Source organism: Ruegeria sp. AG7 (assembly GCF_056541545.1).
Genome location: NZ_JBQFYP010000008.1, coordinates 1 through 56,124 on the forward strand (window position 1 = coordinate 1; position 56,124 = coordinate 56,124).

Consider the following 56,124-nt stretch of genomic DNA (forward strand, 5'->3'; position numbering starts at 1 on the left):
TTTGATGTTCCGGATTTCTTATTCATCTTCGCTCCATAATGGCTTCGATGAACCAGAAATCCTCCGTTGCTCAAACCCCTAAATCTGTCCGGTAGGCGCTGACGTCAGACAGTGTAGCTGATACCCAGCCAACAAAGACAGTCTCTAGTATAACTCCTTTCATCACTAAACTTTATCAGCTTGTTTCGCGATATCCGGTTGGAATTCAAAGCAGTTGTTTGGCTGTTGTGACGCAGGCTAGACAGCCCTCACAACGCCCGCACCCTAGGTCGCCGATACACCCCCGCAGGCCCCACAACCAACTCATGCAGAGCCCAGACCAGCGCATCGACGCGGTCGGGCGAGCCCTGCCCTTCAAACCCGCGCGCGGTCATCTGGCACATCTGCTCCTCCAACGCGTCCAACCCGGCCACATGGCGCACCCGCCCCTGTTCGTACAGCGCCGCCACAGGCTCGGCCCGCGCGACCTTGCCGCGTGACGCCCGCACCGCGCGATATGGGACCAGAGGGTCTACCTGCCGCACGACCTCTTCCACCAGTTGCCCGCCCTGATTGACCTCGGCCACCAGCCGTTCGGCCCCGAACTCATCCATCGCGTCAATCGCCGCCTGCGCCCAGCCTGCCGGGCCAACGCCCTGCACCGTCCGGTCAGCCAGAACATAGGCGCGCCAGTCCTCGGGCGGACCTTGCACTTGCGCGCCAACCACCACGATCCCGCAGGCATCCGCGCCTGACCCGGATGTAACCGCCGGATCCAGCGCCACCACAATGCGATCCAATTCGGGCACCTGCGCACAGCGCGCCGCCTCCAGCATCGAACCCGTCCACAGCGCTCCTTCCGCGTCTGACAGCAGCACCCCGTCCAGCTCCTGCCGCCCCAGCCGCGTACCCGCATAGCGCGCGCGCACTTCTTCCAGAAACGACGCCGCCAGATTGGCCCGGTTCGCTTCGGTCGGCGCATGGGTCTGCACGGTGGATGGCGACGCCAGCAACTCCTTCAAAACCTTCACATTGCGCGGCGTTGTGGTCACGCAGACCCGAGGCCGCTCGCCCAAGCGCAGCGCAAATTGCAGCATGTCCCAGGTCTCACCCGCCTTCTTCCACTTGGCCAGCTCATCCACCCAGGCCGCATCAAATTGCGGCCCGCGCAGCCCTTCGGGATCATGTGCTGAAAACGCCTGTGCCTCGGCCCCGTTGGGCCAGATCAGCTTGCGTTCGGATGCCTTCCACGTGGGCCGCCGATCCGGGGGCGAGCATTGCAATATCCCGCTGTCGCCAAAGATCATCACATCGCGCACCTGATCGAATGTTTCACCCACCAGCGCCACGCGGCACGCCTCGCCCTTGTCCAGCGGTTTCGGCCCCTCGACCATCGATCGCACCCATTCGGCCCCGGCCCGCGTTTTGCCCGCCCCGCGCCCGCCCATGATCACCCAGGACCGCCATTCGCCCTCGGGCGGCAATTGATGCGGCAGCGCCCAGAATTCAAACAGGAAAGGGAGGGCACACAGCCCCCCCTCCCCGATCTCACTCAGAAATCTCTCCCGCACCGCAGCATCGGCGGAGGCGAGCCAGCCTGCACCCGATCTCAAATCGGGCCCGCTCAAGGTCGAGCGCATAGCCCCCTTGGGCAATTCCGGCTTGTCTGTAATGTTGTTCGACAAAGCTTGTCTCCACTTTCTGGCAACTTCGGATCAGCCCCTCCAGCTGACCGAGTTGCTTGGCTGAACCAGCAAGATCTGCATCCTCCCCGGCACCGATCTGTTTGCGCAGGTCTTCTGCCGCTTGCCGCAGATCGCGAATGGACCTTTCCAGGGACTGCAACAGTTCAGCCGTCTGGGAAATCCGCTCTTCCGGGGTAATCAAAGTCATGTTTGCCTGTGACCTCATGCGTGAGTGTTCTCCGCACGAGAGAAACGAAAGAACGGCCACCGGGTAACCCCGAGGCCGTTCGCCCACTTCTTCTAGCATGACACAACATATACGGGATAAAGCGCGTAAAGTCAAGGGTTTACGCAACAGGCGCGCAACAGGGATCGTACGGTGTGGGTTAACGGACAGTGAATTTCCGGCTGTGGTAACCCTCGGCCAAAACGCCGCCCCGCCCTTTGGCCTTCCAAGCCCTGACCGCCTAACCTACCAAAGGGATTAACACAGGGTTACCCCTGAGCCACTTTCAGCGTGTACAAATTGCACACTCCCCACCTGGACGCGTGTACAAACCTGACATTTTCCGAAATCGCGCTCAAAATCGCCCGCATCACCCGATTTCTGCGCGTCAGGGTCCTGCGCCCAACCTGCCCGCGGCAAAACCAGTCCTTGACATTCCCTCCCGAAACCCTCATGTGCCCTTAATCACGGCGCCACCGCGTGAGCATCGTCGGGCTTCAGGCCCCACAGCGCCAGCACATTACTCCCGGTTCCCCTTCACGCAGGGTTCTTTACGCGATGGCCGGATGGCGCTGGATTCGCTCGCGCATCCCGAGGTCTCGCACAACCCTGCCGGTCACATGAACGTGGCCAGTCACCACCTGCTCGTGGGGTTTAACCTGCGGGCCGTAAAGGATAATTTTTTGTTCGACTTCGATATGCTCGGCCTCGCGCCGACACTGAACGACGCGTTGAAACGCGCCAATTTCACTCAACCCACCCCGATTCAGAACCAGGCCATTCCGCTGGCCCTGAACGGGCATGACATCCTCGGGCTGGCCCAAACCGGCACCGGCAAGACACTGGCCTTTGGCCTGCCCCTGATCGACCACCTGCTGGCGCAGTCCGGCAAGCCCGATCCCAAAACAGCCAAATCACTGATCCTCGCCCCCACCCGCGAGCTGGTGAACCAGATCGCCGATAGTTTGCGCACCCTCACCAAAGGAACAAAGCTGCGGGTCGCTACAGTTGTTGGTGGCCAGTCGATCAACAAACAAGTGATGTTCCTCGCACGCGGCACCGATATTCTGGTCGCCACCCCGGGCCGCCTGATTGACCTGATGGAACGGGGCGCTGTTGACCTTGGTTCGGTGCGCCATCTGGTATTGGACGAAGCAGATCAGATGCTTGACCTGGGCTTCATTCACGCTCTGCGTCGCATCGCGCCTGCGCTGGGCACGCCCCGCCAGACCATGCTGTTCTCGGCCACAATGCCGAAACAGATGGAGGAGCTCAGCCGTGCCTATCTGAACAATCCGCAGCGGGTGCAGGTTTCGCCCCCGGGCAAGGCCGCTGACAAGATCACCCAGTCCCTTCACTTTGTTTCGAAACCCGGAAAACCGTCTAAGTTGCGCGAAATCCTGTCGCAGGACGCGGATGCACTGACGCTGGTCTTCACCCGCACAAAACACGGCGCTGAACGGCTGATGAAAGGGCTGGTCGCCGATGGCTTCAACGCAGTATCCATTCACGGGAACAAAAGCCAGGGCCAGCGTGACCGGGCCATTAATGCCTTCCGCGCTGGAGAGGTGAACATACTGGTGGCCACCGACGTTGCCGCGCGTGGCATCGACATCCCCGGTGTCGCCTATGTCATCAACTTCGACCTGCCCGACGTACCCGACAATTACGTCCACCGTATCGGGCGCACCGCCCGTGCCGGGCGCGAGGGGGAAGCGATCGCTTTCTGTGCACCGGAAGAAGTCGACCTGCTGCGTCAAATCCAGAAGCTGATGAAAATTGAAATCCCTGTCACAAGCGGCACCATGCCGGAAGGGGTCGAGGTTCAGCAACCTGCACGTCGACAAAACAACCGCCGTCGCGGGTTCAAGCCCAAACCGGCTAACGGTGATGGGAAACCTTCCAGCAGCAGACGGCGCCGTCCCAACAAAAGACGTTCAGCCGCCTAAGGACTGAACAGGCTGCCAAAGAAAACGCCGACGCCAGTTTTCATACCGGCGTCGGCGTTTTCGTTGGCAAATCCAGCAATCCGCCGGGCTTAATTCCCCGAGCTTTGCTGTTCCTCAATTTCGCGCCATTTGGCAACATTGCGATTATGCTCCTGCAGGGTTTCTGCAAACGCATGACCGCCCGAGCCGTCGGCGACGAAGAACACATAGTTGGTGTCATCCGGCGCGACCGCAGCTTCAAGGCTCGCCAGACCCGGATTTGCGATCGGCGTCGGGGGCAGCCCGTCAATCTGATAGGTGTTCCACGGTGTCGGACGGTTCAGTTCGCTGCGCCGCAACCCGCGACCCAATGTGCCCTGCCCCTTTGTCACGCCATAGATGACGGTCGGATCTGTTTGCAGGCGCATCCCCTGTTTCAGGCGGTTCACGAACACACTGGCGACCTGGCCACGTTCCTCCGGAACACCGGTTTCCTTTTCGATGATAGACGCAAGGATCAGCATCTCTTCCGGAGTGTCCAGTGGCAACCCGCCTTGGCGGCTTTCCCAAACCGCGTTGATCCGCAGTTGTTGCTTGTCCTGCATGGCCTGCAAAATCGCATTGCGATCCTGTCCGGCCACAACATCGTAACTGTCCGGGGCCAACATGCCCTCAGCCGGGATCTCGGTCACTTCACCTGACAGCGCTTCGAATGATTTCAGAGCTTCAACCACCTGCCACGAGGTCACACCTTCGGCCAGCGAGACGCGATAGCGCGTGTCAGCTTCGTTGCGCTTCTCGGTATAGGCATCAGGCGTTTCTTCCTCTGCCGCATCAAATGAAGCAATCTCGACAAAATCCAATGTTGCCGGGTTCAATTCACGCACGCGGGTTTGGGTGCGTGTCACACCGATACGGTATTCGATTTCCGACCCACAAGTACTGGCGCCGCTGCTGGTGATCTCTTCGATGATCTGCGCCATAGACGCACCTTCGCGCACCAGAAAGCTGCCCGCTTTCAACCGCTGCGCCTGATCGGTATAGTCAGCGGCCATCCGAAACAGAATTGAACTGCGAATGGCACCCTGATCTTCCAGATCGCGACTGACACGTGTCATGTTCGAACCGCTTTTGACCTGAAGGCAAATCGCAGTTTCAAGCGGGCCTTCGGCCTTGTACTGCGACTGTCCCCACAGGATCAGACCGCCCACCAGAAACAGGCCGACCACCAGGATGGTCAGCGCATTCGAAGCGATGGCCCGCCACATTTAACTGACCTTTCCGAAAATCACGCTGGCATTGGTTCCACCGAACCCGAACGAATTCGACAGCGCCACGTTAATCTCACGCTCGCGTTTGGCGTTGGGGGCAAGATCAATCGGGGTTTCAACTGCCGGGTTGTCCAGGTTGATTGTTGGCGGTGCAACCTGATCGCGGATCGCCAGGATTGAGAATATCGCCTCAATCGCACCCGCAGCACCCAGCAAGTGACCGGTTGCCGACTTGGTCGAGCTCATCGTCGCATTCCCGGCATGCTCGCCCAACAGGCGCTCAACCGCGCCCAGTTCGATCGTGTCCGCCATGGTCGAGGTGCCATGCGCGTTGATGTAATCCAGGTCTTTTGGCTCCAGCCCGGCGCTGCGCAACGCCGCCCTCATGGAACGTTCGGCCCCGTCGCCATCCTCGGACGGGGCGGTGATGTGATAGGCGTCGCCCGACATACCATAGCCCAGAACTTCGGCGTATATCTTGGCACCGCGCGCCTTGGCGTGCTCGTAATCTTCCAGAACCACGATGCCAGCGCCCTCGCCCATAACGAAACCGTCACGGTCCACGTCATAGGGTCGGCTGGCAGCCTTGGGATTATCTGCGTATTTGGTCGACAGCGCCTTGCATGCGTTGAACCCGGCGATACCGATCTCGCAGATGCAGCCCTCGCCGCCACCTGCCACCATGACATCCGCGTCACCCGCCCGGATGATGCGGCTGGCGTCGCCGATTGCGTGCGCCCCGGTTGAACATGCCGTCACGACCGAGTGGTTCGGCCCTTTGAACCCGTGGCGGATTGATACCTGACCCGAGGCCAGGTTGATCAGTGCGCCCGGAATGAAGAACGGAGATACCCGACGCGGACCCTTGTCGCGGATCAGGTTCGCGGTATTGGCAATCGATCCCAGACCACCAATGCCCGAGCCGATCAGAACACCAGTACGCAGGCGCGATTCTTCGTCTTCCGGCAACCAGCCTGCATCCTTACAGGCCATTTCGGCGGCTGCGATGGAATACAGAATAAAGTCTTCGATCTTGCGCTGCTCTTTCAGCGGCATCCAGTCATCGGGATTGAAGGTCCCGTTGGTTCCGTCGCCGCGCGGCACCTCGCAGGCGTAGGTCGTTGTGACCCCGCTTGCCTCTGCATCGAAATGCGTGATTGGGCCTGCGCCGGACTCTCCGTCCAGCAGCCGCGACCAGGTTTCCTCGACCCCGCTGGCCAAAGGAGTGACCAATCCAAGACCGGTTACAACGACTCTGCGCATGAAGTGCCTCTTGCCTGCTTCCTGTTATGAGAACCGCTCATACCCCGGCCCGGGGTGCGGGGGCAAGAGCAACGGTTCTTTCCGCCCCGGCGTTCTGCCGCCGAATGCCCAAGGAAACCGGAAATTCGGCGCTTGTCAAAACCGCCCTTTCGCGCGTTCAGCCGAAAGGGCGGAGTTGCTTACTGAAACTGCGCGACTGGCTCGTGGGCCGATTTGGCAGTTTCAAGTGCTTTGGCCAAGTCCAGTGTCTTGCGGAACAACGCGCGCCCGACAATCGCGCCCGAGATATTGGGGATGTATGCCAGCCGCGAGATATCGTCTGCCGTGCGCACGACACCGCTGGCAATCACCGGGGTACGCGAATGGTTTGCCAATCGCGAGATCAGACCCAGCTTTGCCTCGACATCTTCGATGTCGCTGTCGATATCGGTTACCACGATGGCGGCAAAAGGCGCATCACCGAACGCGTCAATAAAGGCTTCGGGCGTGAACGCACTTTGGCTGCGCCAGCCGTCAGTCATGACAAAGCCTTGCCAGACATCAACCGACAGCACGATCTGATCCGGGTGCAGCTTGGCCAGATCCTTGACCAGGTTCGGTTCACGCGCAGCAAGCGTACCAACCACGATGCGACCCGCGCCCTTGTCGATCCAGCGCTCAATCTGCTCGCGCGAGCGCATGCCACCCGCCAACTGCACCGGAATCTCGGCCTTGCGAATGATATCTTCGACCAGCTGCGCGTTGGTATCCTTGCCCTCGATCGCGTCGAAATCCGTCAGGTGCATCCATTCGGCACCCGCCTCTGCCCAGCTCCGTGCGGTTTCTACCGGATTCACGTGCCAGATCATCGCTTCTTCCAGACGACCCTTGTCCAGCGAGACGCACCGGCCGTTCTGCAGTTCCATCGTGGGGTAAATCCTCATGAGCTTGGTCCTCCGCTCAATCGCTCTGAAAATCCCCGGCAGCATACATCCAGAAAGCCCGCCCGAAATCTCCGGGATCGGCACAGTTTGGCCATTTTGCGGCATACTGATTAAGTGGCGAATCTATGCGCGGGCTGGCGGTCCGTTGCGTCGTAACAAATGCACCGGGGTTTCATTATACACCCCTTCCCGCATCAGAACATAGCCTAGCTTCTTGGCGAGTTTCTGCGAAGACATGTTCGTCGCGTTTATCATCGCGACCAACGGTCCGGGAATCACCCGATCAAACCAGTCATGCGCAGCCTTGGCTGCCTCGTATCCCAATCCCTGCCCCTGTGCTTCGGGGACCAGCACCCACCCCGCCTCGGGGAAGCCGTCGAAATCGTCGCCCATGCATCGGTTGCTATAGAAGAATCCGGCCTGCCCTATCAGCTTGCGATTCGATTGTTGCATCACGCCCCACTGGCCAAAACCGGCCATCTGCCAATGCCCGGCATTACGCAGGAACGAATCCCACGCTTCGCCACGCGACCGGGGAGAGCCGCCGATATGCCGGACGACACAAGGGTCACGCCAAATTTCCGCAAACCGGTCAAAGTCTTCCGGGCGCATGGCGCACAGCGTCAAACGCGCGGTATTTATCATCGGAGTGGATCTTATCATGCCCTGTCCACTTTGAGTTTTGCCTCAGTGGAAACAGTGCGCAGGCCACAACAGCCACGCAAGTCCGAAATTCGGGCAGGCATAAAAAAACGGCGCCCCCGTTGCCCGGAAGCGCCGATTTTGATCAGAAAGAAACGCTTAGGACGCTTCGCTGATGAACTTGACGGCGTCGCCAAAGGTCTGGATGGTCTCGGCTGCGTCATCGGGGATCTCGATGCCGAACTCTTCTTCGAAGGCCATGACCAGCTCAACTGTGTCCAGGCTATCTGCGCCCAGATCGTCGATGAAGGACGCGTTTTCCACGACTTTATCTTCTTCAACACCCAGGTGCTCAACAACGATCTTCTTAACGCGATCTGCGACGTCGCTCATGTCAATTCCTCATTCCTTTACAGGGCGGTCCGCCCGATTCTGCCCTTGCCCGCACGGGTTGGCTTTGGTTTGCCCGTTTTGGGCGGTTTCGGTCCCGGCGAACCGGGAAATAGAAGGCCGACCTGAGCGACCGGCCCCGCATAGATGCGCCGCCTATAGCATAGTCGACGCAAGAGGCAAACGCTTTCGCACTCGCCCCTGTCGCGCTCACAACATGGCCATACCACCGTTCACATGCAAGGTGCTTCCGGTAACATAGCCCGCTTCGGGGCTGGAAAGATACAGAACGGCAGCTGCAATTTCCTCGGGATCGCCCATGCGACCGGTCGGAACCTTGAGCAACAGACCCTTTTTCTGTTCCTCGGTCAGTTTCTCGGTCATTGCAGTTGTGATAAATCCAGGTGCCACGGAATTCACAGTAATTCCGCGTGTCGCAACTTCGTGGGCCAAAGCCTTGGAAAACCCGATCATACCGGCCTTGGACGCGGCATAGTTCGCCTGCCCCGGATTGCCGATTGCGGCCACCACGGACGAGATATTGACGATACGGCCCCAGCGCGCCTTCATCATGCCCCGGATCACCCCTTTGCACAGTTTCATGGTCGAGGTCATGTTCACGTCAATGACGCTTTGCCATTCTTCGTCGGACATGCGCATGAACAGGTTGTCGCGCGTGATTCCGGCGTTGTTTACAAGAATGTCCACCGATCCCATCGCCTCGGCCGCTTGCTTAGGCAACGCTTCAACGGCTTCCGGGTCACTTAAGTTGCAAGGCAGAACATGCGCGCGTTCGCCCAGTTCGTCGGCCAGAGCCTGAAGCGGTTCAACGCGTGTACCGGACAAACCAACCGTTGCACCTGCGCCATGCAACGCACGTGCGATGTCACCTCCGATACCGCCCGAAGCACCGGTGATCAGCGCATTCTTACCTGTTAAATCAAACATTCGGTTTCCCTCTTGCTGCGTCGCTTACAACGCGGATTGAGCTTACGATTCGACCTGAATGGTCTTCTGAACGTCTTCCGGTGTGCCCACGGCCTTGCCCGCGATTTCGCGATCGATCTTGCGGATCATACCGGACAGCGCTTTGCCAGCGCCGATTTCCCATGTTTCGGTCACGCCTTGTGCCGCCATATATTGCACGCTTTCCCGCCAGCGAACCGAACCTGTCACCTGCTCGACCAGCAATTGACGGATCAGATCCGGATCGCTGACAGCCTCGGCGCGCACATTAGCCACCAAAGGTATGACAGGGGCCTTAATTTCGACGGCAGCAAGCGCTTCTGCCATTACATCTGCAGCAGGTTTCATCAGCGCGCAGTGAAATGGAGCACTTACAGGCAACATAACAGCACGTTTTGCGCCTTTTTCCTTGGCGATCTCGGCTGCGCGTTCGACAGCCGCTTTTGAACCCGACACGACGACCTGCGTGGGATCGTTGTCATTTGCGGCCTGACAGACCTCGCCCTGTGCGGCTTTTTCCGCCACAGCGCGCACGGCCTCCAGATCCAGCCCCAGAATGGCGGCCATGGCCCCCTCGCCCACGGGTACGGCGCTTTGCATGGCCTGACCACGGGTGCGCAACAGACGCGCTGTATCTGCAACAGACAAGGCACCCGCCGCGGCCAGGGCCGAGTATTCACCCAGCGAATGCCCCGCCACAAAAGCCGCCTTGCTGACTGATACGCCTTCGGCTTCCAAAGCGCGCATGGCTGCCATCGATGTTGCCATCAACGCGGGTTGGGCATTCTGGGTCAGTGTCAGGTCAGCAATATCGCCGTCCCAGATCAGGCTGCTCAACTTCTCGCCCAACGCGTCGTCCACCTCATCGAAGATGGCCTGAGCTGCCGGGTAGGCCTCAGCCAGAGCTTTGCCCATACCTATGGTCTGGGCGCCTTGCCCCGGGAAAACGAACGCGAGTGTCATTGCAACCTCATGGATGGTGTCAGGTTGCGGCGGGGTGTAAACTGACTGACCGTCTGGCACAAGTATTGCCTGCTTTCTGCATTCTGGCACCTTTTGTGTGCACCCGCGCTCACTTGTGTCTGTTTCATCCGGCTTTACCTTGGGCACACCCTAGAATCCCGGAGCGCCCGACATATGCGATCGACCAATTCCTTTTCAAGCTACGGCAGCATCGCAAAGACGTTTCACTGGCTGACCGCGTTGCTGATCTTCACAGCTTTGCCCCTCGGCTGGGTCGCAGACAATCTGGCGCATGCGGTATTACACTCGGCAACTGCCCCTACCGAGGTGGAAATTGCCCGCGCCGCGCGCGTGTTCTCGTTGCACAAGACCGTCGGGGTCACCGTGTTCTTCGTGGCATTGGCCCGCATTCTTTGGGCGTTCACGCAAACCAAGCCCGGCCTTCTGAATGCTGACAACAAGCCCGAAGCCTTCGCCGCTGAAACCGTCCACTGGCTGCTTTACGGATCGCTGGTCCTTGTGCCGCTGACCGGTTGGATTCACCACGCCGCGACCGAAGGCTTTGCCCCAATCCTTTGGCCCTTCGGCCAAAACCTGCCTTTTGTACCGAAATCCACCGCCGTGGCCGAGGTTACAGGGGTTCTGCATTGGCTTTTCATGTGGGTTCTGGTTGTTTCCCTTGTCCTGCACATTGCAGGTGCGCTGAAACATCACGTCATCGACAAGGACGGCACATTGCGTCGGATGTTACCGGGTCTGTCAGATGCGCCGGAACCACCACATCAAACCCATTCACTGATTCCAGCCGTCGCTGCACTGGCGGTCTGGGGTGTCGTCGTCACCGGAGGCTGGGCAACCGGGAAGCTGGCCCCTAACATAGGGGAAGCCCCGGATGTCCAATTGGCTGAGGTTCAATCGGAATGGCAAGTTCAGAGCGGCACGCTGTCGATTACAATTTCGCAATTGAACAGCCCCGTGACAGGTTCGTTTTCTGACTGGACTGCCGCAATTACCTTTGACGAGCCCACAGACCCGGGCCTGGCGGGATCTGTCGATGTCACGATATCCATTGGCTCGCTTCGTCTTGGAGCCGTATCCGATCAGGCCATGGAGCCAGATTTCTTCGACAACGCCCGGTTCCCCACTGCTCAGTTCAAGGCCGATCTTTATAAAACCGAAAGTGGTTATGAGGCGCGCGGCCCGCTTACTATTCGCGACAAGTCGATCGATGTCGTTTTGCTTTTCTCGCTGGACCTGCAGGGCGACACTGCTACCATGGCGGGCACAATCGAGCTTAACCGGTTGGCGTTTGATGTAGGCACATCGCAGCCTACCGAAGACTCGCTGGGCTTTACCGTCGCAGTATCCGTAGAACTCACTGCGATACGCGGTCAGTAAGGCAAAAAAAACGCCGGTGATTAAATCAACGGCGTTTTTCTGTTCGTGATTCTGCGATTACTCGGCTTTTTGTGCCTCGACCGAAATCTGGATTTGCACTTCGTCGCTGACAAACGGTGCAAACTGACCCAGGTCGAATTCACTGCGGACCAGCGTTGTCGTGGCATTGAAACCAGCCCAGGGCTGGTTCGCCATCGGGTGGGTGTCAGCCTTGTTGAGCTTTGCGTCCAGAACAACTGATTTGGTCACACCGTTCATCGTCAGATCGCCAGTGATGTTCGCGGTGTTGTCACCGGTCACTTCGATTCCTGTCGATGTAAAGGTGATCAAATCTCCTTCGGCCGCGCCAAAGAAATCCTCGGTCATGAAGTGATCTTCACGGGGTTTCCAGCCGGTAAACATCTCCAATACGGGCATCGACACGCTCACGCTCGAAGCGGCGGGGTTTTCCTGATCAAACATGATCTCGCCTTCAAAGCCGGAAAACATGCCAGTCGTGGTTGAGAACCCAAGATGGTCATAGCTGAAAATGACCTGGCTGTGGCTGGGGTCCAACACGTATTTCTCGGCGCTGGCGAATGCCGTCGTCGCTGACACGGCCAATGCAGCAGCAAGAAAGGTGGATTTCATATCAATCTCCGCGGTTTTGTGATTGCAATCCGTCAGGATTGCTTGAACGCAAAATGTGCTGCCCAGGGGCAGCACACAACTATTTTTGATTCACAACTTCTGTTCGTTTTTGAACAGAATAAAACTCAGCCGAAAATTGTTACGCTCTTGCTTAGTTGACCTTTCAGCGCCCGGCTGACATCCGCCGATTCAAGTGGCAGCTTCATCAAAAGGCTGCCGTCCACGTCAAACAGATGAACTTCGTTTTCTTCGAAACGCGCCCCACCCAGCGAGTCATAGCTGCGGCGCAGGACAGTCTGAGGGCGCCCGTCTTCGTTTTTCTGCAACACCCGGACTTCGCGACGGATCGGGTCGAAATAGGCGTCAGGACGCGGGTCAAGAACCTCGATCGTCAGAAGGGCGACGCCAACGACCAGAAACAGCATGGACGCCGCCATCTTGATCGGCCAAACATCTGCGCCAACGACCGATCCGGGCATCAACCACATTGAAAACGCGGAAACGATCAGGAACGCCCCGACCATCCGCGCCAGGACCAGGCGGGCCTTCCAGTTCGGCGCAAACGTGATCATTACCGGCACTGAATTTTCAAATCGCGAGCCGGCAACGTTTTCCTGATATGCGTTTGTGTTAGTAGCGGTCATAACACGTCACCCTTTTAAGGTTACTTTCGAAATTCTGTTGATCCGGTTGATGTCCGGTATGCAAAACAACTTTGAGCCGAAAAGCGTCAGCAATTGGGCGGCCTAAAGGAATTTGGGCGGCGTCTCAGAGGCATATGTGGCAGGGCTTGCCCTTGCGGCTCAGACGTGTATACGGGGCCATCCTTCGCAGTCGTATGAATCGCGCAGCCTCTCGTGGCAGGGTCGCGAAGGAACGTTTGGCCCCGCCTATGAAATGCGCCTTGATATAAACAGGAGTGCACATGCCACTGTATGAGCATGTAATGATCGCGCGTCAGGATCTGTCCAACGCGCAGGCGGAAAGCCTCGTCGAACATTTCGGCACCGTTCTGGCTGACAACGGCGGCAAGCTGGTTGATAGCGAGTACTGGGGCGTCAAGACGATGGCCTACAAGATCAACAAAAACCGCAAAGGCCACTATGCCTTTCTGAAAACCGATGCCCCCTCGGGCGCGGTGCAGGAAATGGAACGCCTGATGCGTCTGCATGAAGATGTCATGCGCGTTCTGACCATCAAGGTCGACGGCCACGAAGATGGTCCGTCGGTTCAGATGCAGAAGCGTGACGAACGTGGCGAACGCCGCGAGCGCCGTTGATCAACGCCTGAGAAAAGGACTCTAAACCATGGCCGCAAAACCATTTTTCCGCCGCCGCAAGGTCTGCCCGTTCTCGGGTGAGAACGCGCCGAAGATCGACTACAAAGACACCCGTCTGCTGCAGCGCTACATCTCTGAGCGTGGCAAGATCGTTCCTTCGCGCATCACCGCCGTTTCGGCGAAGAAGCAGCGTGAACTGGCCCGTGCTATCAAGCGCGCCCGCTTCCTCGCCCTGCTGCCCTACGCTGTGAAGTAAGGAGAGACTGACATGCAAGTTATCCTGCTGGAACGCGTTGCGAAACTGGGTCAGATGGGCGACGTCGTTGACGTCAAGCCCGGCTACGCCCGCAACTTCCTGCTGCCCCAAGGCAAAGCCCTGAGCGCGTCCGACGCCAACATCGCGTCGTTCGAAGCCCAGAAAGCGCAGCTTGAGGCCCGCAACCTGGAAACCAAGAAAGAAGCTGAAGCACTGGCTGAAAAGCTGGACGGTCAGCAGTTCATCGTGATTCGCTCGGCATCGGATGCCGGCGCTCTGTACGGTTCGGTCACCCCGCGTGACGCCGCTGACGCCGCAACCGACGCAGGTTTCACCGTCGACAAGAAACAGATTGTCCTGATCGCCCCGATCAAGGAACTGGGTCTGCACACTGTCGCAGTCAAACTGCACCCCGAGGTTGAAGTCGAAATCAAAATGAACGTGGCCCGTTCGGCAGAAGAAGCCGAACTGCAGGCTTCGGGCAAATCGATTCAGGAACTGGCTGCTGAAGAAGAAGCCGCTGCTGAATTCGAGATCGCCGAACTGTTCGAGGACATCGGCTCGGCCGCTTCGGACGACGACATGGTTGCCGACGCAGCACCGGTTGAAGAAGACGAAGCCAAAGCCTGATCCGGCTGCTTGTAAGCATTCCAAAGGCCGCGCCAAAGCGCGGCCTTTTCTTTTTTCCCTATGTGTTCACAAGTCGTACCGGCAAGTTTCAGCCCATTTTCCGGGGTAAGCTTGAAGGCTTATTGTCGATCCGTATCATTGCCGCCGAAATCCAGAGGACCGAAAAATGCTTGTTTATCTGCGCCAAAGTTTCCTGGCACTGTTTCTATTTGTGTCGTTGGTTGCCTGCGGGGCAGACCAAGTCTCCAAGGCGGGTACGCCACGTTTTGACCCGCCGCTTCACCCAAATGAAACGCCCGAGCTGAGAGCTTCGATCAACAGATGGGCGGATCATTATCAGGTTCCGCGAGAGCTGGTTCACAAGCTGGCCATACGTGAAAGCACGCACCGACCATGGGCCGTCAACCAGCCCTATTACGGCCTTCTACAGGTTCTACCCGCCACTGCGCGCTCGATGGGTTACACCGGTAAAGCCGAAGGTTTGCTGGACGCAGACACCAACCTAGAGTTTGCGGGAAAGTACCTGCGCGGTGCCTGGCTGCTGTCCGACGGGGATCAACGCAGGGCGATTTTCCTGTACGCCAAAGGTTACTATCCAGAGGCAAAAGCCAAGGGGATGCTGGTCGAAACCGGATTGAGACCTGCGCCCTGACGTCCATTGGCGTCAGAAATTGGCCGGAGTTGGCACTTGAAACTGAATAGTGACAAAAATGTTCTATTGGTTGTCGCAATATGCGGTATTGCACAGACAATTAAGACCTCTCCTTGTCATGTTTAGAAAAGTATGATGTTCTGACGTGGTGAGGTAAACGGGTTCCACTCTGTGTAATACGCATGCTCGACGACACCATCGGGCGGCAAGATGGGCCACAGCTGGTAGGCGCCACATGGAAATTGTCGATCTGAGCACTCTGCCGGATTCTGAAGTTCGATATACCGAGTTTCTAAGGCAAATCTGTGAGAAGCATGACATGGATCATGCGGCCTACGCTGGTATGAATCCCGCGGCAGGAACAGTGGCTGGCTTTGTCACCTATGACGACGCCTGGACCGAGCACTACCAGAAACAGGGTCTGATCATGATCGACCCGACCATCCACATGGCCCGCCGCAGTATTGCGCCGGTGGATTGGAGCCGTCTTGAACGGAGTCCGGATTTTCAGCGTGTGTTCCGGGATGCTCATGATTTCGGCCTGCCCAGTCAGGGTGTTACGATCCCGGTACGTGGCCCTTACGGCGATATTGGCCTGCTGAGCGCAACCCGAAATTGCAGCAAGGAAGAGTGGCGTAAGCTCTATACAAACTTTATCGGCGATTTGCAGGCCATGGCCGTACACATCCACGACAATGTCGTGTCGTCGGATCAGCTGACCAACGCACTATATCATCCGACATTGTCCTCTCGCGAAGCGGAAATCCTGCAATGGGTCGCCGCAGGTAAGTCGCAGCAGGATATCGGCGATATTTTGTCTATTTCGCACCGAACCGTAGAAGTACACTTGCGTTCGAGCCGGGAAAAGCTTAGTGCGCTGACCACCCCTCAGGCTGTAGGGCGGGCGATAGCGATCGGGCTTATTACCCCGGGATAAACAAAAAAATCCCCAAATTTCGTCAAAATACGGGAATCCCCCAATAGAAAAATCTTTCGAGAGCGGTAACGTCAGTATTACCGAACAACCACTCGAAGGGGGAAGAAATGATCATCGTGGTAGATGGCCTGAACAGACATATGTTCAGCGAAGTTCTTGACGAAATGTTCGAGTTGAGAGCACGTGTTTTTGGCGGACGTCTTGGATGGGACGTAAAGATCGAAGACGGCAAGGAAATTGATGAATTCGATCATCTGGACCCGGCATATGTAATCGGACTCGACGACGGGGGGAATGTCGTCGCAGCCGTGCGTGCCCTACAGACCACAGGACCTCATATGTTGTCGGATGTGTTTTCGGCAATCCTTTGCGGGGAAGCACCACTTCGCAGCGCAACAATGTGGGAATCGACACGCTTCTGCGTGGACACGCAGCGCCTAACGCGTGGCAAGGAAAAGAACTCTGTCTCTTATGCTACCTGCGAGCTGATGATTGGTTCTCTGGAATATGCCAAGAACTCAGGCATTCAGGATATCATCACCGTAATCGATCCGGTCATGGACCGGGTTCTGAAACGGTCGAACTGCGCGCCATATGACTATGTCGGCGAAACGGTTCCCATGGGGAAAGTCTCGGCACTGGCCGCCCTGTTGGATTGTACCGATGAACGCATCTCGGGCCTGCGCGAATTTTCAGGCATCCATGAGAACGTCTTTATGGACGACGAAGAGGCACTGGCACTGTTTGCAGCCAAGAAGGCCGCAACCCAGAATCCGGCCAATCAGGATCACAAGCCACTGACTGATCTTGAGAAGTATTTTGTGGAACAGATGAGCGCCGCGAGGAACGAAGCTGAACGTCAGGACGTTCTGAAGCTGATCGAAGCGCTCTCGGATACGTTCACACCAGAGCAGAAGATCGCTTTGTTAGAAACCCCCCGTGCTTTTGCTCATGAGGCCTGACCCCCTCACCTCATAGATACAAAAGCCACCCATGCGGAGCCGTCTGTTTACAGGCGGCTCCGTTTTTTCCCCTCTCTGAACAAAGAGGGAAGGAAGAGGATTATTCCTCTTCCAATGCCTCAATGGCTTTTTGCAGGTCGTCCTTGCTGACTTCCTTTTCGCTGACCTGGGCCAGCTCGAACACATAGTCGACAACCTTGTCTTCGAAGATCGGCGCGCGAAGTTGCTGCTGCATCTGAGCGTTCTGCTGTACGAACTCGAAGAACTGGCGTTCCTGACCCGGGTACTGACGCGCCTGATTCATGATCGCCTGGGTCATCTCGGCGTCGGTGACTTCCATCTCTGCCTTTTGGCCCAGTTCAGCCAGCAACAGACCCAGACGCACGCGGCGTTCGGCCAGCTTGTTGTGCTCATCGGTGGGTTCGATCTCACCGTGGTCATGACCGGTTACCTCGGGGTTTTCCTCGTGCCACAGCTGATGTGCAATCTGCTTGGCTTCGGCTTCAACCAGCGACGGCGGCAGGTCGAAGGACACTTTCTCATCCAGCGCGTCCAGCAGGGCCCGCTTCATGACAGCGCGCGATGCACCCGCGTATTCTGCTTCCAGACGTTCCGAGATCTGAGTTTTTAGGGCGGCCAGATCCTCGGCGCCGAACTTCATCGCCAGCTCATCGTTGATCTCAGCTGCAACCGGCTCTTTCACTTCCTTGATCGTGCAGGTGAAGACCGCGTCTTTTCCGGCCAGGTGTTCGGCACCATATTCTTCCGGGAAAGTCACGTTGACGTCTTTTTCTTCCTCGGCCTTCACACCGACCAGTTGGTCTTCAAAACCGGGGATGAAGCTGTTCGAGCCCAGAACCAGCGGGTAATCTTCCGCCGATCCACCTTCGAATTCTTCACCATCAACCTTGCCGACGAAATCGAACACGATCTGGTCGCCTTCCTTGGCTTTCGAACCCTTGCGGCGGGCTTTGAAGTCCTGAGCGGTTTCAGCCAGGTTGTTCAGCGCTTCCTCGACGGCGGCGTCATCCGCCTTGACGATCAGCTTGTCCAGCGCGACCGATTTCAGATCGACCTCAGGGATCGCGGGCAGCGCTTCGTAGGACATCGCGACCTCGATATCATCGCCTTCTTTCCAGTCCTCGTTGGTCATCTTGACTTCGGGCTGCAGCGCGGGGCGGTCGCCGCTGTCCTCAAAATGCTTGTTCATCGCACCGTCGATGGATTCCTGCATCGCCTCGCCCAGCAGGCGCTGGCCAAACTGCTTTTTCAGCAGCGCCATCGGCACCTTGCCTTTGCGGAAGCCTTTCATTTCGATTTCCGGCTGTGCTTCGGTCAGCTTTTCATTGACCTTGTCGTCCAGTTCGGCTGCGGTCACAACGATGTTGTAGCCGCGTTTCAGACCTTCGTTCAGCGTCTCGGTAACCTGCATTTTGGTAGTCCCCATAGGATTCGGGGCGCGCAAAACGGGCGCGCCGGGCAAATTTGACGCCTTCTATTTGCCCTGCCGCCAACGTGCAAGGGGCAAAGGCTGAATCAACCTGGTTTTGGCAAAAAAGAACGCCCCGGTTTTCGGGGCGTTCGTGTTGGGTCGCTGGAAGGCAATTAAAACTTCCAGCGCGCGCCCAGAACCCATGCTTCGTTGGCGTCAAAGGATGAACCATCATCGAAGTCGTGGTTGCGATACTTCAGGTATACATCGGTATTGATCGCTTCGACCTTCTGCACGACAGCGATACCCCATGCCTTGGTGTCGGACCCGTTGGTCTCGAAATCCGCGCCGTCAAAATAGTCGATGCCGACACCTGTCTTACCCCAGGAAACCCAGTTCCCTTCGTACGAGACCTTGCCGTACCAGTAATTCGGGTCCGTCTGGCCAGCCCGGTCATCGTCACGCGTGCCGCCGGCAATCGTGAAACCCAGACCGCTGGGCAACAACACCGAGGCCGAACCGATGGTATCTTTGCGATCCCCTGAATTGTCATCCCGGTCCCGCACCGAATACGCGACAGCTGCCGCAAACTCTACTCCGCCTGCAAAGGTGTTTTCATAGAACACACCGACGTCATAGTAGTCATCATCGTCACTGCTGGACAGGATGTTCTGACCATATGCAAATGCGGCCGAGAACCCGTTAACCGTTGGTGTGTCATACCGCACACGCCCGCGACGTGAGCCGTCAAAGTTGCTGGAACTGTCACCAACCGTAATACCGCTCAACACACCGTTTGTGCCACGATAGAAAAAGCCCGAGTTTTCATCGTTTGTGAACGAATACAGCGCGGTGCCGACATAGGACAGGTCCACCTCGGCAGCACCATCTGCCACCATGCTGCCCTGACCAGCCGAGAATTTGCCGTAGCTGCCCTTCAAGGCAAAATCCACAAATCGGATATCGTCGCGAGTCCAGCCGCTGAAATTTGTACCGTTCTGGTTCCATTCAGTCGAGTTCGGCAAGCCCAACGCCGTTTCCAAGCGAAAGGTAAACTCGTTCTGGCCAAATGGCTGCATCAGGCGCAGGCCAACCCGGCTGTTCGACAGATCGTTGTCGAGGACCCGGGTCTCGGTATCTTGCCCGTCATCAACAGAAATCAAGGCTGGGTTAAACTGCCCGTACAACAGCACATAGCCGCCACTGTTATTTTCGTATTTCAGCTCTGCGGCTGCCGGAACAGCGACCGTGGCAGTCAGAAAGGCAGCAACCGATATCTTTTTGATATTTGGGGTCATTTCACTCACCATAATTGGTTCGGGGTTCAGATACTGCCCATTTGTTTACTGAATCCGAGCGTTCCAGTGGTCTGCCCCTTGTCTTACGCAAGAATTGTATTTTAGCAACAGAACACACAAAGAGTTCTGCCATTTTACATTATTTTTCATCAGCTTACAAGATACGACTCCAGCCCCCACTGGCAGCTTGCAAATGAATAGTGATGCCTACCTATGCACCTGACAAATATGCGGTATGCATCCGCGCACATCTTGACAGCGAAAACATGCGATTCAGACAGAGCCTGAACTGCTTTCTGCCCAAAACAACTAGACATTCAGCTGTTTGAAAACACCGGGCAATTGCTCAGGCAGATCCTCGGCGATCAATCCCGGCCCGAAGCGCCGTGCGCATTCCACGTGCAGCCACGCTGCTGTCTCAGCCGCCGTCATCGGATCGACCCCCCGCGCCAATAGCCCGGCGATGTAACCGGCCAACGCATCGCCTGACCCGGCGGTTGCAAGCCAAGGGGCGGCGCGATCATAGCACGCGGCATTGATCGAACATCGCCCGTCCGGGGCCGCAATGACAGTATCCGGCCCTTTGAACAACACGACACATCCCGCACGTGCCGCTGCCTCTCGCGTTGCGTCCACCTTGGAATAGGTGGGGCCTCTGACCGGCGTTTCGCTCAGCTTTTCCGCCAGATCGGGGAACAGCCGCGCAAACTCTCCGCCATGTGGGGTCAGAACGCAGCGGTCATGCAGCATTTCGAACAGGTTTCCGGGATCACCAGCAAAAGCTGTCAGCGCATCCGCATCCAGAACCGTCGCACGTTTCGCAATCAGGGCGACCGGCACCAGGTCCCGCGCGCGCTCCAACCCCAAACCGGGGCCCAGACAAAGGGCGTTCATCCGCACGTCCTGCAACACGTCTGACAGCATTTGAGAACCATCAACGCACTGTAGCATGAGGGCAGTGATACGGCTCGCCACCTCTGCCAACGCCAAGGATGGCACCCCCAGCGTCACCAACCCTGCCCCAATCCGCAAGGCCCCCCGCGCGGCCAGACGCGCCGCACCGGATTTGCCGGGGCCACCCGAAAGGATCAGGGCATGGCCATGGGTGTATTTGTGCGCAACGACTGAAGGTAAATCGCTTTGCTTTGTCAAAAGCGTTCTTGCACGCCGCCCGCTATCGAGCTTTTGGTCGTCCAGAGTGACGCTGCGGACTGGACCCCGGCCTGCTCTTTCTCCTTGCAAAATAACCTGCCCCCAGTGCCGCTCCGACGTTTCATTCAGACCAATTTCGACGACGCTCACTTTCCGGCAATAGACCGGACCGTCGCTCAACACATGCCCAAGTTTTCTTCGTTCGAAGGTTACTGTCAGATCCGCAGAAAGGGGTCTGGCATCGGTCAGTATTCCTGCTCGGGCACCAAGCACCTTTCCGCTGTCCATGCACAGCCCCGAAGGTGAATCGACTGCCACAAAGCGAACACGTGATGACAAGCTGCAAAAATACTCCAACAATTGCCCAAGCACAGGATCAATCGGACGTGTCAACCCCGTGCCGAAAATCGCGTCCACCAAAACGTTTGGTATTCCAAAATTAGCCAGGCGGTCATTCTTCAAGCCTTCTTTTGAAAGCGCGTTGATAACACCCAACTCACCCCATCGCTGATAATTCACCCGCGCGTCCGGCGGCAGCCTGTCAGGATCGCCATATAGGAATACCTCAACCTTCCAGCCCAGTTCCCGCAAAAGACGCGCCACGACAAACCCGTCACCGCCGTTGTTTCCGGGCCCGCACAGCACGACCGCGCGCAACGGATTATCTTCATCTTTTTCCAAATACTCCGGGGAGCGCGAGGGGTTGGCCCCTCGCCTGTCCAGATCTGGCCATTCCTCGAAGATCGCCTCGACAACGCCTTGCCCTGCCCGCTCCATCAGCTCCAGGCCCGTGACCTCACCGGACTCAATGGCCGCGTGCTCGATGGCTCTCATCTGCGCCGCTGTCAGCAATTCGGACATGTCACACCCTCGCGCGATTCAGTTTCGATTACTTTTTGTGCAAACCGCCCAAAAATTAGCACAGAGCCTGATTTCAACGGATACCGACCCGACCGATACCGCAATCACGTTGCTGCCCGATCTTAGACGTGATCACTGCGCCTGAGACAACCATTCAAGGTGAGCCGGAATGAAAAAGATCGAAGCGATCATCAAGCCGTTCAAACTGGACGAAGTGAAAGAGGCGTTGCAGGACGTAGGTGTTCAGGGTCTCAGCGTCGTCGAAGTCAAAGGTTTCGGCCGTCAGAAAGGCCATACCGAGCTGTATCGTGGCGCAGAATATGTTGTCGACTTTTTGCCCAAGGTAAAGGTCGAGGTCGTATTGGACGATGACCAGGTCGATGCGGCCATCGAGGCCATCGTGTCGGCAGCCAAGACCGACAAGATCGGCGACGGTAAGATCTTTGTCTCTCTGGTTGAACAAGCCATTCGCATCCGTACCGGCGAGACCGGCTCGGACGCGCTCTAACATACCAATCTTCAAGTCAGAGGAATTAAGAGAATGAGCAAGGACGCAGTTCTTCAGCTGATCAAGGAAGAGGGCGCCGAATATGTCGACGTCCGTTTCACCGACCCCCGCGGCAAGCTGCAGCACGTGACCCTGATGGCCGATCAGGTCGACGAAGACTTCCTGGACGAAGGCTTCATGTTCGATGGCTCGTCCATCGCAGGCTGGAAGTCGATCGAAGCATCGGACATGAAGCTGATGATCGACACCGAAAGCGCATATGTTGATCCGTTCTACGCTGAGAAAACCATTTGCGTACACTGCACGGTCGTCGAGCCCGATACAGGCGAAGCCTATGAGCGTGACCCGCGCGGCACAGCGCAGAAAGCCGAAGCCTACCTGAAGGCATCGGGGATCGGCGATGTTGCATACATGGGCCCCGAAGCCGAGTTTTTCCTGTTTGACGATGTCCGTTATTCGAACACGATCAACAAGGTATCCTACGAAGTTGATGCAACTGACGCATCATGGAACACCGACACCGAATACGAAATGGGCAATACGGGCCACCGTCCGGGCGTCAAGGGTGGCTACTTCCCGGTGAACCCGATCGACGAAGCGCAGGACCTGCGGTCGGAAATGCTGTCCACCATGAAGCGTCTGGGCATGAAGGTCGACAAGCACCATCACGAAGTTGCGTCATGCCAGCACGAACTGGGCCTGATCTTCGACAGCCTGACCAAGCAGGCGGATGAACTGCAAAAGTACAAATACGTCATCCACAACGTGGCTCATGCGTACGGCAAATCGGCAACCTTCATGCCGAAGCCTATCGCAGGTGACAACGGCACCGGCATGCACGTGAACATGTCGATCTGGAAAGACGGCAAGCCACTGTTCGCGGGTGACAAATACGCTGATCTTTCGGACGAAGCGCTGTACTTCATCGGTGGTATCCTGAAGCACGCCAAGACACTGAACGCCTTCACCAACCCGGCAACCAACAGCTACAAGCGCCTGATCCCCGGTTTCGAAGCCCCAGTTCTGCGCGCCTACTCGGCCCGCAACCGATCAGGTTGTGTCCGTATTCCGTGGACCGAGAGCCCTAAAGCAAAACGTGTCGAGGCTCGATTCCCCGATCCGGCAGCGAACCCCTACCTGGCGTTTGCCGCTCTGTTGATGGCTGGCCTGGACGGCATCAAAAACAAGATCGATCCGGGCGAAGCCATGGACAAGAACCTGTACGATCTACCTGCCGAGGAACTGGCCGGTATCCCGACAGTCTGCGGCAGCTTGCGTGAAGCTCTGGAAGCGCTGGCTTCCGATCACGACTTCCTGTTGCAAGGTGACGTGTTCACCAAAGACCAGATCGACGGCTATATCGCCCTTAAGATGGAAGAGGTCGAAACCTACGAGCACACACCACACCCGGTTGAGTACGGCATGTATTACAGCTGCTAAGCAACACGGCATGGATTTACAGGGGCGCCCAAACGGGCGCCCCTGTTTCATTTGCGCCGGTCTGTCGCTGTTCAGCCTTTTCGAGCGCCATGACGCAGAATACACACTTTTTACCTTCGCCCTTGCTATCTGCCCGATGCTGAGGATCTGAAACCCTTCAAAGGCGCTCTGCAGACCAGTCAACAAGCTTTTGCAGGAGCGGTTGGTGCCACTCCAACGAACTGCTTTGCCCAATTCAAAGCTCAAGGTAGGCTGGCCTCAGATTTTAACACAACCGGATTACCTGCATGTTTCGCCTTTACGTATTATTCGCCCTGCTTGTGTCCTCGCCCCTTCTGGCCGCGCCTTGTGGGAATACCAGCGCGGGGTTCGAGGCCTGGAAGGCCGATTTCGCCCAGCAGGCCCGCAAGGCTGGTGTGAAAAAAAAGGGCCTTCAGGCGCTTGCCCAAGCTCAATACGCCACGGGCACAATTGCGGCAGACCGCAATCAGAAAAGCTTCAAATACACACTGGACAAGTTCATGCGTGTCAGAGGCGCTGATGCAATCGTCGCGCAGGGGCGCAAACGCAAGGCTGCAAATCCCGATTTCTATGCTGCGCTTGAACGGCAATACGGTGTTCCGCCGGGCATTCTGATCGCCATTCACGGCATGGAAACCGGCTTTGGCAATTTTATGGGAGACAGTCAGGTTGTTTCCGCAATCACAACACTGGCCTATGATTGTCGCCGGTCCGAGTTCTTTGTTCCGCACGCAATCGGGGCACTTAAACTGGTCGATGCAGGAAGCATTACCGTGGCGACAAAAGGGGCAAAACATGGCGAGTTGGGCCACACTCAGTTCCTGCCGGGCAACGCCCTGACCTATGGCGTCGATGCCACCGGCGACCGTCGGGTGGACTTCTATGACATGACCGACGCGCTTGCCTCGACCGCCAATTATCTTCGCAAGAAAGGGTGGAAGCCGGGGCGTGGCTATCAGCCAGGGGAGCCGAATTTTCAAGTGCTACAACAGTGGAACGCGGCCTCTGTTTATCAGCAATCCATAGCAATCATGGCCGCCCGAATCGACCAATAGGCGGTCGCACCAAAAACACACTCCGCACCCGCTTTCGCCACATTTCCGCCACAGTGACAAACAAAAGCCTTTAGTTTCTTGGTTTCCAACGCGTAACCAATACCGGAGTAAAATCACCTTTTTTGCATTTTCCGCCAAATTCTCCACACGAATGGTTGTTACAGTGTTCGCTGAACAGTACGCAAAAAGGACAGTGCAGTGGCTCGGAAGCACAGCTACCATGGCGGCCTGCAATTTAACGGCGACGCGAATGGCGCGATCGAGCGTTTTGGCACAATCGTTGCCACGACGCTGGAAGATTACGGCCATCTGGTCGAACGCAAGGCGTTGCTGAGCAATTCTGAAGCCAGCATTGTTTCAAGTCAGTATCTTGTGCGACTGACCTTGGATACAGGCACCCCCGAGCAGGAAGACCGGTACGAGCGTATGGATCGCGCCGCGGGGCTAAAAACGATAACAAAACCCCGCGCCGCAAATCCGCAAAACAGATTGGTTCTTTCAATCACGCCGGTCTCACCCCTGCTGGATGACTCCGAGATTTCGGAACTGATGATGGTCGTCATTCTGTATCGCATGGTCGACATTTGTTCGACCCGGCGCGTTGAATGGCTGTCGCCACACACGGTTCTGACGGTCGAGCAGTTTATGAGCGCCTTTGACACTCTGGCCCCCAGCCGATCACGCGACAGAAAACAAATTTTTCAGTCGCTGACCGGGCAATTCTCGGCAGTGAATGTGCCAGAGAACGGTGACACCTTAAGTGTACTTCATACTTCGACGTCCCGCCCGATCCAGCTGACAGATGAACAATTGCTCAGCATCGCGTTTCGCAGTGAAGATACAAACATGCCAGGTCAGGAAACGTTCGATGACGACGATGGTGTCGTAAAGCCAAGCGACGTTCTGCGTCTCAGCAGTTGGTGCATGACGGGTGTACTGGCAGGCGTTTCGACCCCGATTGCCCTGTCAATGGCTGCAGTGAATCTGATCCGGGGTGAAGATTTTCGCCTCAACACCCAGGTGCTTGTCTTTACCTTCGCGATAGTTGCCCTGAACGCAACAAACGCGTTTGCCGATGTTGCGGCCGCCTTGGGCCAATAAGAGAATTACAGAAGACCCTCCTTGGATGCCCCGCCTTCAGGCGGGGTTTTCCATTTTGGGAACCGCGTTCGCCGCCAGAACATAAGTGTGGATTGAAAAGACGACCGCATCCGTTTTCGGCAAGCGCAGCAGGGTTTGCCGCTCACTTCTCAGGTAAGACGTTTTACGTCGATCTGTGACGCCCCGCCTGTCACTGGCGCTTCGGGGTTGAAACAGTTCGGGGTCTTCATACCAAAGCGCGTTAAAGCGCCAGAGCGGACGACCGGGCTGTATCCCGTCGAACAGGCGCTGCACCCGCTTGGCGATATTGTCGTCGTAACTTGCAACAGGCACATGGATGTCGATCAGTGGTCGCATGAATTTCTCGGACAAAAGCCAGCTGGCCGGGAAACACAGGATTGCGCCGGTCAATACATGTTCAGTTCCGCGCTTTTGAAGGATGCAAAAATCCTCCTGAACCAGCCTGCACAATGTATCAAGCGGCTGCGCCCGGTCGACTGCGACGGTCGCACCATCGGGTCTGACGACCTCCTCACCCGCATTGGGATAGACCTGCGACACCACAAGGTCGAGCAGTTCCCGAGCAGCGGATTCAGCCTGCGGATCAAGCGCCAGAACGTCATCGCGGCGTTCTGTCAGCAGCTTCTCCCGGCGTTGCATCTGACCGGCAAAAGCCTCGTCCCGATGCAACCAATTTTCCATCGTTGCAGGCTGTATACCCGGTAAAGCACGCGGGTTGCCGACATCATATGGTATTTTTTCCTGCAGAACTTTATTCATACCAGCGACTTAGCATAGGTCGAAATTTTTGTCGGTCGAAAACGACAGGTTCGCCGTCGCATTTTTCCAAGACGATCCACATGGGCACCTTAGGTTTGACCGAACAAGCAACGAGGTCCGTCATGAACAAGCATTACCGAGACACGCGCAAGATTGACCCCTGCCGAGGCGCTACGCTGGGCGATGGCACGCCAAATGAGAATGACCGGATCGAGATCGGGCCGACACAGCTGGCTTTTGACGAATGGGCTGCGGCAGGTCTGGAATTGCCCAATCTTGCACGGATGCGGGAACACCGCTGGAAGCGACTGACGCAGGCCATCGTTGATCGCGGATATGGTGGTTTGCTGGTTTTTGACCCGCTGAACATCCGCTATGCGACCGACAGCACGAACATGCAGTTGTGGAATACGCATAACCCGTTTCGCGCGGTGCTGTTATGTGCCGATGGCTATATGGTGATCTGGGACTACAAGAACTCACCTTTTCTCAGCACGTTCAATCCGCTGGTGCGCGAGCAGCGTTCAGGCGCGGATCTGTTTTACTTCGACCGTGGCGACAAGGTGAATATAGCGGCAGATGTCTTCTCGAACGAGGTGCGCGTGCTGATCGATGCGCATGGCGGCGGCAACAAACGTTTGGCCGTCGACAAGATCATGTTGCACGGTCTGCGCGCGCTTGAGGCGCAGGGCTTTGAGGTCATGGAAGGCGAAGAGCTGACCGAAAAGACCCGTTCCGTGAAGGGGCCAGATGAGATTCTGGCCATGCGCTGTGCCAATCACGCCTGTGAAACCGCTGTAGCGGAAATGGAGAGCTTTGCGCGCGCCAATGTCGGCAATGGCAGGACAACCGAGGATGATATCTGGGCTGTTCTGCACGCGGAAAACATCCGGCGCGGTGGCGAGTGGATCGAGACCCGCCTGTTGGCGTCAGGCCAACGCACGAACCCCTGGTTCCAGGAATGCGGCCCGCGCATCACGCAGCAAAACGAAATCATCGCCTTCGACACCGACCTGATCGGGTCTTACGGGATTTGCATCGATATCTCGCGTACATGGTGGATTGGTGACCAAAAGCCCCGCCCTGACATGATCTATGCCATGCAGCACGCGCATGAACACATCATGACCAACATGCAAATGCTGAAGCCCGGTGTGATGATCCCGGAACTTACGGCCATGTCGCACAGGCTTGACGACAAGTTTCAGGCGCAGAAATACGGCTGCCTGATGCACGGAGTGGGATTGTGTGATGAATGGCCGCTGGTCGCGTATCCGGACAAAGCCGTCGAAGGCGCCTATGACTATCCGCTGGAGCCAGGCATGGTGTTGTGCGTCGAAGCCTGTGTCGGCGAAGTCGGTGGCGATTTCAGCATCAAGCTTGAGGATCAGGTTCTCATTACCGAAACCGGGTATGAGAACCTGTCCAGATATCCCTTTGACCCCCAATTGATGGGGATCGAATAAGGCCGGGCCTTCACTCCGACCAATGGGACCGGCGGACGTTTCCATGCCAGTCTTCCGTGGCAGGGCTGATCTGAACCTGTGAGCCACCTTGGGGTGCGGGCCAGGATTGGCCGACCGCAAACCCGGCAACGCCGGCCAGAATAATGGCCAGGATCATACGTGAACGCAGGTCGGGTATCTGGGGCGCAATATCTGCATGTGACATCTGTGTCTCCTGTTTCAGCTTTCATGAACTACAGATGGGATGTGCAGAGACATAAGTGTAACGAATGTTTGTTCTGATTGTCATCATCGTTCTTGATATTAATAGAAAGTGAGAGTTCCGCCGCCGTGCAACACGAAAACGGCGGGGATCTTGTGCAGTCTGTGAAACACCCATTCGTTCTCACCTTCCCGTTACGCGTGTGACTTAAGGGTTGTGACCGAAGGGTCAAATACACAGTATTGGGCGTGTTCCCCCGTACCACTTAAGGAGCCGACATGCCCACGGAACGCATCACTTTTGCCGGACATGACGGCAGCCAATTGGCGGCGCGACTGGATTTGCCGGACGGACCAGTGCTGGCAACGGCCCTGTTCGCCCATTGCTTTACCTGTTCCAAGGATATCCCGGCCGCCCGGCGCATTTCTGCCCGTCTGGCTGCCATGGGTATCGCGGTGCTTCGGTTCGATTTCACCGGGCTGGGCCATTCAGAAGGCGAATTCGCCAACACGACCTTCACTTCGAATGTCGAGGACCTGATTTCAGCCGCGCAATATCTGGCCGGTCGAAACATGGCACCTGCCCTGCTGATCGGCCACTCGCTTGGTGGCGCGGCGGTGCTGCGGGCGCGGGCTGGTATTCCGACTGTAAAAGCCGTCGTGACATTGGGTGCTCCGGCGGACCCCGCCCATGTATCGCATCACTTTGAGGCGGCGCTGCCTCAGATCGAAGAGGACGGCAGTGCCGAGGTCTCTCTGGGTGGTCGCCCCTTCCGAATTGGTAAGGCTTTTGTGGACGATATTGCCAAATCAGCCCTGTCATCTGCAATCGCCGACCTCAAAGCTGCCCTGTTGATCCTTCATGCTCCACGCGACGAAACGGTCAGCATCGACAATGCGAGCGCGATCTTTATGGCCGCGAAACACCCCAAAAGCTTTGTAACTCTCGACGATGCCGATCATCTGATCACGCGCGCCTCTGACGCCGAATATGCAGCAGATGTCATCGCCGCTTGGGTTTCGCGCTATGTGAAACTGTGCCCGCCCGCTCCGCCACCGGGTGCGCCAGAGGGCGTTGTGCGCATAACAGAAGCAGATCCGGGCGGGTTCATGCAGGATATTCAGGCCGGTCCAAACCACCATCTGGTCGCGGATGAGCCCGCATCCTATGGCGGTACGGACAAGGGCATGTCGCCTTATGGCTTTGTCTCGGCCGGTTTGGGGGCCTGCACATCGATGACAATACGCATGTACGCCAGGCGCAAAGGCTGGCCCCTGACAAATGTCAGCGTCGATGTGTGTCATGACAAAGTTCATGCGCAGGATGCCGGATTGGTGAATGACGGCAAGGTGGACCAGTTTCGCCGGAAAATCCGCCTGAGCGGTCCGCTGGATCAGGAGCAAAGGCAACGTTTGCTTGAGATTGCGGACAAGTGCCCGGTTCACCGGACGCTCGAAGGCTCGGCCCACATAACGACCGAGCTTCTTTCATAAGAAAGGCCGCCTGACAGGCGGCCTTTTGTTCCTTAGCGTCGCGGGCCCGGTCGATGAATGGGCGGGCGGGCAACCGGTGGGCGCGCCACAGGTGGGCGCGGGCGCGCGGGAGGTTTGGCCACAGGCGGTTTCGGACGCTCGGGGCGCACTGGTCGATCAGGCCGGTTGGGACGATCAACGTCAATATCCACATTAACGTCATGGTAATAGTCGTTCCACAGCATCGAGTCGTAAAACGGGTCATACCCGTACCCGACCCCGACCGTCACACCGTCACAGGCCGACAGCGTCAAAGTCGCGATCCCAAACCCCAGCGCAAGGGACATCCGTTTGATCAGTCTAACACTCATCGCTCCCTCCCTCACTGAAGTGCCCGGAACGACGCGAAAACGGCGTTAAGATCATCTGCATAACTCGGGTCCGCCCCGTCCCGCAGAATGGCAACTGCGATGGCAACCCGGCCTTGCGGAAGGTCAATGACGGTGGCGGAAAAGCTTACTCCCTTGCCGTCCCGGTGCCCGGTGCCCCGAAACACGCGGGCTGGCAACCCGCCAATACGGGTATCGCTGGTGCTGGTCGTCGTCGGGTCTTTGACCAGAAACTTGTCGATATCCTGCAAGTACCGGACGCCGCCCTGAATTGTTCCAACCCCCGAAGGTGATACGAAACCCATCCACACTGCGTCGTCTGTCACCGGCCGGAGCCCCATAACCCGCGCGACCGCGCGGGCATCGCCCAGTTCGGTATCCTCAATCTCGCGCGGGCCGCCGGTGCGAAGGATCCAGAAGTCGGGTACGTCAAACCGAAAAAGCGCTCGGCCTTCCTCGGTGTAGGTCACGGGTGTGTCAGCCAGTGCTGGTGCAGCTGCGCCGACGCAAAAAGCACCACAGAGGGCAAGTATCGAACGTGAAAACAAACGCATATCTCAATAACCTGATTATTTCCTTCCTTTCAGATTGAACAGTCAATGTGCTGTTTGTCCAGCATCGCTTGGCAGCAAGGTCAAGACGGGCATCAACCCCAACTGGCGGCATGATCCGGTGAGAACTAATGCGGGTACAAAACCTGCCTTGTAGCGGCACCCTGCCCGTCACTGCCACACCAAGTCCTTTGCAATACAGTTTCCCGAACCCGTCTGCTGCTGAAAAGCCCGAACAGACGGCAAGAATCAGGGCAAACCGTCTCATATGCGCTCTCGCATCTTGTTCCCTACCTCGCACGCAGCTAAACCCCGCGCCAACGCCTCATCCAATCTGCAAAAAGGTGCCGTCGCCTATGATTCCCCGTTATTCCCGCCCCGACATGGTCGCCATCTGGTCGCCTGAGACCAAGTTCCGCATCTGGTACGAGATCGAGGCGCACGCGTGCGACGCCATGGCGGATCTGGGCGTGATCCCGCGCGAAAATGCGGACGCTGTCTGGAAAGCCAAGGATGTGGAATTCGATGTCGCCCGCATCGACGAGATCGAGGCCGTCACCAAGCATGACGTTATCGCCTTCCTGACCCATCTTGCAGAGCATGTCGGCAGTGAAGAGGCGCGTTTTGTGCATCAGGGCATGACCAGCTCGGACGTGCTGGACACTTGTTTCAACGTACAGCTGACCCGCGCTGCCGACATCCTGATTGCCGATTTGGAAGGGCTTCTGGCCGCGCTCAAGCGCCGCGCGATGGAACATAAGAACACGGTTCGTATCGGACGCAGCCACGGCATCCACGCCGAACCGACAACCATGGGTTTGACCTTTGCCCGCTTCTACGCCGAGATGGACCGCAACCTGTCCCGGATGCGCGATGCGCGTGCGGAAATCGCCACCGGAGCGATCAGCGGCGCGGTTGGTACCTTTGCCAATATTGATCCCGCGGTCGAGGAACATGTCTGTGACAAGCTGGGGCTGGTGCCTGAGCCGATCAGCACGCAGGTCATTCCGCGCGACCGCCATGCGGCCTTCTTTGCCACGCTGGGCGTTATCGCCAGCAGCATCGAGAACATTGCCATCGAAATCCGCCACATGCAGCGGACCGAGGTGCTGGAGGGGGCTGAGTTCTTCTCGATGGGCCAGAAAGGCTCCTCGGCGATGCCGCACAAGAAAAATCCGGTGCTAACCGAAAACCTGACCGGTCTGGCGCGCATGGTTCGCGCGGCCGTAATACCGGCGATGGAGAATGTTGCGCTCTGGCACGAACGCGATATCTCGCATTCTTCGGTCGAGCGCATGATCGGTCCGGATGCCACGATCACGCTGGATTTTGCGCTGGCACGGCTGACAGGCGTGGTCGACAAGATGCTGATCTTCCCCGAGAACATGATCGAGAACATGAACAAGTTTCCCGGCCTTGTCATGAGTCAGCGGGTTCTGTTGGCACTGACACAAGCGGGCGTAAGCCGTGAGGACGCCTATGCCATGGTACAGCGCAACGCGTTGAAGGTTTGGGAACACCGCACCGACTTCAAGGAGGAACTGTTGGCGGATGCTGATGTAACTGCCGCACTAAGCCCTGCGGAGATCGAAGAGAAATTCGACCTCGGGTATCACACCAAGCATGTCGATACGATCTTTGCGCGCGTGTTTGGAGAATAACGGACATCTTTTCAGTCTGTTAGCCGGGGGTGCTCTGCCGCGTGCAGAGCACCCCCTTGCTTTTTGCCAGATCAACGGAAATGCGGTATCCTGCATGTGCTTTTTCCATACGAGGGAAACATCATGATCCGAACAATCCTAAGCGCATTGGCACTGGTTCTTGTGGCCTCGGCCGGGCTTGCCTGCGAGCAGCATTCCAAACAGACCCAATCCTGCGCTCCCGGTACGGCCTGGGATACTGAAACAAAAAGCTGCGCGAAATCTGTCAACAGCTGACAATTTTTGTCCAGTTCGTGAATAAAAGCGTCCGTTCCCCTGTTAGCTTTTTTGTAGATCGCACTATGATTTCAATAAGAGCCCCGAGAACGGAGTAAAGAAATGCGCCTTTTGTTAGCTTCTGCCCTTGCATTGCAAGCCTTTGCCTTCGCGCCAGCTGTCCATGCCGCAGGCGGTGACAGCAGCAGCCCGCCGAAACCGACGAATACAACCAAGAAATGCCTGTTCGGCCGTGTATATGACGAAACCCGTGGAAAATGCGTCAAACCTGACAAGTCAAACCTGACAGATGATCAGCTGTATAATGCGGTCCGCGAACTGGCCTATGACGGGCAATACGGGCACGCTCAGGACATTCTGCGCATCATGGATCAGGACGACGATCGTGTCCTGACCTATTGGGGTTTCACCTATCGCAAGATGGGCGAGCTTGAACTGGCAAATGTCTTTTATCAAAACGCGATCAATGCCAACCCGGACAATCTTTTGGCGCGCAGCTACATGGCGCAGGGGTTTGTGTCCGAAGGCCGAACCGATCTGGCGATCGAGCAATGGCGCGAAATAAAGGCCCGTGGCGGAGAAGGCACCTGGGCCGAGGCGTCGCTGCGTGAAGCGATCCGAACGGGTCTGACATACAGTTATTAAGGTTCAGGGTTATTTAACCCGACTCTCTCTAATCTGCCTGTGGTACGAATACTTTGGCTCCACAGGCAGATGCAAAACACCAACGCATTAATTCAGACGGTTCAAGGGGCTTCGGCCCCGTTTTCCGCAGGGGGTGGCGACAGCCCGCGCCTTGTTCCCCGATCTTTAACCAGCCGTCAGAAGGCGGCCGTCGTCGTGCGCCTGTTGTTGAACGAAGGTGCCGATCTTCCGCTGGAGGAGCTTCCCGACGACCTGCAAGAAAAACTAACACATCAATTGGGGGAAATGGGTCTTGTGGATCGCGTGACCCTGGGTGCCGTGGCACAGGAGTTCAGCGAAGCCCTGGACAATGTCGGTCTGGCCTTTCCACATGGGCTTGCCGGGGCCTTGGATGCCGTCAGTGGAAAAATCACACCCGCAACAGCGGCACGTTTGCGCAAAATTGCCGGAGTTCGTCAGATCGGTGATCCCTGGCAAAGGTTGCGCGACATTCCAGCCCAGAACCTTGCGACCATGGCACAGGCGGAAAGCACCGAAGTGGCCGCTGTGATGCTATCGAAAATGGATACGGCACAGGCGGCGCAGATGCTGGGGCACATGCCGGGTCCGGTGGCGAGGCGGATCACCTACGCAATCTCGAAAACAGCAAATGTCACACCCGAAGCGGTTGAGCGTATTGGCTGGTCACTGGCTGCTCAGCTGGATCAGCGGCCTGTTCAGGCCTTCAATGACGGTCCGGGCGCGCGGGTGGGTGCAATCCTGAACCAGTCTGCGTCCGCCACGCGCGACGACCTGCTGAACGCGCTGGATGAGGACGACGCTGATTTTGCCGATCTGGTGCGCCGGTCGATCTTTACCTTCGCCCATATCTCCAGCCGGATTTCGCCCCGTGATGTTCCAGCGATATTGCGGGAAGTCGATCAGCCTGTTCTGGTCGCGGCCCTGGCTGGTGCCGCCGCGGATGATGACAAGGCATCTGTCGAGTTTCTGCTGTCGAATATCTCCTCTCGTATGGCAGAAAACCTGCGCGAGGAAATCGCGGAACGCGGGCGGGTCAAGCAATCTGAGGCCGAAGATGCCATGACCCAGATTGTTGGGGCGGTTCGTGCCCTGTCTGACGCCGGAACAATTACGCTGATTGAAAAGGAAGAAGACGAAAGCACGGGTTGAGGCAGGAACAGGCGCTCCCACAAAATCGTTGGGGCGGCCATTTCGCTTGGGTGCTTGAGGTTACGGGTACCGGGTTGTATGTCTTAGGCAACATTTCGCAACACGCGGTGAGACACCTCCATGCCCGTCGAAAAGTCGGAGCTCAGCCGGTTTGAGCTTGGAAAATACTATGTCGCCAATATGTTCCTGCAGGGAATCATCAGCGCTATGCGCCTGCTTCCTTATGAAAGGCGCATAGCGACCATGGGTGCAATCATGAAAACCCTTGCACCCGTCGTTGGATTTCGAACCCGCGTCCGCCGGAATCTAAAGCTCACCTGCCCTGAATTGTCTGACGTCGAGATCACAAAGATCTATCGTGACGTGTCGGATAATGCCGGTCGGGCAATAATGGAGCATTTCTCACCCGAAGGTTTTATCGAACGTCAGGTGAACGCCAAGATATCCGGGCCCGGTATTGCTGCATTTGACGCCGCGATCGCCGAAGGGCGCCCGGTGATGATGATCACGGCGCATTTCGGTCACTATCTGGCCGCACGCGTCGCCCTGCAGAAACACAGCGGCAAACCGATAGGATGCCTTTACCGGCGGATGGCCAATCCTTATTTCAACGACGCCTATGTCGAAGCTTTTTACAAAACCGGCGCGCCGATGTTCGAACAGGGGCGGCGCGGTATGGTCGAAATGGTCCGGTCACTCAAGAACGGTGGAATTATCGCTATCGTATCCGACCTGCATGCGTTGGGGGGCGAAGAGCTGACATTCTTCGGCAAGCCTGCCGTGACATCCGTGTTGAACGCAGAACTGGCCATCAAGTACAAGGCCGTACTTATACCGTGCTATGCCGTGCGCCAGCCTAATGGCATCGACTTTGAAATCATCCTGCATGATCCCGTTCCGCACACGGACCCAAAGACGATGACTCAGTTCACCAATGACGATCTGGAACAGATCGTGCGGCAGCATATGGGACAGTGGTTCTGGATCCATCGGCGCTGGAAAAGCTGGAACGGGCTTGGCGTCCAACCGGACAACCTGCCCTGATCACTTGGCCCATGTCGCGGCAACAATCGGCCCGTGACCGGCCCTTTGCACAAGCACGACGGCTGGCAAGTCTAGTTCCAGCTGCGCCGAGTAAGTCTGCGGTGTTTGCCCATCCCACTGGCCCGCAATCTGCCAGGTTTCGACAACATTGGCATAATCCAACTCCCGCCCGGCTAACTCTCCACGACGGATCGAGGCATGGCGCAGGGGCGAATACTGAACGATACGCACGTCATAGGTCTCACCTTCGGGCAATTCCACAGGTGTCACACTCACGGTCACTTCGTCTGCGTCTCGGGTCGCGGTCACCGCTGCCTCGGGGGCGGCCGTTAGATGCGCATCAATCAGACGGTCGAGCTCCTGAGCCTGAGCGCCGACGATATCGTGCTGACCATTTATGATCATCTGGGGCGTATAGATCATGGATTTTCCGTTTTCGCGGGCATAAGCCCGTTGCCGGAACGTGTGATCAGGATCGGCATATTCGTCCTTCCAGCCGATGTAATCCCAATAGTCGACATGCAGTGCCAGCCCGATGACATCGTCGCGTTTCGCCAGCTCATGCATGATCCGGTCCGCCGGCGGGCAAGATGAACACCCCTGTGAGGTGAACAGCTCAACCACCACAGGATCCTCACCGGACATGGATTGGGTGGCGAACAGGCAGGATACAAGGGCGGTCAAAGCAGCGGGTTTGAACATAAAAACTCTCGGATTGAACGGGTGTTTTCTGGGATAGCCGTTTTGCCGCTCAACCGCCAATCAACGTTTCTTGAGGGCGGCTTCTGCAATTCACTGCCTAAATGTGTGCAATGGTATACAAAATTGCAAATCCAGTGCTATTGAACCTTGAACCAACGGCTTGGGTGATGCAGATAACACTCAGCGATGCCCGAAATCCAAGCCATTTGAGAAGGGAGGCCACCAGATGCCCATTAAAGTCGGACAGGATACCGCCAAGACACGCCGCAGCCTGAACGTGAATGGCAAATCCATTTCCTACTATTCGATCCCCGCCGCGCAGCAGGCCGGATTGGGTGATTTCTCCAACCTTCCTGCCGCGTTGAAAGTCGTGCTGGAGAACATGCTCCGATTTGAAGACAGCGGCTTTTCGGTCTCGGTCGATGACATTAAGGCATTTGCCGAATGGGGTGCCAATGGCGGCAAGAACCCGCGCGAGATTGCATACCGCCCTGCCCGCGTGCTGATGCAGGACTTCACCGGTGTTCCCGCGGTGGTCGATCTGGCCGCCATGCGCGACGGGATCAAAGGCCTGGGCGGTGACGCACAGAAGATCAACCCGCTGAACCCGGTCGATCTGGTTATCGACCACTCGGTCATGATCGACGAGTTCGGGAACCCGCGTGCGTTCCAGATGAACGTCGACCGCGAATACGAGCGCAACATGGAACGCTATCAGTTCCTGAAATGGGGTCAGAACGCGTTCAACAATTTCCGCGTAGTGCCTCCCGGCACCGGTATCTGCCATCAGGTGAACCTGGAATATCTGGCGCAGACAGTCTGGACGGACACCGATCAGAACGGCGAAGAAGTTGCCTATCCCGACACGCTGGTTGGCACCGACAGCCACACCACCATGGTCAACGGCATGGCCGTTTTGGGGTGGGGCGTTGGCGGAATCGAGGCGGAGGCTGCAATGCTGGGTCAGCCGATCTCGATGCTGATCCCTGAGGTGATCGGTTTTGAGTTGACCGGCTCTATGGTCGAAGGCACCACCGGTACAGACCTTGTTCTGAAGGTTGTCGAAATGTTGCGCGCCAAGGGCGTGGTGGGCAAGTTCGTCGAATTCTATGGCGAGGGGCTGGACCGCCTGCCGCTGGCTGACCGTGCAACCATTGCCAACATGGCGCCGGAATACGGCGCAACATGCGGCTTCTTCCCGATCGACGGCGAAACCCTTCGCTACATGCGCAACACCGGCCGCGACGAAGACCGCATCACGCTGGTCGAAGCCTACGCCAAGGAAAACGGGTTCTGGAGAGGCCCGGATTATGCACCGATCTACACCGACACTCTGTCGCTGGACATGGGCACAATCGTTCCAGCAATTTCAGGCCCGAAACGCCCGCAGGACTACGTCGCGCTGACCAACGCCAAGGCCGCTTTCACCAAGGAAATGAAAGAGACCTTCAAGCGCCCGATGGGCAAGGAAGTCGCGGTCAAGGGCGAAGACTACACCATGGAGTCGGGCAAGGTTGTAATTGCTTCGATCACCTCCTGCACCAACACGTCGAACCCTTACGTGATGATCGGTGCAGGCCTTGTGGCCCGCAAAGCCGCAGCGCTGGGTCTGAACCGCAAGCCTTGGGTCAAAACCTCGCTGGCGCCCGGTTCGCAGGTTGTATCGGCCTATCTTGAGGCCGCTGGACTGCAAGAAGATCTGGACAAGGTCGGTTTCAACCTTGTTGGGTACGGCTGCACCACCTGCATCGGCAACTCGGGCCCGATCCAGAAAGAAATCTCTGAAGCCATTTCCGAGGGCGATCTGGTCGCCACGTCGGTTCTGTCCGGCAACCGTAATTTCGAAGGCCGTATCTCACCGGATGTCCGCGCCAACTATCTGGCTTCGCCGCCATTGGTTGTTGTCTATGCGCTGGCAGGTACGCTCGACATCGATCTGACGTCCGAACCTATCGGTCAGGACAAGAACGGCAACAACGTCTTCATGAAGGACATTTGGCCGACCCAAAGCGAAATCGCGGAACTGGTTGAAGCGACCGTAACCCGCGAAGCGTTCCAGTCGAAATATGCGGACGTCTTCAAGGGGGATGAGAAATGGCAAAGCGTAGAGGTTCCGCAACAGGAAACCTATGACTGGCCGCCAACGTCGACCTACATCCAAAACCCGCCCTATTTCCAGGGTATGGGGGCGGAACCGGGCACGATCTCGAATATCGAAGGCGCCAAAGTTCTGGCCATTCTGGGCGACATGGTGACCACCGACCATATCTCACCCGCGGGGTCATTCGCAGCAACGACGCCGGCAGGCAAATACCTGACCGACCGTCAGGTTCAACCGCGCGAATTCAACTCTTACGGCTCGCGACGGGGCAACCACGAAGTCATGATGCGCGGCACCTTTGCCAATATCCGCATCAAGAACGAGATGTTGGACGGAGTTGAGGGCGGCTATACCAAAGGCCCGGATGGCGAACAGACATCAATCTACGACGCCTCGATGGCCTTTCAGGCCAATGGCACCCCGCTGGTCGTGTTTGGTGGCGAACAATACGGCGCGGGCTCAAGCCGTGACTGGGCGGCCAAGGGCACCGCACTGCTGGGTGTCAAAGCCGTGATTGCGGAAAGCTTTGAGCGAATCCACCGGTCCAATCTGGTTGGCATGGGCGTTATCCCGTTCGAATTCACCGGTGGAGATACCCGCAAAACCCTGGGTTTGAAGGGGAACGAAACCGTCTCGATCCACGGTCTGGATACGGTCGAGCCGTTGCAGATCGTGCCCTGCACCATCACCTATGCAGATGGGGCTGAGACGACCATCCAGTTGAAATGCCGGATCGATACCGCGCCTGAGATCGAATACATCGAAAACGGCGGCGTGCTGCATTACGTGCTGAGAAATCTGGCGAAGGCTGGCTGAGGTACGCAGCGAATAAGTAAGTTTTGAGGGCGCCTTCGGGCGTCCTTTCTTTTGCAAGGCTCTGCCTCGCGCTCCGAAGTTTTATTCAGCAAAAGAAGTTGGATACACGCGGCACTCTGAAAACAGGAGGTGGTTATGGAAAAGGTGGCGTTGGTAACAGGCGGGGCGCGGGGTATTGGACACGCCATCGTAGAGGAGTTGAGCCGCGACCATAGGGTGGCGTTCACTTGGTTGTCCACCAACCCTCGGGCGACGCTATTGCGGGGGGAAGCTTTGGCGATCCGTTCGGATCTGACGGCTCCTGATCAACCTGCGGCGGTGATTGCGCAAGTGATGGAGCGGTTTGGACGACTTGATGTGATCGTGAACAATGCTGGGTTGGTTCGATCGACGCCAAAAGAGGAGTTCCAAGCGGAGGAGCATCGCGCCATTCTGGACATGAATCTGCTAGTCCCCGCTGCTTTGCTGGCTGCAGCTTTGCCACATTTGGAACGGGGCGCCGCCATTGTCAGTATCTCGTCGATGAATGCAGTGTTGCCGCCCCGTGATGCTGTCACTTATGGTGCCAGCAAGGCGGCTCTGAACCTGTGGACCCGTGCCATGGCCAAAGAGTTGGGGCCAAACGGGATACGCGTCAATGCTGTGGCCCCCGGTGCGATCAACATTCCTGAAGCGCCTCGTTCGGAAGAACTGACAGAACTTTTCGTGAAGGATACTGCGTTGGGCCGGGCCGGACGGCCCGAGGATATAGCCAAAGTGATCAGGTTTCTGGCGTCGGACGCGGCCTCGTTCATCACAGGTGAAGTTTTGTCCGTAACGGGAGGCTATCGTTTATGAACCGCCCGCAGCTTTCTCAAGCGCAGGCCGGATGGTGCTTGCGATGACACGCTGCGTAATCGGGCCAGCAAAGCGCAGAATGATCGTTCCGTCACCGTCGATCACGTAGGTCTCGGGAACGCCGTACAGACCCCAGTCAATCGCCATACGGCCCTGTTCGTCGCGGCCCATGGCGGTGTACGGATCACCAAGGTCATCCAGGAAAGCCTCGGCATTGCTCAGCTTGTCTTTGTAGTTGATGCCGTAAACCGGGATGCCTTCAGCCGCCAGAGCCTCGAGGTTGGGGTGCTCGGCGCGGCATGGCGCGCACCAACTGGCCCAATAGTTGACCAGCTTGACCTCTCCGTTGCGCAGCGTTTCATCGTCGAAAAGGGTCTTTCCCGGAAACTCGGTGAGAACCACGGGCGGCGCCGGTTGCCCTTCGCGGGCCGAGGGCAAGGCGTTGGGATCTTCGCGAAACATGCCAATGCCTGCGAGAACCGCGAATGCGCCAAAAATCAGAGGCGGCGCAATCATCAGGGGCGAGATTTTAACCATTGCGCGACATCCTCTGTTCGACCTTCTCCATTTCCGCACGCACCTTGCGCCCGCGCATCACGCTGAACGCAACCAGTGCCACGATAAGGGCAATGGAAACGGCATAAGACGACAAAACGGCGTCTGCATATTTTCCAAGATCGGGGATCATCCGCCCACCCTTTCCCGTGCCTGTAGCGCCTTGATACGACGGGCGCGAATTTCCGTTCCGGTGCGGTACAACACCAAGGCGATGAACAGCAGAACAAATCCGATGATGCAGGCCAGCAGGGGGTAGAAAAAGACATTGCTGACCTTCTCTTCCGTATCCGCCCCGGTAACGGCCCCCGCCCGCATGACCGATGCGCCCTGATGCAGGCCCTGATTCCAGAAATTCACCGCATACCGGCTGAGGATCGCAAAGACCGACCCCACCAGACACAGAACCGAGGTCAGGTCGGCTGCGGTATCCGGATCTTCGATAGCTTCCCACAAGGCGACATAGCCAAGGTAGAACAGAAACAGGATCAGGAACGATGTCAGGCGCGGATCCCAGGCCCACCATGTGCCCCACATGGGCTGTCCCCAGATGGCCCCCGTCAGCAGCGCTATCAGGGTCATTACGATCCCGATCGGTGCAGCAGCGCGTGCCGCAAGCGCGCTGACATGGTGGCGACGCACCAGCCAAACCAATGAGGTGGCAAGCATCATCAGCCAGCAATTGATCGCCATCAGGGCCGCCGGAACATGCAGATAGATGATCTTGACGGTCGACCCCTGCTTGTAGTCGTCCGGTGTAAAGAAAAAGCCCCATGTCAGACCGACAACGATGCAGATGGTCGAGACAATCCAGAAAAACGGCAGGACCCGTTCGCTGGTTTCAAGAAACTTGCGAGGGTTGGCATATTCCCAGAGGGCGTTGGCTTTGGCTGCGATTGACATGGGCCCTATCTAGTCCGAGTTGGGGTGGTTCTCAATTGACATCCATCAAACTTGTCGCGGTTCACCGCAGATTGATACGTAGCACGGCAGCGCTGGCAAAGGGCAACAATGCAATGGTCGCCGCCGTGATCCCGGCCAGCATCAGCAGTGGTGTCTGCACCTCCATCCCTGTTGCACCGCGTCGGGCAACTTCGGCCCCGAATATCAGGGTGGGGACGTAAAGCGGCAACACAAGAAGCGACAGCAATAGCCCGCCACGTTTCAGACCAACGGTCAGCGCAGCACCAAATGTCCCGATGACGCTCATGGCCGGGGTACCTATCAACAGCGAGATGACCAGCCAGAAGAACCCCGGCACCGGCAGGTTCAGAAGTACGCCCAGAAACGGCGCGGCCAGAACCAGCGGCAAACCAGTGGTCAGCCAATGGGCCAGCGCCTTGACTGTGACAACCGATTCAAGCGGCAGCGGTGCCGTGGCCAGCAGATCGAGCGAGCCGTCTTCCCAGTCCAGTGCCAGCAGGCGGTCAAGCGACAGAAGGCAAGCCAGCAAGGCCCCCAGCCAGAGCACACCGGGCGCAATCGTGGACAGCAGCGAGGATTGCGGCCCCACCGCAAATGGCACCATCACAGTCACGATCAGGAAAAAGGCCAGACCCAGCCCAAACCCGCCGCCCGCGCGGAAAGCCAGTTTCAGGTCGCGCAGCAACAGGGCGATCACAGGAAACCTCCGTCGAAATCGTCGATGGGTTTGGGTTTGGCCTTGTTCGGACCGACGTCCAGAACCTCGCCATCTAGGCCAAGGTCGATATGGGTGGCGATCAGGGCTGACCCACCCTGCCCCAGATGTGCCCGCACAGCGTCGGCAAACATTTGCACAGCGTTTCTGTCCAGCGAGACGGTCGGCTCGTCCAGCATCCAGATCGGCCGCCCTGTGACCAGCATCCGCGCCAGCCCCAGACGCCGTTTCTGACCTGCCGACAGGTTGCCGGCGTGACGGTCGGCGAGTTCGTTCAGGTCAAATGCGTCCAGCGCCGGCTGGATGTCATATGTGCCAAAGACCGAGGCCCAGAATGTCAGGTTTTCCGTCACTGACAGCGTCGGTTTGAGCCCGTCTGAATGGGACGCGTAGGCGATCTGGTCATCGGCCCCTTCGATCTTGCCTTCCAGCGGAGGCTGCAAGCCAGCCAACGTACGCAGTAGGGTCGTTTTGCCAATACCATTCGGGCCGCGCAGGATCAGAGCTTTGCCCGGCGGCAGCTGAAAGCTGAGGCCCTCAAGGACGGGAACACCGCCACGGGTGATCGACAGATCTGTTACAGTCAAAGTCATGAGACCCGCTTAACGGATTGTCAGCAGGGGCAAAAGGCGAGATTTGCCGCAGGATGCCAGCGCACCACCGCTGCCTCATGTCGGAGTGAGGGGCCAGCCCCTCACACTCCCCGGGATATTTTCGGCCAGATGAAGAGGATCCCGTCAGACAGGGATCAGCGCGAGTGCAATACGACGGCCTTCAGCGAGCAGCACGTTGTAGGTGCGACAGGCGGCAGGGGAGTTCATGATTTCGACACCAAGTCCGGCATTCTCCAGCTCAACCCTCAGGGATTGAGGGATGTGGGCCATGTCCGCGCCCGTACCGATGAGCAGGACGTCGATCCTGCCCACCAATTCCAGAAGGGGGTGTCGGTCGTCAAAACCGCCCCACTCTGCAGGGCCTGCCGGGCCTGTCAGGATAGCGCCGTGGAAGACATCACCGCCAATTCGGAAAAAACCGGGGCCATAACCGTCTACGGGTTTGGCATCTGTAAAAGTAATCTGATTCAGACGCATGATGTCCCTTCTTCAATCCAGAAGCGGCAGCCCGGAAATGACGGCGATCAGGATGACCGAATAGGCCGCAAGGCGGTAGATCCGTTCGAGTCTCGGGTCGAACAGTGCTTTGCCGATAAGCGTAGTGATCAGATAAGGCACGCACAGCAGCAGGACAATCCACAGGATCGACAAATCTGCGGCACCGCTGATGAGGATGTTGAAAACGATGACAACGTCCAGCAATGCCAGAAATATGATGGTGTTGGCGCGAATCTTGCGCACGTCGGTGGAACTGGCCAGATAGAACACGATGACAACCGGACCGGTCAGCCCGGTCATGCCGCCGATAATGCCTGCGCTGCCGCCGATGGCGAGACGTCCGGGTAGTCCCAGTTTCCCCTCCCATCGCCAGCCGGTAACCACGGCCAGCAGGGTCAGACCGGTGATGCCACAGACAACCCAGCGCAACGCAACCGAGTCCACCTGCACCATGATCCACAGCCCCAGCGGCACGGTTACGGTTGCAGCAAAGCCCAGAGTGCTGATTTCGACCTTGTCGCAATCCCGCCACGCCTGAGGCGCCAAGGCAAATGTTGATGCGATTCCGGTGGCGGCCATCAGAAAGACCACATCTGCAATAGGCAGGAACTGGGTCGCCACCGGCACAAAGATCATCGCGGTGCCAAAACCTGTGAAGCCGCGGACAAGTCCCGCGGCTCCGATAGTCAGGATCAGCCAAGTGAGGCCCGGCAGGGCCAGGGCCTGTTGCAGGGCCTCAGGCATCAATATTGGCAAACTGGTTGCCCGCCGTGTTCGACGGTTTGGACCAGTCGCGCTTGACCCCCAGCCAAAGCAGGATGGTCGAAGCCACGAAGACCGACGAATAGGTCCCGACGACGACACCCCAGATCATCGCGAAGACGAATCCGCGGATGACGTCCCCGCCCAGCAGATAAAGCGAGATCAGCGCCAGCAAAGTTGTGACCGAGGTCATCACCGTCCGGCTCAGGGTTTCGTTGATCGATAAGTTCAGAACCTCTTTCAGATCTTTCTGTTTATATTTCCGCAGGTTCTCGCGCACCCGGTCGAAGACGACCACGGTGTCGTTCAGCGAATAGCCGACGATGGTCAACAACGCCGCGATGATCGCCAGATCAAAGCGGATTTGCAGTTCCGAGAAGATGCCAATGGTCAGGATCACGTCGTGCACCAATGCGGCAACCGCCCCAAGTGCAAACTGCCATTCAAAACGCAGCCAGATGTAGACAAGAACGGCACCGATGGCCAAGACAACCGCGATAACGGCCGTCTGAATCAGCTCACCCGACACTTTTGGACCAACGGATTCGACACTTTCAAACGGCAGTTTGAGTCCGGGGTCTGCGGCAGCCAGCGCTTCGCCGACCTGGGTGATCACGTCTGCTGTGACCGCTTCGGCGTCTTCCTGAGCCTGAATACGGATCATTGCGACATTTTCATCGGGACCGAAGCTTGGATCAAAAATCTCGGTGATCGTGACGTCACCCAGTTGCAGCGGAGACAAAGCATCGCGGTAAACACCCACGTCGATTTCTTGTGCGCTTTGGGTCCGAATCGTGGTTCCACCGCGGAAATCGATGCCGAAGTTCAGCCCCTGCAGCAGAAATGAGGAGAACGCAATCACCATCATCAGGCCGGAGATTCCAAGCCAGATTTTCCAGCGATTGAAAAAGTCGAACGAGGTGCTTTGGGGTACGAGTTTCAGTCTCATGTCAAACCTCGATCGTTTTTGGTCGGCGGCGTTCGAACCACATGACAACCATCAGGCGCGTCACGAAGATCGCGGTGAAGACCGATGTCAGGATACCCAGGCCCAGAGTGATCGCGAACCCACGCACAGGGCCGCTGCCCATGGCAAACAGGATAACGGCGGTAATGAAGGTGGTTATGTTGGCATCCAGAATAGCCGACAACGCCTTTTCATAGCCCAGATCGATGGCGCGGGCTGGACCTCTGGCGGATTTCAGTTCTTCGCGGATGCGTTCAAAGATCAGTACGTTGGCATCCACCGCCATACCGACCGTCAGAACGATCCCTGCAATCCCCGGCAGAGTCAGGGTTGCGCCGATCAGGGACAGCAAACCGAACAACAGGCCCACGTTTATGATCAGCGCGATGTTGGCGAAGACACCGAACAGGCCATAGCTGAGCGCCATGAATACCAGCACGGCGACAAAGGCCACGATTGTGGCAACTTTGCCTGCGTCGATACTATCTTGCCCCAGTTCGGGCCCGATGGTGCGTTCTTCCAGGAATTCCAGCCCTGCAGGCAAAGCACCTGCACGCAACAGGACGGCCAGATTGGTGCTTTCCTCAACGGTGAAATTACCGGTGATGATACCCGATCCGCCTGGGATATGGCTTTGGATCACGGGGGCCGAGATCACTTCGTCATCCAGAACGATTGCAAAGGGTGCGCCGATATTGTCACGGGTATAATCCCCGAACTTGCGTGCCCCGGATGTGTTGAATCGGAAGCTGACCGCAGGGCGGCCGTTCTGATCGAAGGATGGCTGCGCGTCGACCAGTTCCTCTCCTGTCACGACCGGAGCGGATTCGATGGTGTAATAAACGCCGTTTTCGTCAATCGACGGCACGATTTTTTCGCCGACGCCTGCAACGGCATCCGGATCGGTTCCGCGCCCGACAACCGGGTTGAAGGTCAACTGTGCTGTTGTTCCGATAATTTCCTTCAGTTCACCCGCACTGCCGATACCCGGCACCTGAATTAAGATACGATCCGTCCCCTGACGCTGAATTGTGGGCTCACGTGTACCGACTTCGTCGATCCGGCGGCGGATGATTTCCAACGCCTGACGCACCGTGCGGTCATCCGAGGCCAGTTTTTCTGCTTCGGACAGTTGAACAACAATTGTGTCACCATCCGCGCGGGCTTCGATATCTGTGGCTCCTACACCTGTCAGGGTCTGCACTTGCCGGGCCAAACCGCGGACAACCTCCAATGCCTGTGGCATTCCTTCGGGCTGGCTAATGCGCACGCGAATCTCATCCGCAGCCGAGTCCTGACGGCGGATGGTTCCCACCGTGGCACGTTCATCGCGCAGGGCGTCGCGGATTTCCGGCCACATCGCCTCCATCCGGGAGCCGTAGACGTCTTGTACTTGTACTTCGGCCAGCAAATGCGCGCCGCCGCGCAGGTCGAGGCCAAGATTGACCAGGGATGACGGCAACCAACTCGGCCATTGCGCGGCTTCAGCCTGCATCTGGGGTGTGTCGTTGCCCAACTCGATCGCGGCCTTGGCGTCGTTGGATTGTTCGACCCGCGTGTAAAATGCGTTTGGCAGGGCCATGAGCAGGCCGGTCACGCAGACCAGCCAGATCAGAACCCGCTTCCAGGTATCAAATTGCAGCATTACCCTGCCTTTTCAAGGAATTGTCGCGCGAAGTTACTTCGCCGGCTCAGTCTTGTTCAGAACCTGAGCGATGGTCGATTTGACCACGCGAATCTTGACGCCCTCGGCGATTTCGACCTCGATCTCGTTATCGCCTTCCTTGACCTTCGATACCTTGCCGATCACGCCCCCCTGAGTGATCACCTGATCACCGCGACGCACGGCATCAACCATGGCCTGATGTTCCTTCATCTTCTTTTGCTGCGGACGGATCAGCAGGAAATACATGATCGCAAAGATTAGGATCAGCGGGAGAAACTGGGCGATTGCGCCACCATCCATGGGACATTCCTTTGTTCTAGTCTTGCGGCACAGTTCCGCAAATTTGGGCGGAACCTATGCTTTGAAATGTCGGTTTGCAAGCAAAGGCGGTCATGTAACTCACCTGAAAACGGGCATGTCCCGGCAACGACGGGCAAAACGTTGCAGATATGCCCTAGGAACATAACCAATACCGGGTATAGTTTATCCGAAGGGGGACACATGACGCGGCCACTCAAACCTTTCCTTTCGTTGCTTTATTTACTGACTGCCCTGTCGGTGAGCGTGTGGCTGTCCAGTGCGGCCTTGTCGCAGGAAGCACCCGCGGAATCCCCCCTGTCCGAGACTGCGGGATCGGACACGTTCATGGCCCCGGTCATAGTAGACGGGGACATTCTGTTTCAGGTGCGCGGATCAAGCGCCCTGCCTGCTCCGGAGCGCGCCGAGGGCGTACAGGACAAGATCATTGTGGTTGCGGAAGCGTCGGAAGCACCTTTGGTCGAGATCACATATGAAGAGACCGAGTTTGGCATCTGGATTCTGGCCGATGGCCAAAAAATCTCGATCGTTACTAAAGCTGACGCTGAACTGGATCAGATGGAACTAAGTGTTCTGAGCGTTTTGCATGGCAATGCGATCAAACAATCCATTGAGGCGTATCGAGCCAACCGAACCGATCAGGCGCGCGTTTCCGGTGCTATTGAAGCGGCTGCCTGGACGTTGGGATTTGCCCTGTTTGTTGTCACTATCCTGTGGCTGCACCGTCGGATCAGGCGTCGCACATTGAAGCTGGTAAAACGCTACTTAAAGGATGTCGAAACGGCGACAGCCAAAAGCGTTCAGGCCGAAGCAATCGCGGCCCTTATCCGCTATGGTCTGAACTTCGTGCTGCTGATCATCTTCTTTCTCGGTTTCTACTATTACCTGTCCTTTGTTCTTTTGGCTTTTGCGGAAACCAGATATTTCGCACAGCTTCTGCTGACCTATCTGACAGAGCCCGTGCTGCTTATCTTCCGGGGCATCCTCAGCTATATCCCCAATCTGATCATGCTGGGCCTGATCACATGGGTGACGTTGTACATCATCAAAGGGCTGCGCGTGTTCTTTGATGCGGTCGAAGCAGGTTCGTTCGAAATGGGTGATTTCGAGAAACACTGGGTCAACCCGACGTTCAACATTGCCCGTGTCGTCGTTATTCTGATCGCGTTGGTGTTTGCGGTTCCCTATATTCCGGGCTCAGATTCTGCTGCGTTCCAGGGGTTGACCATTCTGGTTGGCGCCATGCTGTCTTTGGGCGCAAACTCAGTCGTGTCCAACATGCTGGCCGGGCTGTTTGTGATTTACCGCAGGTCTACCTCAATCGGCGACCGTATCCAGATCGGGGACCACATCGGCGATGTGGTTCAGATAAAACTGATGGAGACCCACCTGAAGTCGATCAAGAACGAGCTGATCTCGATCCCCAATGCACAATTGATGAACTCAGATGTCGTTAACTTTTCAAAGAAAACCAATGGTGACGGACTATTACTGCACACGACAGTCGGCATCGGCTACGAAGAACCCCCTGAGAAGGTAGAGGCGATGCTGATCGAGGCCGCAAACCGCACCAAAGGTATCAAGGTCAATCCCGAACCTTTTGTGTTGTGGACCGCGTTGGCCGATTACGCGATCAATTATCAGATCAACGGCTACACCACCCGTGGCAGCATCATCCCCAAAATCCGCTCGGACCTGCATCGAAACATTGTCGCTGTATTTAACGAGAACAATGTGCAGATCATGACGCCTTCTTATGTGGCTGACCCGCCCGAGCCAAAAATACCGGCCGGGGCATGGGATGGCCACCTGACGCATGAAACCCACGAAGACGCTGATAAGTCGTAACCGGTGCTACACCCTGCCCCACAGATGGTGCATAAGCGGGTTCAGTGATTCACGCATTCAAGGATCTGAGACATGCACGACATCCGCGCCATTCGCGAAAACCCTGCCGCCTTTGACGCCGCCCTAGCGCGCCGTGGGGACGCGCCGGTGTCGTCAGATCTGCTGAGGCTGGACGAAAGCCGGCGTGCCAAGATTCTGGCCGCCGAAACCGCGCAGGCCGAACAAAACAAGGCCAGCAAGGAAGTCGGCGCTGCTAAGGGACGCGGCGACGAGGCTGAATTCGAACGCCTGCGCGCGCTTGTCGCCGAGAAAAAGGCCGAAGTCGCCCGGATGCAGACCGAGGCCAAGGATCTGGATGCCTTGCTGACCGATCAACTGGCCCGCATCGCCAACCTGCCCGCCGATGACGTGCCGCAAGGCGCGGACGAAAACGACAATGTCGAAGTCAACCGCTGGGGCACCCCGCGCGATTTCAGCTATGCACCGAAAGAGCATTACGACATTCCCGCCGTCGCAGCCGCAATGGATTTCGAAACCGCCGCCAAAACCAGCGGCAGCCGATTTGTGAACCTGTCCAAGGGGGTTGCCCGCATCCACCGCGCGCTGGCCCAGTTCATGTTGGACACACATATCGACAAGAACGGTCTGACAGAAATGCAGACACCGGTTCTGGTCCGGGATGAGGCGATGTATGGCACTGATAAATTGCCTAAATTCGGCGACGACAGTTATCAGACGACCAATGGCTGGTGGCTGATCCCGACCTCCGAGGTTACGCTGACCTATTCAGTGGCTGGTGACATTCTTGAAGAGGCTGCCCTGCCCATCCGTATGACCGCCCATACCGTCTGTTTCAGGTCCGAGGCCGGAAGTGCGGGCAAGGACACCGCGGGGATGCTGCGCCAGCACCAGTTCGAAAAGGTCGAGATGGTCTCGATCACCCATCCCGACGCGTCAGATGACGAGCAAAAGCGCATGTTGCGTTGCGCCGAGGATTTGCTGGAACAGTTGGGTATTCCCTATCGAACCGTAGTTCTGTGCACCGGTGATATGGGCTTCGGCGCGCGCCGCACCTATGACATCGAAGCGTGGCTGCCCGGACAGGACACCTATCGCGAGATCAGCTCGGTCTCGACCACAGGCGCGTTTCAGGCACGCCGGATGAACGCCCGTTTTCGTCCTGAAAGTGGTGGCAAACCTGAATTTGTTCATACTCTGAACGGTTCCGGTCTGGCTGTCGGACGTTGCCTGATCGCTGTTCTGGAGAATGGGCAGAATGAAGACGGAACTGTTTCGCTGCCCGAGGTACTTGGCCCCTATCTGGGCGGCAAGTTGACCCTGCAATCGGACGGTTCTTTGGCCTGACAAACAAAACCAGTGCCGTCGGGCACCGGTAAGGACATCAGCAGAAGGCGAAGAAGTTTACTTCTTCGCGTTTTTCTTCTCCTTCTTCTTTCCGCCTTTCTTGCCGTCCTTCTTTTTCCCGTCCTTCTTGGACTTTTTGTCCTTGCTGGATTTGGCTTTCACTTTGTCCTTCGCCTTTGAAAAGGCGGCTTCCATCTCTTTACGCTTCTTCGCGGCTTTTTCAGCCTTGGCCTTGGCTTTGGCCTTTTTCTTTTCCGCAGCTTCGGCTTTTTCGGCCGCTGCTTTTTCTTCTGCCGCCTTGCGTGCGGCTTCCTCGACCCGTTTCTCGGCTGCGGCTGCGGCGATTGTTTTGCGGGACGCGGCTTTGCGTGCGGAAGGTCTGCGCACCGCCGGAGTCCGGGCCGCAGTTCGGCGTGTTGCCGGTTTCGCAGCAACCGGATTTGCGGCAACGGCTTCTTTGGCAGATGCAATCAAAACCAACGCGCGCGCCTCACCGATCCGAGGGACCTTGACCAAATCAGCAGGAGCGGCCTTGGCTATCATCTCGGCGGTCTTGAAGCCATTGGCAACAAGGGCCTGGCCAAGCGCGTCCCCTACACCTTTTATGTCGGTCACTGCGGTCATTATGGGTCCTTTCTGTGTCGTTCTATAACTTCGTATATACACCGGATATACGAAGCAGCAAGCAGCGTAGTGATAACCCCTGTTCTGCCAGCTTAGTTATGGGCAAGACTAGCGGCTCGGTTGTCTCTCGGAAAGGGTACAAGGCGCTTGGCATCTTCGTCCCATAGCTTCAGGTTCAATGCGGCCACGGCCTCGGGAAACTTAATCCGGCGGGGGGTGTATTCCGGCGGCAGGTTATAATGGCAGGCACGCAGGCGATATGATGGGATACGCGCGTTGAAATGGTGGATGTCGTGCAACGTGATGCAGGCCACAGCCATATCGAACCACCATCCGAAATCCAGTGCGGATGATCCCTCAAGCGCTGCTGTCTGAGGGTTCAGATCGGGGCGGCGATCCCAATAGGTATCTTCGAAGTTGTGCTGAAGATAAACAAGGAAGACGCCCAGCATTCCACCCAAAAAGGAAAACACCAACCAGACCCAAATGCCGGTCATACCCGCAATCAGATACAACAATCCTAGAAACACGATGATTGACAGGTTGTGCAACACCACACCTTTAGCGCCAAAACGCGCCGTATTCTTGGGCCAGCGGTATCGGATGAAGTAGGTGAACAACGCGCCGACCGGAACCAGGATGAACGGGTTGCGATACAGCCTGTAAAAAAAACGCGTTTTCCAATCAGCCGCATTCCACTCTCGCAGAGTCATCGTATGAATTTCACCTGTCTCGCGATGTTCAAGATTTCCGATGCCCGCATGGTGCAGATTGTGGTTCTGCTTCATCACCTCAAACGGGGCGAAAGTGAAAGGTGACAGACCATGCCCTGCCCATTCGTTTTGAATCCGTGTTTCAAACAGAGAGTGATGCCCACAATCATGTTGCAGCACATAAAGCCGTACTGCGGCAAAGGCGAACACGATCCCGGCGGGTATCATGATGTACCAGCGATCAACGAAGGTGATCGCAAGGGTCAGCGACGCAAAATACACCGCAAATGTGCCAAAATAACTTGCCGCGGCCAATCTGTTGTCCTGCACCGCGTAATGTCTTGTATATTCCCTCAAATCCATCCAGCCGTCTCCTTACGATGGCCGTTCAGTTTTCTGTTCAAATCTAGGTGCGGCTAGTCCGCATGCAAGCAGTGCGTGCCCAAACAAATGCACACGCATGAATGCTAGCGCGGAGAACAGAAACTGTCACGCCCCCGTGAGGTAAGATGCTGAAAATTGGCGCAGTTACGCGCGACCCTTGAGATGCTTGGCCAGCGCGCCCGCATTTTTCTTGCGCCGACCCTTATATGGGTTCTTGTCGCCCTGCCCGCGCAGCGTCAGGCGGATTGGGGTGCCAGGCATGTCAAAGTCCTGACGCAACCCGTTGACCAGATAGCGGGTATAGCTTTCGGGCATCTTATCGGGATGAGAACACATCACAACAAAACCCGGCGGCCGCGTTTTCGCCTGGGTCATATAGCGCAGCTTGATGCGGCGGCCCTGTGGGGCTGGCGGCGGGTGTTGTTCCAGCATGGCAGTCAGCCACCGATTCAACGCCGCAGTTTGCACACGGCGGTTCCAGACGTCATGGGCGCGCAGGATGGCGGCGCGCAATCTCTCAAGCCCGCGACCCGTTTTCGCCGAGACGGTAACCAGAGGGGCCCCGCGCAGCTGCGGCAGCAAGCGATCAAAGGCATCTTTCAGTTCCCGCAGCTTTTCCTGCTTGTTTTCCTCGACGTCCCACTTGTTTACGGCAACAACAACAGCCCGGCCTTCGCGTTCGGCCAAATCGGCAATTCTCAGGTCCTGTTGTTCAAATGGAATGGCCGCGTCCAGAAGTACGACGACAACCTCGGCAAACTTCACCGCGCGCAAGCCGTCTGACACCGAAAGCTTTTCCAGCTTTTCCTGTACCTTTGCTTTCTTGCGCATTCCTGCTGTGTCAAAGATCCGCATCGGAGTGCTTTCTCCGTCCGGGTCGGCCCAATCGATCCGCAGGCTGATAGCGTCACGGGTGATCCCGGCCTCGGGCCCCGTCAACAGGCGGTCTTCGCCGATGATCTTGTTGATCAGCGTGGATTTGCCCGCATTCGGACGGCCAACCACGGCCACCTGCAACGGCTTGGCAGACGTGATCAGGGGCATTTCGCCCTCACCGTCTTCATCCAGCTCAATATCAGTTTTTGGGGCTTCTTCGACCTGCTTTTCCTCGGCTGCATCGGCCAAAGGCATAAGCCGAGCATAAAGATCTGTCATCCCTTCGCCATGTTCACCAGAAAGACGCACAGGTTCACCCAGACCCAGGTTATATGCCTCGAGCACCCCGGCATCCGCTGCGCTGCCTTCGGCCTTGTTGGCCGCAAGGATTACATGCTTGGACCGTTTGCGCAGGATTTCTGCAAACATCTCGTCCGTGGGCGTCAGCCCGACCCGCGCATCGATCATGAACAGGCAGACATCGGCCATGTCTACCGCGCGTTCGGTCAGACGGCGCATCCGGCCCTGCAAACTGTCATCTGTCGCGTCTTCAAGTCCGGCCGTATCGATCACAGTAAAGCGCAGATCGCCCAGACGCCCTTCGCCCTCGCGCAAGTCACGCGTCACACCAGGCTGGTCGTCGACCAGCGCCAGACGTTTGCCTACGAGGCGGTTGAACAATGTGGATTTGCCCACGTTCGGGCGCCCCACGATGGCGAGGGTCAGCGACATGATACTCTACTTTCAAGACTCAAGTTGCGCCCTTTAACGCATCTTGCCGTCAACGGAAAGCGTGTAGATCACCTTTGGTCGAAACAACATACAGCGTCTGCCCGGCCACAACAGGGGATGCTGTCGCGCCTCCGGGAACCTCAGCCTGATGAACCAGTGTTCCGTCAACTGGATTGAAGAACCGCAGAAACCCGTCGTTGGACGCAACCACAATACGACCCCCGGCCAGAATTGGGCCGTAATGCGCAAAGATCGGTCCCCGGCGGCCACGCTTGTCCTTGACGAAGCCCGGCAGATCCTGCGCCCAGATGACAGACCCGTCCGCCGCGTTCAGACGCACCAGCTGGCTGCGATCACTGATCAGGAAGATGCTGTTGCCCGCAGGCCAGACCGTATCGACCGCACCTTCGTCTGCTGTCCACCGGCGCTCACCGGAAGCGGCATCAAATGCGACGGTCCGGCCCGAGTGATTGCCGATGTAGATACTGTTGCCGACAACCATCGGACCGCCAGTCACATCGACGATTTGCGCCGCGGCGCGCCCGCGACGCCCCCCTGCAACAGACGCGTTCCAGCGGCGGATACCACCGCGGCGGAAAGTGGCCGCCACGTCACCCGAGCCAAAGGCAAATACCGCCAGATCAGATGCGATTGCAGGCGCAGGCGCACCCAGAACGTTCCCGACGCTGGGTGTGCCTTCGAATTGCCAGGCTATGCGTCCGTCCTTGGTGTTTACAGCCCAGCCGGTTTCGTCTCCGGCCACCACGTATAACAGGCCATCATTCACCAGCGGGGCGCCGCTGCCGGTCGCTTCCAGGCGTTTTTGCCAGCGCACGGCACCCGATTTGGCGTCCAGCGCGGTCAGCCGACCGAACCCTGACGACACATAAAGGACGCCGTCGGCATAAGCCAAACCACCCCCTGTTGCATCCGAGTCGCCATCACTTGGCGGGATCAGATCGGTTTCCCATGCCAACTGCCCCTGCTGGGTGACCGCTGAAACGGTCGCCCCTGAATCCAGTGTAAAGATCAATCCGCCCGCAACCACCGGCTCGGCAGTTATGCGTTGCTTGCGCGAGTCGCCCTGCCCGATCGAAACAGACCAGATCCGCTGTGGTGTTGCGCGCAAAGCAGCATGCGTGGTTCGGTATGCGGACGTTCCCGGACTTTGTGACCAGTTGGCGTTGACCTGTTGCGCCGGCAGGCTGATCGGTTGCGAGCCGCGCTTTTCGACCGTTTCCAGATCTGAAACAGGGCGAATATCCTCGCGTTCACCGGGCAGAATGGCTTCGGGCGGCTCACAGGCCGCCAGTGCTGTCAAGGCCAGAGCCGCAAAAGGCAATCCCGTACGGGAAAAAAATCTTGTTACCATGATATTCCGAACTCGCCTGTCGTTAAGTCTTTTGTCCCGCCTGGTCAGCCTTGCTGCGCCACCAATGGTTCAGGTTCCCCACCCAAAGCAATGATCATTTGCGCCGCGCGCTGTTGCAGATCGATCCCAACCTCTGCATCCTGCCGCAGCGCCTGCAATCGATCCAGCGCAGCATCGACATTCCCCTCGGCCACGTCAATCAGGGCCAACTGCTCTTCCGCCAGCAGCCGCAGCGGCGCTCCGGGGGCCGCCAACGCCTCGAACTGTTGCCGCCGGTCGGCGGCAGGCAAGGTATCGCCTTGCAACAGCAGCGACTTGAAGCTTGCAATCGCGCGGTAAATCTCGGGCAGGTCGCCCTGAACGGCAACCGCGTTCAGGCTGGTGACCGCGTCTTCTCGGGATCCGGATTCGACCTGTGACGCAGACAACAACATGTCCAGCACGGCTTTCCCGCCCGGTGACATCGCCTCTGCCTGTGCAAGACCAGCAGCCCTTGCCGCCGGGTCATTTTCGGACAATGCAGCAAGAATCGTGTCACCCAATAGCTGAGCTTGCGCCGTGCCCCGCGCCTTGCGGTATTCATTGAAAGCGGCACCGCCGACGATCAACACGACGGCGACGACACCCACCCAGCCCCAGCGACGCAGCAACAGATAGATCCGGTCACGGCGCACCTCTTCGGTGACCTCATCAATGAAACTGTCTATATCGCTCATCCAAGCCCCCGGGCTGTCTATCTTGTATTAGTGCGCCATGTCATACCCCGGCACCAACGCCAAGCCAAGGGTCCGAATATGCGCATTTTCACCGCTTTGCTTCCCTCTTGCGAAAAAATGCAAACCGAACTATTCAGTTCAGTATGGAAAAGATGCCGAACAGACCCCATTTCATGGCGTGACAGCCCAAGTATTAATGGCGCAGATTCTTAGGAGAAACACTTTATGCGTTTGATTTCATTCATCAACGCCCTTCTCGTGATTGTTGCACTGTATTTTCTGGTATTTGAACGTGACACCTTGTTCGCCTTTGCCGGACGCGGTGATGCCGTGGAAGCAACACAAGTCGAAGCCACGGAAACCGAAAACTCCGATATCTCTGCCGTGGGCGTTGTCGCCGTGCGCTCGCAAGCGCGCGAAATTGACAGCGCCGTGCTGCTGCGCGGGCAGACGAAGGCGAACCGGCAGGTCGAAGTGCTTGCGGAAACCACGTCCACCGTTGTCTCTGAGCCCAA

The 56,124-nt window shown here is 57.3% G+C and carries 58 protein-coding genes (1 of these 58 only partly in view); 24 read left to right on the plus strand and 34 right to left on the minus strand.

What is annotated here, in order from left to right:
• Positions 1-248: 248 nt before the first annotated feature.
• Positions 249-1,619 carry a DNA-packaging protein gene (locus tag ACR0BF_RS12085; RefSeq protein WP_480624993.1) on the minus strand — a complete coding sequence of 457 codons (1,371 nt, stop codon included), beginning with the start codon at positions 1,617-1,619 and terminating at the stop codon, positions 249-251.
• Positions 1,528-1,872, minus strand: coding sequence for a hypothetical protein (locus tag ACR0BF_RS12090; protein WP_267366896.1), 345 nt, complete (start codon positions 1,870-1,872; stop codon positions 1,528-1,530). The genes ACR0BF_RS12085 and ACR0BF_RS12090 overlap by 92 nt, the downstream gene beginning before the upstream one ends.
• Before the next feature lie 701 nt (positions 1,873-2,573).
• Here ACR0BF_RS12090 and ACR0BF_RS12095 point away from each other — a divergent pair.
• Complete coding sequence (locus tag ACR0BF_RS12095) at positions 2,574-3,839, plus strand: DEAD/DEAH box helicase (protein ID WP_480625058.1); 1,266 nt, start codon at positions 2,574-2,576, stop codon at positions 3,837-3,839.
• Positions 3,840-3,928: 89 nt separating this feature from the next.
• Here ACR0BF_RS12095 and mltG read toward each other — a convergent pair whose 3' ends face one another.
• The 7 genes from mltG to fabD form a co-directional block, all read right to left on the minus strand.
• Entirely contained in the window at positions 3,929-5,086 is a 1,158-nt protein-coding gene (mltG, locus tag ACR0BF_RS12100) for an endolytic transglycosylase MltG (protein WP_480504731.1), read from the minus strand.
• Positions 5,087-6,352 carry a beta-ketoacyl-ACP synthase II gene (fabF, locus tag ACR0BF_RS12105; protein ID WP_480480393.1) on the minus strand — a complete coding sequence of 422 codons (1,266 nt, stop codon included), beginning with the start codon at positions 6,350-6,352 and terminating at the stop codon, positions 5,087-5,089.
• A 179-nt stretch (positions 6,353-6,531) separates the two neighbouring features.
• Positions 6,532-7,275, minus strand: a complete 744-nt coding sequence (locus ACR0BF_RS12110; RefSeq protein ID WP_480480391.1) for a 1-(5-phosphoribosyl)-5-[(5-phosphoribosylamino)methylideneamino]imidazole-4-carboxamide isomerase — start codon at positions 7,273-7,275, stop codon at positions 6,532-6,534.
• A 123-nt stretch (positions 7,276-7,398) separates the two neighbouring features.
• Positions 7,399-7,938: a GNAT family N-acetyltransferase gene (locus ACR0BF_RS12115; protein WP_480473385.1), complete on the minus strand. Its 540-nt coding sequence runs from the start codon at positions 7,936-7,938 to the stop codon at positions 7,399-7,401.
• A 138-nt stretch (positions 7,939-8,076) separates the two neighbouring features.
• Entirely contained in the window at positions 8,077-8,310 is a 234-nt protein-coding gene (locus ACR0BF_RS12120) for an acyl carrier protein (protein WP_050602116.1), read from the minus strand.
• 207 nt (positions 8,311-8,517) lie between these two features.
• Positions 8,518-9,255 (minus strand): 3-oxoacyl-[acyl-carrier-protein] reductase, encoded by a 738-nt coding sequence (fabG, locus tag ACR0BF_RS12125; protein ID WP_480624994.1) that lies wholly within the window; start codon positions 9,253-9,255, stop codon positions 8,518-8,520.
• Between the two features lie 42 nt (positions 9,256-9,297).
• Positions 9,298-10,236 (minus strand): ACP S-malonyltransferase, encoded by a 939-nt coding sequence (gene fabD, locus ACR0BF_RS12130; RefSeq protein WP_480624995.1) that lies wholly within the window; start codon positions 10,234-10,236, stop codon positions 9,298-9,300.
• A gap of 174 nt (positions 10,237-10,410) precedes the next feature.
• Between fabD and ACR0BF_RS12135 the strand changes: the two genes are divergently transcribed.
• Positions 10,411-11,634 carry a cytochrome b/b6 domain-containing protein gene (locus tag ACR0BF_RS12135; RefSeq protein WP_480624996.1) on the plus strand — a complete coding sequence of 408 codons (1,224 nt, stop codon included), beginning with the start codon at positions 10,411-10,413 and terminating at the stop codon, positions 11,632-11,634.
• A 57-nt stretch (positions 11,635-11,691) separates the two neighbouring features.
• Here ACR0BF_RS12135 and ACR0BF_RS12140 read toward each other — a convergent pair whose 3' ends face one another.
• Together ACR0BF_RS12140 and ACR0BF_RS12145 are read right to left on the minus strand one after the other, a co-directional pair.
• A complete protein-coding gene (locus tag ACR0BF_RS12140; protein ID WP_480517476.1) occupies positions 11,692-12,264 on the minus strand; it encodes a YceI family protein in 573 nt (190 codons plus the stop codon).
• 125 nt (positions 12,265-12,389) lie between these two features.
• Entirely contained in the window at positions 12,390-12,836 is a 447-nt protein-coding gene (locus tag ACR0BF_RS12145; protein ID WP_480603237.1) for a hypothetical protein, read from the minus strand.
• A gap of 353 nt (positions 12,837-13,189) precedes the next feature.
• Here ACR0BF_RS12145 and rpsF point away from each other — a divergent pair, with 353 nt between their 5' ends.
• The 6 genes from rpsF to ACR0BF_RS12175 all read left to right on the plus strand — a co-directional run bounded on the left by rpsF (position 13,190) and on the right by ACR0BF_RS12175 (position 16,980).
• Positions 13,190-13,543, plus strand: a complete 354-nt coding sequence (rpsF, locus tag ACR0BF_RS12150) for a 30S ribosomal protein S6 (protein ID WP_209503558.1) — start codon at positions 13,190-13,192, stop codon at positions 13,541-13,543.
• Between the two features lie 28 nt (positions 13,544-13,571).
• Positions 13,572-13,799 (plus strand): 30S ribosomal protein S18, encoded by a 228-nt coding sequence (gene rpsR, locus ACR0BF_RS12155; RefSeq protein WP_005608650.1) that lies wholly within the window; start codon positions 13,572-13,574, stop codon positions 13,797-13,799.
• A 12-nt stretch (positions 13,800-13,811) separates the two neighbouring features.
• Entirely contained in the window at positions 13,812-14,429 is a 618-nt protein-coding gene (gene rplI, locus ACR0BF_RS12160) for a 50S ribosomal protein L9 (protein ID WP_480603235.1), read from the plus strand.
• 166 nt (positions 14,430-14,595) lie between these two features.
• Positions 14,596-15,081, plus strand: a complete 486-nt coding sequence (locus ACR0BF_RS12165) for a transglycosylase SLT domain-containing protein (RefSeq protein WP_480517480.1) — start codon at positions 14,596-14,598, stop codon at positions 15,079-15,081.
• Between the two features lie 235 nt (positions 15,082-15,316).
• Positions 15,317-16,018, plus strand: coding sequence for an autoinducer binding domain-containing protein (locus ACR0BF_RS12170; protein WP_480473391.1), 702 nt, complete (start codon positions 15,317-15,319; stop codon positions 16,016-16,018).
• A gap of 107 nt (positions 16,019-16,125) precedes the next feature.
• A complete protein-coding gene (locus ACR0BF_RS12175) occupies positions 16,126-16,980 on the plus strand; it encodes an acyl-homoserine-lactone synthase (RefSeq protein ID WP_480624997.1) in 855 nt (284 codons plus the stop codon).
• Between the two features lie 100 nt (positions 16,981-17,080).
• Here ACR0BF_RS12175 and tig read toward each other — a convergent pair whose 3' ends face one another.
• From tig to ACR0BF_RS12190, 3 genes are all read right to left on the minus strand, one after another.
• Entirely contained in the window at positions 17,081-18,412 is a 1,332-nt protein-coding gene (gene tig, locus ACR0BF_RS12180) for a trigger factor (protein ID WP_480624998.1), read from the minus strand.
• Between the two features lie 173 nt (positions 18,413-18,585).
• The gene (locus tag ACR0BF_RS12185; protein ID WP_480624999.1) at positions 18,586-19,710 is read right to left on the minus strand and encodes a porin; all 1,125 of its coding nucleotides are present in this window, start codon (positions 19,708-19,710) and stop codon (positions 18,586-18,588) included.
• 309 nt (positions 19,711-20,019) lie between these two features.
• Complete coding sequence (locus tag ACR0BF_RS12190) at positions 20,020-21,723, minus strand: NAD(P)H-hydrate dehydratase (RefSeq protein WP_480625000.1); 1,704 nt, start codon at positions 21,721-21,723, stop codon at positions 20,020-20,022.
• Positions 21,724-21,892: 169 nt separating this feature from the next.
• On the opposite strand from ACR0BF_RS12190, the gene ACR0BF_RS12195 reads away from it, so the two are divergent.
• The 4 genes from ACR0BF_RS12195 to ACR0BF_RS12210 all read left to right on the plus strand — a co-directional run bounded on the left by ACR0BF_RS12195 (position 21,893) and on the right by ACR0BF_RS12210 (position 25,848).
• Positions 21,893-22,231 carry a P-II family nitrogen regulator gene (locus tag ACR0BF_RS12195; RefSeq protein WP_480603227.1) on the plus strand — a complete coding sequence of 113 codons (339 nt, stop codon included), beginning with the start codon at positions 21,893-21,895 and terminating at the stop codon, positions 22,229-22,231.
• Between the two features lie 33 nt (positions 22,232-22,264).
• Positions 22,265-23,671, plus strand: coding sequence for a type I glutamate--ammonia ligase (gene glnA, locus ACR0BF_RS12200; RefSeq protein WP_480473395.1), 1,407 nt, complete (start codon positions 22,265-22,267; stop codon positions 23,669-23,671).
• Positions 23,672-23,958: 287 nt separating this feature from the next.
• Complete coding sequence (locus ACR0BF_RS12205) at positions 23,959-24,747, plus strand: lytic murein transglycosylase (protein ID WP_480473396.1); 789 nt, start codon at positions 23,959-23,961, stop codon at positions 24,745-24,747.
• Positions 24,748-24,945: 198 nt separating this feature from the next.
• Positions 24,946-25,848: a hypothetical protein gene (locus ACR0BF_RS12210; protein ID WP_480473397.1), complete on the plus strand. Its 903-nt coding sequence runs from the start codon at positions 24,946-24,948 to the stop codon at positions 25,846-25,848.
• 36 nt (positions 25,849-25,884) lie between these two features.
• On the opposite strand, the gene ACR0BF_RS12215 is transcribed toward ACR0BF_RS12210, so the two are convergent.
• Positions 25,885-26,628 carry a heme-dependent oxidative N-demethylase family protein gene (locus tag ACR0BF_RS12215; protein WP_480603224.1) on the minus strand — a complete coding sequence of 248 codons (744 nt, stop codon included), beginning with the start codon at positions 26,626-26,628 and terminating at the stop codon, positions 25,885-25,887.
• A gap of 122 nt (positions 26,629-26,750) precedes the next feature.
• On the opposite strand from ACR0BF_RS12215, the gene dddP reads away from it, so the two are divergent.
• The gene (gene dddP, locus ACR0BF_RS12220; RefSeq protein ID WP_480603223.1) at positions 26,751-28,094 is read left to right on the plus strand and encodes a dimethylsulfonioproprionate lyase DddP; all 1,344 of its coding nucleotides are present in this window, start codon (positions 26,751-26,753) and stop codon (positions 28,092-28,094) included.
• A gap of 10 nt (positions 28,095-28,104) precedes the next feature.
• Here the strand turns inward: dddP and ACR0BF_RS12225 are convergent, their stop codons facing one another.
• Complete coding sequence (locus ACR0BF_RS12225; RefSeq protein WP_480473400.1) at positions 28,105-28,299, minus strand: hypothetical protein; 195 nt, start codon at positions 28,297-28,299, stop codon at positions 28,105-28,107.
• Positions 28,300-28,574: 275 nt separating this feature from the next.
• Between ACR0BF_RS12225 and ACR0BF_RS12230 the strand changes: the two genes are divergently transcribed.
• The gene (locus ACR0BF_RS12230) at positions 28,575-29,789 is read left to right on the plus strand and encodes a bifunctional alpha/beta hydrolase/OsmC family protein (RefSeq protein WP_480473401.1); all 1,215 of its coding nucleotides are present in this window, start codon (positions 28,575-28,577) and stop codon (positions 29,787-29,789) included.
• A 32-nt stretch (positions 29,790-29,821) separates the two neighbouring features.
• Here ACR0BF_RS12230 and ACR0BF_RS12235 read toward each other — a convergent pair whose 3' ends face one another.
• A complete protein-coding gene (locus ACR0BF_RS12235; RefSeq protein WP_480473402.1) occupies positions 29,822-30,139 on the minus strand; it encodes a hypothetical protein in 318 nt (105 codons plus the stop codon).
• A gap of 11 nt (positions 30,140-30,150) precedes the next feature.
• Positions 30,151-30,711, minus strand: coding sequence for a hypothetical protein (locus tag ACR0BF_RS12240; protein ID WP_480517493.1), 561 nt, complete (start codon positions 30,709-30,711; stop codon positions 30,151-30,153).
• 353 nt (positions 30,712-31,064) lie between these two features.
• Between ACR0BF_RS12240 and purB the strand changes: the two genes are divergently transcribed.
• From purB to ACR0BF_RS12265, 5 genes are all read left to right on the plus strand, one after another.
• Positions 31,065-32,369 carry an adenylosuccinate lyase gene (gene purB, locus ACR0BF_RS12245; protein ID WP_480517495.1) on the plus strand — a complete coding sequence of 435 codons (1,305 nt, stop codon included), beginning with the start codon at positions 31,065-31,067 and terminating at the stop codon, positions 32,367-32,369.
• Between the two features lie 123 nt (positions 32,370-32,492).
• A complete protein-coding gene (locus ACR0BF_RS12250; RefSeq protein ID WP_480517497.1) occupies positions 32,493-32,645 on the plus strand; it encodes a hypothetical protein in 153 nt (50 codons plus the stop codon).
• 102 nt (positions 32,646-32,747) lie between these two features.
• Positions 32,748-33,290, plus strand: coding sequence for a tetratricopeptide repeat protein (locus ACR0BF_RS12255; RefSeq protein ID WP_267364901.1), 543 nt, complete (start codon positions 32,748-32,750; stop codon positions 33,288-33,290).
• Between the two features lie 69 nt (positions 33,291-33,359).
• The gene (locus ACR0BF_RS12260) at positions 33,360-34,460 is read left to right on the plus strand and encodes a flagellar motor switch protein FliG (protein ID WP_480603215.1); all 1,101 of its coding nucleotides are present in this window, start codon (positions 33,360-33,362) and stop codon (positions 34,458-34,460) included.
• A gap of 120 nt (positions 34,461-34,580) precedes the next feature.
• On the plus strand, positions 34,581-35,504 hold the full coding sequence (locus tag ACR0BF_RS12265) for a lysophospholipid acyltransferase family protein (RefSeq protein WP_480603213.1): 924 nt from the start codon (positions 34,581-34,583) through the stop codon (positions 35,502-35,504).
• Here the strand turns inward: ACR0BF_RS12265 and ACR0BF_RS12270 are convergent, their stop codons facing one another.
• Complete coding sequence (locus tag ACR0BF_RS12270) at positions 35,505-36,206, minus strand: DUF1223 domain-containing protein (RefSeq protein ID WP_480603212.1); 702 nt, start codon at positions 36,204-36,206, stop codon at positions 35,505-35,507. It lies immediately after the preceding gene.
• Positions 36,207-36,432: 226 nt separating this feature from the next.
• Between ACR0BF_RS12270 and acnA the strand changes: the two genes are divergently transcribed.
• Both acnA and ACR0BF_RS12280 read left to right on the plus strand, forming a co-directional pair.
• Complete coding sequence (gene acnA, locus ACR0BF_RS12275; protein WP_480625001.1) at positions 36,433-39,123, plus strand: aconitate hydratase AcnA; 2,691 nt, start codon at positions 36,433-36,435, stop codon at positions 39,121-39,123.
• Positions 39,124-39,258: 135 nt separating this feature from the next.
• Positions 39,259-39,960 carry an SDR family NAD(P)-dependent oxidoreductase gene (locus ACR0BF_RS12280; RefSeq protein WP_480492952.1) on the plus strand — a complete coding sequence of 234 codons (702 nt, stop codon included), beginning with the start codon at positions 39,259-39,261 and terminating at the stop codon, positions 39,958-39,960.
• Here the strand turns inward: ACR0BF_RS12280 and ACR0BF_RS12285 are convergent.
• From ACR0BF_RS12285 to yajC, 10 genes are all read right to left on the minus strand, one after another.
• Positions 39,955-40,497, minus strand: a complete 543-nt coding sequence (locus ACR0BF_RS12285) for a DsbE family thiol:disulfide interchange protein (RefSeq protein WP_480625002.1) — start codon at positions 40,495-40,497, stop codon at positions 39,955-39,957. The two genes, ACR0BF_RS12280 and ACR0BF_RS12285, sit on opposite strands and share 6 nt — an antisense overlap.
• Positions 40,490-40,648, minus strand: a complete 159-nt coding sequence (gene ccmD / locus ACR0BF_RS12290; RefSeq protein WP_209503508.1) for a heme exporter protein CcmD — start codon at positions 40,646-40,648, stop codon at positions 40,490-40,492. The genes ACR0BF_RS12285 and ccmD overlap by 8 nt, the downstream gene beginning before the upstream one ends.
• Positions 40,645-41,418, minus strand: a complete 774-nt coding sequence (locus ACR0BF_RS12295; RefSeq protein ID WP_480473412.1) for a heme ABC transporter permease — start codon at positions 41,416-41,418, stop codon at positions 40,645-40,647. The genes ccmD and ACR0BF_RS12295 overlap by 4 nt, the downstream gene beginning before the upstream one ends.
• A gap of 61 nt (positions 41,419-41,479) precedes the next feature.
• Entirely contained in the window at positions 41,480-42,136 is a 657-nt protein-coding gene (ccmB, locus tag ACR0BF_RS12300) for a heme exporter protein CcmB (RefSeq protein ID WP_480473413.1), read from the minus strand.
• Positions 42,133-42,747 carry a heme ABC exporter ATP-binding protein CcmA gene (ccmA, locus tag ACR0BF_RS12305; protein ID WP_480517511.1) on the minus strand — a complete coding sequence of 205 codons (615 nt, stop codon included), beginning with the start codon at positions 42,745-42,747 and terminating at the stop codon, positions 42,133-42,135. Before ccmA ends, ccmB begins: the two co-directional genes overlap by 4 nt.
• Before the next feature lie 144 nt (positions 42,748-42,891).
• Positions 42,892-43,245, minus strand: coding sequence for an Mth938-like domain-containing protein (locus ACR0BF_RS12310; RefSeq protein ID WP_480517513.1), 354 nt, complete (start codon positions 43,243-43,245; stop codon positions 42,892-42,894).
• Between the two features lie 12 nt (positions 43,246-43,257).
• Complete coding sequence (locus tag ACR0BF_RS12315; RefSeq protein WP_480517515.1) at positions 43,258-44,022, minus strand: sulfite exporter TauE/SafE family protein; 765 nt, start codon at positions 44,020-44,022, stop codon at positions 43,258-43,260.
• Positions 44,003-44,977: a protein translocase subunit SecF gene (gene secF / locus ACR0BF_RS12320; RefSeq protein WP_480473417.1), complete on the minus strand. Its 975-nt coding sequence runs from the start codon at positions 44,975-44,977 to the stop codon at positions 44,003-44,005. The genes ACR0BF_RS12315 and secF overlap by 20 nt, the downstream gene beginning before the upstream one ends.
• A gap of 1 nt (position 44,978) precedes the next feature.
• On the minus strand, positions 44,979-46,640 hold the full coding sequence (gene secD / locus ACR0BF_RS12325; protein WP_480517517.1) for a protein translocase subunit SecD: 1,662 nt from the start codon (positions 46,638-46,640) through the stop codon (positions 44,979-44,981).
• A 33-nt stretch (positions 46,641-46,673) separates the two neighbouring features.
• Positions 46,674-46,961 (minus strand): preprotein translocase subunit YajC, encoded by a 288-nt coding sequence (gene yajC, locus ACR0BF_RS12330; protein ID WP_209503494.1) that lies wholly within the window; start codon positions 46,959-46,961, stop codon positions 46,674-46,676.
• Positions 46,962-47,162: 201 nt separating this feature from the next.
• Between yajC and ACR0BF_RS12335 the strand changes: the two genes are divergently transcribed.
• Both ACR0BF_RS12335 and serS read left to right on the plus strand, forming a co-directional pair.
• Complete coding sequence (locus ACR0BF_RS12335) at positions 47,163-48,827, plus strand: mechanosensitive ion channel family protein (protein WP_480492946.1); 1,665 nt, start codon at positions 47,163-47,165, stop codon at positions 48,825-48,827.
• Between the two features lie 72 nt (positions 48,828-48,899).
• On the plus strand, positions 48,900-50,192 hold the full coding sequence (serS, locus tag ACR0BF_RS12340; protein WP_480517521.1) for a serine--tRNA ligase: 1,293 nt from the start codon (positions 48,900-48,902) through the stop codon (positions 50,190-50,192).
• Positions 50,193-50,249: 57 nt separating this feature from the next.
• On the opposite strand, the gene ACR0BF_RS12345 is transcribed toward serS, so the two are convergent.
• The 5 genes from ACR0BF_RS12345 to ACR0BF_RS12365 form a co-directional block, all read right to left on the minus strand.
• Positions 50,250-50,816: a helix-hairpin-helix domain-containing protein gene (locus tag ACR0BF_RS12345; RefSeq protein ID WP_480625003.1), complete on the minus strand. Its 567-nt coding sequence runs from the start codon at positions 50,814-50,816 to the stop codon at positions 50,250-50,252.
• A 92-nt stretch (positions 50,817-50,908) separates the two neighbouring features.
• On the minus strand, positions 50,909-51,892 hold the full coding sequence (locus ACR0BF_RS12350; protein ID WP_480492943.1) for a fatty acid desaturase: 984 nt from the start codon (positions 51,890-51,892) through the stop codon (positions 50,909-50,911).
• 165 nt (positions 51,893-52,057) lie between these two features.
• Entirely contained in the window at positions 52,058-53,521 is a 1,464-nt protein-coding gene (gene der, locus ACR0BF_RS12355; RefSeq protein ID WP_480625004.1) for a ribosome biogenesis GTPase Der, read from the minus strand.
• Between the two features lie 49 nt (positions 53,522-53,570).
• A complete protein-coding gene (locus tag ACR0BF_RS12360; protein ID WP_480473424.1) occupies positions 53,571-54,893 on the minus strand; it encodes a PQQ-like beta-propeller repeat protein in 1,323 nt (440 codons plus the stop codon).
• A gap of 44 nt (positions 54,894-54,937) precedes the next feature.
• Positions 54,938-55,609 (minus strand): hypothetical protein, encoded by a 672-nt coding sequence (locus ACR0BF_RS12365; protein WP_480603193.1) that lies wholly within the window; start codon positions 55,607-55,609, stop codon positions 54,938-54,940.
• Positions 55,610-55,834: 225 nt separating this feature from the next.
• On the opposite strand from ACR0BF_RS12365, the gene ACR0BF_RS12370 reads away from it, so the two are divergent.
• A protein-coding gene (locus ACR0BF_RS12370; protein ID WP_480553804.1) for an efflux RND transporter periplasmic adaptor subunit crosses the window boundary here: on the plus strand, positions 55,835-56,124 show its beginning. Its footprint extends 937 nt past the window's final position; only the first 290 of its 1,227 coding nucleotides appear in the window; its start codon is at positions 55,835-55,837; the stop codon falls past the right edge of the window.

Excerpts from the sequence above, each read along its gene's own strand:
- rplI (WP_480603235.1), top strand. The coding sequence starts at position 13,812 with ATGCAAGTTATCCTGCTGGAACGCGTTGCGAAACTGGGTCAGATGGGC.
- ACR0BF_RS12165 (WP_480517480.1), top strand. The coding sequence starts at position 14,596 with ATGCTTGTTTATCTGCGCCAAAGTTTCCTGGCACTGTTTCTATTTGTG.
- ACR0BF_RS12250 (WP_480517497.1), top strand. The coding sequence starts at position 32,493 with ATGATCCGAACAATCCTAAGCGCATTGGCACTGGTTCTTGTGGCCTCG.
- ACR0BF_RS12225 (WP_480473400.1), bottom strand. The coding sequence starts at position 28,299 with ATGTCACATGCAGATATTGCGCCCCAGATACCCGACCTGCGTTCACGT.
- ACR0BF_RS12195 (WP_480603227.1), top strand. The coding sequence starts at position 21,893 with ATGAAAAAGATCGAAGCGATCATCAAGCCGTTCAAACTGGACGAAGTG.
- secF (WP_480473417.1), bottom strand. The coding sequence starts at position 44,977 with ATGAGACTGAAACTCGTACCCCAAAGCACCTCGTTCGACTTTTTCAAT.
- ACR0BF_RS12335 (WP_480492946.1), top strand. The coding sequence starts at position 47,163 with ATGACGCGGCCACTCAAACCTTTCCTTTCGTTGCTTTATTTACTGACT.
- tig (WP_480624998.1), bottom strand. The coding sequence starts at position 18,412 with ATGCAGGTTACCGAGACGCTGAACGAAGGTCTGAAACGCGGCTACAAC.
- ACR0BF_RS12310 (WP_480517513.1), bottom strand. The coding sequence starts at position 43,245 with ATGCGTCTGAATCAGATTACTTTTACAGATGCCAAACCCGTAGACGGT.
- acnA (WP_480625001.1), top strand. The coding sequence starts at position 36,433 with ATGCCCATTAAAGTCGGACAGGATACCGCCAAGACACGCCGCAGCCTG.
- ACR0BF_RS12365 (WP_480603193.1), bottom strand. The coding sequence starts at position 55,609 with ATGAGCGATATAGACAGTTTCATTGATGAGGTCACCGAAGAGGTGCGC.
- secD (WP_480517517.1), bottom strand. The coding sequence starts at position 46,640 with ATGCTGCAATTTGATACCTGGAAGCGGGTTCTGATCTGGCTGGTCTGC.
- ACR0BF_RS12255 (WP_267364901.1), top strand. The coding sequence starts at position 32,748 with ATGCGCCTTTTGTTAGCTTCTGCCCTTGCATTGCAAGCCTTTGCCTTC.
- ACR0BF_RS12185 (WP_480624999.1), bottom strand. The coding sequence starts at position 19,710 with ATGACCCCAAATATCAAAAAGATATCGGTTGCTGCCTTTCTGACTGCC.
- ACR0BF_RS12145 (WP_480603237.1), bottom strand. The coding sequence starts at position 12,836 with ATGATCACGTTTGCGCCGAACTGGAAGGCCCGCCTGGTCCTGGCGCGG.
- ACR0BF_RS12270 (WP_480603212.1), bottom strand. The coding sequence starts at position 36,206 with ATGTTCAAACCCGCTGCTTTGACCGCCCTTGTATCCTGCCTGTTCGCC.
- fabG (WP_480624994.1), bottom strand. The coding sequence starts at position 9,255 with ATGTTTGATTTAACAGGTAAGAATGCGCTGATCACCGGTGCTTCGGGC.
- rpsF (WP_209503558.1), top strand. The coding sequence starts at position 13,190 with ATGCCACTGTATGAGCATGTAATGATCGCGCGTCAGGATCTGTCCAAC.
- ACR0BF_RS12090 (WP_267366896.1), bottom strand. The coding sequence starts at position 1,872 with ATGACTTTGATTACCCCGGAAGAGCGGATTTCCCAGACGGCTGAACTG.
- ACR0BF_RS12230 (WP_480473401.1), top strand. The coding sequence starts at position 28,575 with ATGCCCACGGAACGCATCACTTTTGCCGGACATGACGGCAGCCAATTG.
- ACR0BF_RS12215 (WP_480603224.1), bottom strand. The coding sequence starts at position 26,628 with ATGAATAAAGTTCTGCAGGAAAAAATACCATATGATGTCGGCAACCCG.
- ACR0BF_RS12345 (WP_480625003.1), bottom strand. The coding sequence starts at position 50,816 with ATGACCGCAGTGACCGACATAAAAGGTGTAGGGGACGCGCTTGGCCAG.
- mltG (WP_480504731.1), bottom strand. The coding sequence starts at position 5,086 with ATGTGGCGGGCCATCGCTTCGAATGCGCTGACCATCCTGGTGGTCGGC.
- ACR0BF_RS12085 (WP_480624993.1), bottom strand. The coding sequence starts at position 1,619 with ATGCGCTCGACCTTGAGCGGGCCCGATTTGAGATCGGGTGCAGGCTGG.
- ACR0BF_RS12120 (WP_050602116.1), bottom strand. The coding sequence starts at position 8,310 with ATGAGCGACGTCGCAGATCGCGTTAAGAAGATCGTTGTTGAGCACCTG.
- ACR0BF_RS12280 (WP_480492952.1), top strand. The coding sequence starts at position 39,259 with ATGGAAAAGGTGGCGTTGGTAACAGGCGGGGCGCGGGGTATTGGACAC.
- rpsR (WP_005608650.1), top strand. The coding sequence starts at position 13,572 with ATGGCCGCAAAACCATTTTTCCGCCGCCGCAAGGTCTGCCCGTTCTCG.
- ACR0BF_RS12140 (WP_480517476.1), bottom strand. The coding sequence starts at position 12,264 with ATGAAATCCACCTTTCTTGCTGCTGCATTGGCCGTGTCAGCGACGACG.
- ACR0BF_RS12360 (WP_480473424.1), bottom strand. The coding sequence starts at position 54,893 with ATGGTAACAAGATTTTTTTCCCGTACGGGATTGCCTTTTGCGGCTCTG.
- ACR0BF_RS12175 (WP_480624997.1), top strand. The coding sequence starts at position 16,126 with ATGATCATCGTGGTAGATGGCCTGAACAGACATATGTTCAGCGAAGTT.
- ACR0BF_RS12205 (WP_480473396.1), top strand. The coding sequence starts at position 23,959 with ATGTTTCGCCTTTACGTATTATTCGCCCTGCTTGTGTCCTCGCCCCTT.
- ACR0BF_RS12240 (WP_480517493.1), bottom strand. The coding sequence starts at position 30,711 with ATGCGTTTGTTTTCACGTTCGATACTTGCCCTCTGTGGTGCTTTTTGC.
- yajC (WP_209503494.1), bottom strand. The coding sequence starts at position 46,961 with ATGGATGGTGGCGCAATCGCCCAGTTTCTCCCGCTGATCCTAATCTTT.
- ACR0BF_RS12260 (WP_480603215.1), top strand. The coding sequence starts at position 33,360 with ATGCAAAACACCAACGCATTAATTCAGACGGTTCAAGGGGCTTCGGCC.
- ccmD (WP_209503508.1), bottom strand. The coding sequence starts at position 40,648 with ATGATCCCCGATCTTGGAAAATATGCAGACGCCGTTTTGTCGTCTTAT.
- ACR0BF_RS12170 (WP_480473391.1), top strand. The coding sequence starts at position 15,317 with ATGGAAATTGTCGATCTGAGCACTCTGCCGGATTCTGAAGTTCGATAT.
- ACR0BF_RS12265 (WP_480603213.1), top strand. The coding sequence starts at position 34,581 with ATGCCCGTCGAAAAGTCGGAGCTCAGCCGGTTTGAGCTTGGAAAATAC.
- ACR0BF_RS12135 (WP_480624996.1), top strand. The coding sequence starts at position 10,411 with ATGCGATCGACCAATTCCTTTTCAAGCTACGGCAGCATCGCAAAGACG.
- fabD (WP_480624995.1), bottom strand. The coding sequence starts at position 10,236 with ATGACACTCGCGTTCGTTTTCCCGGGGCAAGGCGCCCAGACCATAGGT.
- ACR0BF_RS12235 (WP_480473402.1), bottom strand. The coding sequence starts at position 30,139 with ATGAGTGTTAGACTGATCAAACGGATGTCCCTTGCGCTGGGGTTTGGG.
- der (WP_480625004.1), bottom strand. The coding sequence starts at position 53,521 with ATGTCGCTGACCCTCGCCATCGTGGGGCGCCCGAACGTGGGCAAATCC.
- ACR0BF_RS12190 (WP_480625000.1), bottom strand. The coding sequence starts at position 21,723 with ATGTCCGAATTGCTGACAGCGGCGCAGATGAGAGCCATCGAGCACGCG.
- ACR0BF_RS12350 (WP_480492943.1), bottom strand. The coding sequence starts at position 51,892 with ATGGATTTGAGGGAATATACAAGACATTACGCGGTGCAGGACAACAGA.
- ACR0BF_RS12110 (WP_480480391.1), bottom strand. The coding sequence starts at position 7,275 with ATGAGGATTTACCCCACGATGGAACTGCAGAACGGCCGGTGCGTCTCG.
- purB (WP_480517495.1), top strand. The coding sequence starts at position 31,065 with ATGATTCCCCGTTATTCCCGCCCCGACATGGTCGCCATCTGGTCGCCT.
- ACR0BF_RS12295 (WP_480473412.1), bottom strand. The coding sequence starts at position 41,418 with ATGTCAATCGCAGCCAAAGCCAACGCCCTCTGGGAATATGCCAACCCT.
- fabF (WP_480480393.1), bottom strand. The coding sequence starts at position 6,352 with ATGCGCAGAGTCGTTGTAACCGGTCTTGGATTGGTCACTCCTTTGGCC.
- glnA (WP_480473395.1), top strand. The coding sequence starts at position 22,265 with ATGAGCAAGGACGCAGTTCTTCAGCTGATCAAGGAAGAGGGCGCCGAA.
- ACR0BF_RS12115 (WP_480473385.1), bottom strand. The coding sequence starts at position 7,938 with ATGATAAGATCCACTCCGATGATAAATACCGCGCGTTTGACGCTGTGC.
- ACR0BF_RS12285 (WP_480625002.1), bottom strand. The coding sequence starts at position 40,497 with ATGGTTAAAATCTCGCCCCTGATGATTGCGCCGCCTCTGATTTTTGGC.
- ccmA (WP_480517511.1), bottom strand. The coding sequence starts at position 42,747 with ATGACTTTGACTGTAACAGATCTGTCGATCACCCGTGGCGGTGTTCCC.
- dddP (WP_480603223.1), top strand. The coding sequence starts at position 26,751 with ATGAACAAGCATTACCGAGACACGCGCAAGATTGACCCCTGCCGAGGC.
- serS (WP_480517521.1), top strand. The coding sequence starts at position 48,900 with ATGCACGACATCCGCGCCATTCGCGAAAACCCTGCCGCCTTTGACGCC.